Source organism: Streptomyces sp. AgN23 (assembly GCF_001598115.1).
GTDB lineage: Bacteria > Actinomycetota > Actinomycetes > Streptomycetales > Streptomycetaceae > Streptomyces > Streptomyces antimycoticus.
In genome coordinates, this window is record NZ_CP007153.1 from 4069906 (window position 1) to 4127576 (window position 57671).

The following is a 57671-nucleotide window of genomic DNA, read 5'->3' on the forward strand; positions in this document are numbered from 1 at the left end:
CGCCGAACAGCACCTCCCGCAGCGGCCGCTCCAGATGCGCGTCCAGGTGGGCGCACACCTCGTCCAGCGCGTCCGCGAACACCGGGAAGGTGTCGTACAGCTCACGGCCCATGCCGAGCCGCTGGCTGCCCTGCCCGGTGAACAGGAAGGCCAGCTTGCCACCGGCCACCGCGTCCTGAACGAGCCCGGCCGCCGTACGCCCCTCGGCGAGCGCCTCCAGGCCGGACAGCAGCCCGTCCCGGTCCTCCGCGACGAGCACCGCGCGCTCCTCGAAGGCGGTACGGCGCGTGGCGAGGGTGAACGCCACATCGGTGAGGTCCAGCTCGGGGCGCTCGCCGAGGTGGGCGCGCAGCCGTACGGCCTGGTCGCGCAGGCCCTCGGGGGACTTGGCGGAGAGCACCCAGGCGGCCGGGACGCCGGACCGGGGCGCGGCGGCGGGCGCCGGGTCCTCGGTCCCGTCCGCGTCCGCGGGGGCCTGCTCGATGATGGTGTGCGCGTTGGTGCCGCTGATGCCGAACGAGGACACGGCGGCCCGGCGCGGACGGCCGGTCTCCGGCCACTCCCGCGCCTCGGTCAGCAGCGAGACCGCGCCCGCCGACCAGTCCACATGCGGCGACGGCTCGTCCACGTGGAGAGTCTGCGGCAGCATGCCGTGCTGGATGGCCAGCACCATCTTCATCACACCGGCGACACCGGCCGCGGCCTGCGTATGGCCGAAGTTGGACTTGATGGAGCCGAGCCACAGCGGCTGGTCGGCGTCGCGCTCCTGGCCGTAGGTGGCGAGCAGGGCCTGGGCCTCGATCGGGTCGCCCAGCTTGGTGCCGGTGCCATGGGCCTCGACCGCGTCCACCTCGGACGCGGAAAGACCCGCACCGGCCAGCGCCTGCCGGATCACCCGCTGCTGCGAGGGACCGTTCGGCGCCGTCAGACCGTTGGACGCACCATCCTGGTTGATGGCGCTGCCACGGACGACCGCCAGCACCGGGTGGCCGTTCTCGCGGGCCTCGGACAGCCTCTCGACGAGCAGCATGCCCACGCCCTCGCCCCAACCGGTGCCATCCGCACCAGCCGCGAACGCCTTGATCCGGCCATCCTCCGCCAACCCCCGCTGACGGCTGAAGTCCACGAACGAACCCGGCGTCGACATCACCGTCACACCACCGGCCAACGCCAACGAGCACTCACCCGCCCGCAACGCCTGAATCGCCCAGTGCAACGCCACCAACGACGACGAACACGCCGTATCCACCGTCACCGCCGGGCCCTCAAGACCCAGCGCATACGACACCCGACCAGACAACACACTGGCCGCGTTGCCCGTCCCCATGAAGCCTTCGGAGCCGTCGGGGGCGGACAGGATGACGGGCAGATAGTCCTGGCCGTTGGTACCGGCGAACACGCCGACCTGCTGACCGCGCAGCGTGGTCGGGTCGATCCCGGCCCGCTCGAACGCCTCCCACGAGGTCTCCAGCAGCAACCGCTGCTGCGGATCCATGGCAAGCGCCTCACGCGGCGAGATCCCGAAGAAAACGGGGTCGAACTCGGCGGCATCGGCCAGGAATCCGCCCTCGCGGACGTAGCTGGTGTGCTCGCCCGTGCCCTCCGGGTCGTACAGCGTCTCCAGGTCCCAGCCGCGGTCGGCGGGGAAGCCCGTCACCGCGTCCTGCCCGGACGCCAGCAGCCGCCACAGCTCCTCGGGCGAGCGCACGCCACCGGGGAAGCGGCAGCTCATGCCGACGATCGCGATGGGGTCGTCGTCCAGCGCCACGCCAACCGACGACGCACCGGACACCACCGGGCGCGAGCCGATGAGTTCGGCCCGCAGATGGTCGGCGAGGGCGATCGGGGTGGGGTAGTCGAAGATGATGGTGGCGGGCAGCTTCAGCCCGGTGAGGGTGGAGAGCAGGTTGCGGATCTCGACGGCGGTCAGCGAGTCGAAGCCGAGGTCGCGGAAGGCGCGGCTGGGCTCCACCGAGTCCGGTCCGGGGTGGCCGAGGACGACGGCCACCTGGGTGCGGACGAAGTCCAGGGCGATCTGGTCGCGTTCCTCGTCGGTGCCGGCGTCGGTCAGCCGCTGGGCCAGCGAGGTGGGCTGGCCGGGGATGGCGGGGCCGCCGGTGGCGGTGCGCGCCGCCTCGATCGCGCGGCGCGCCTCGGCGAGCTCGGCGAGCAGCGGGTTCGGGCGGTGGCCGGAGAGGCCGGGCGCGAACCGGTCCCATTCGATGTCGACGACGAGGGAGAACGTCTCGTCCAGGTCGAGCGCGGCGCCCAGGGCGGCGGTCGCCGGTTCGGGGGCGAGGGCGGGCAGCCCGGACTGCCGGAGCCGCTCGGCCACCAGCTCGTCGGTGGCCATGCCGCCGTCGGCCCAGGCGCCCCAGGCCATGGAGGTGGCGGGCAGGCCCTCGGCGCGGCGCTGCTCGGCGAGCGCGTCGAGGTAGGCGTTGGCGGCCACGTAGTTGGCCTGGCCCGCGGCGCCGAAGGTGGCGGCCATGGAGGAGAAGAGCACGAAGGCGGACAGGTCGAGGCCGCGCGTGAGCTCGTGCAGATGGCGGGCGGCGTCGGCCTTGGCGCGCAGCACATCGGCCATCCGCCGCGGGGTCTGCGCGTCGAGCACACCGTCGTCCAGCACTCCGGCGGCGTGCACGACCGTGGTCAGCGGAAGGTCCGCGGGGACGGTCGCCAGCAGCCCGGCGAGGGCGTCGCGGTCGGCGACGTCGCAGGCGGCGATGGTCACCTGGGCGCCGAGAGCGGTGAGTTCGTCGCGCAGCTCGGTGGCGCCGGGGGCGTCGGGGCCGCGGCGGCTGGTCAGCAGGATGTGCTGGGCGCCGTGGGCCACGAGCCAGCGGCCGACGTGGCCGCCGAGGGCGCCGGTGCCGCCGGTGATCAGCGCGGTGCCGTGGGTGCTCCAGCCGTCGCCGGTGGTCTCGTGGTGCGGTGCGCGGGCCAGCCGGCGGACGTGGATGCCCTGCGGGCGGATCGCGAGGTGGTCCTCACCGCTGATGCCCTCGGGCCCGGCGAGGATGTCGGCGAGCCGCCCGAGGGCGCGGTCGTCGGCGGTCTCGGGCAGGTCGATCAGACCGCCCCAGCGCTCGGGGTGTTCGAGGGCCGCGGTGCGGCCGAGGCCCCAGATCTGGGCCTGGTCGGGGCTGCTGAGCCGGTCGGAGCGGCCGACGGAGACCGCGCCGCGGGTGGCGGCCCACAGCGGGGCATCGACCTCGGCGTCACCGAGGGCCTGGACGAGGGTGAGGGTCCCCGCGAGCCCGGCGGTGAGGGAGGGGTGCCGGTCGTGCGGGCGCTCGTCCAGGCCGAGCAGGGAGAGCACACCGTCGATGTGCGGGGCCCCGCCGGTCTCCGGCGCCGGGTCCGGGGTCAGAGCCGTGCGGATGCGCTCGGCGAGGGCCGTGCGGTCGGCCGTGGTGCCGTCGACCGCGATCTCGTGGACCGTGACACCGCGTTCGGCAAGCAGCCGCAGCGACTCGGCCACCCAGGGGTCCTCCGCGCCCCCCTCGGGAGTGACCACGAGCCAGGTGCCGGTGAGCGGCTTGGCCTGGGTCTGTGGCAGCGGTGTCCAGGTGATGCGGTAGCGCCAGCCGTCGACGGTGGTGTCGACGTGGCTGCGCCGACGCCACGCGGACAGGACGGGCAGCACCTCGCTGAGGGGCTGGTCGCCGTCGAGGCCGAGGGTGTCGACCAGGGCGGCCAGGTCCTCGCTGTGCACGACCTCCCAGAACCGGGCGTCGGCCACGGCCGGGGCGGCGGCTTCGGCTTCGGCGGGGTCGGGGCCGTACGAGAAGGGGTTGGCGGGCCAGTAGCGCTGCCGTTGGAAGGCGTAGGTGGGCAGCTCGACGCGGCGGGCGCCGGTGCCCGCGTAGTACGTGGCCCAGTCCACGGGCACGCCGCGGACCTGGGCCTGGGCGAGCGCGTGGCCCAGGGTGCGGGCCTCGGGGCGGCCGGAGCGCAGGGCGGGCAGGAACGCGAACGTGCGGTTCCGGCCGCCGGTCACGCACTCCTGGGCCATGGCGGAGAGCACTCCGTCGGGGCCCAGTTCGACGAAGGTGGTCACGCCGTGGTCCTCGAGGCGGCGGACGCCGTCGAGGAAGCGGACGGCCTCGCGGACGTGGCGGACCCAGAAGTCGGGCGTGGTGATCTCGTCGGCGGAGACGATCGCACCGGTGAGGTTGGAGACGATCGGGATCTTCGGAGCCTCGTAGGTCAGCCGCTCGGCGACCTGACGGAAGTTCTCCAGCATCCCGTCCATGTGCGGGGAGTGGAAGGCGTGGCTGACGGTGAGCCGCTTGGTCTTGCGGCCCCGCGCCTCGAAGGACGCCGCGATCTCCAGCGCCGCGTCCTCGTCACCCGCGATGACCACCGAGGTGGGCCCGTTGAGCGCGGCGATGGAGACGCGCTCGGTCAGCAGCGGCGCCACCTCGTCCTCCGACGCCTGCATCGCGATCATCGCGCCACCGGCGGGGAGTTGCTGCATGAGCTGGCTGCGCGCGGCCACCAGGGCGGAGGCGTGGGTGAGCGAGAGCACCCCGGCGACATGGGCGGCGGTGAGCTCGCCGATGGAGTGACCGGCGAGGAAGTCGGGGCGCAGTCCCCAGGATTCGACGAGGCGGAAGAGGGCCACCTCGATCGCGAACAGCGCGGGCTGAGTGAAACCGGTCCGGTCGAGCGTGGCGGCGTCGTCGCCGAACAGCACGTCCTTCAGCGGCCGGTCGAGGAAGCGGTCGAGCTGGGCGCAGACCGCGTCCAGCGCCTCGGCGAACACCGGGTAGGTCTCGTACAGCTCACGGCCCATGCCGAGCCGCTGGCTGCCCTGGCCGGTGAAGAGGAACGCGACCTTGCCCTCGGCGGCCAGCCCCTCGGCCAGCTCGGGGTGGTGGCGGCCTTCGGCGAGCGCGTCGAGGCCCGCGAGGAGTTCGTCGTGATCGGCCGCGAGGACCACGGCACGGCGGTCGAGGGCGGCGCGGGTGACGGCCTGGGAGTAGCCGAGGTCGGCGAGGCGGTGGCCGGGGTTGGCGGTCAGATGGGTCCGCAGCCGGAGGGCCTGGGCGCGCAGCGCCCGCTCGTCCTTGCCGGAGAGCACGACCGGGACCAGGGGCGGTTCGGCCCGCTCCGGCTCCGGTTCGCCGCTCTCGGCGGGGGCGGCGAGGGCCGGGGGCTCCTCGAGGATGGTGTGCACATTGGTGCCGCTCATGCCGAACGACGAGACGCCCGCACGGCGCGGGGTCGCGCCCTCGGGGTCCTGGGGCCACTCGGTGGTGGCGGTGAGCAGTTCGACGTCCCCGGCCGTCCAGTCGACGTGCGGGGTGGGCTCGGTGAGGTGGAGGGTCTTGGGCAGCACACCGTGCCGCATCGCCATGACCATCTTGATGACACCGCTGACACCGGCGCCCGCCTGGGCGTGGCCGATGTTGGACTTGATGGAGCCGATGAGCAGCGGTTTGCCCTCGGGCCGGTCCTGGCCGTAGGTGGCGAGCAGCGCCTGGGCCTCGATGGGGTCGCCGAGGGCGGTGCCGGTGCCGTGGGCCTCGACGGCGTCGACCTGATCGGGGCTGAGGCGGGCGTTGGCCAGCGCCTGGAGGATGACGCGCTGCTGCGAGGGGCCGTTGGGCGAGGTGAGGCCGTTGGACGCGCCGTCCTGGTTGACGGCGGAGCCACGGACCACGGCGAGGACCGGGTGGCCCTTGCGCTGGGCGTCCGACAGCCGCTCGACGAGCAGCATGCCGACGCCCTCGCCCAGGCAGAAGCCGTCGGCCTCCGGGGCGAAGGGCTTGGAGCGGCCGTCGAGGGCCAGTCCGCGCATCTTGCTGTAGTCGACGAAGACGCCGGGCGCGCACATGAGGGTCGCGCCGCCGGCGAGCGCGAGCGAGCATTCTCCGTTGCGCAGCGCCTGGACGGCGAGGTGGAGCGCCACCAGCGAGGAGGAGCAGGCGGTGTCGACGGTGACGGCCGGGCCCTCGAAACCGAAGGTGTAGGAAAGGCGGCCGGAGGCGACGCTCGCGGCGTTACCGGTACCGAAATAACCCTCGAAGTTCTCGTTGGAACTGAGGATCGCGCCCAGGTAATCGTGATTGCTGGTGCCGACGAAGACGCCGATCTGCCGGCCGCGCACCGCGACCGGGTCGATTCCGGCCCGCTCGAACGCCTCCCAGGACGTCTCCAGCAGCATCCGCTGCTGCGGGTCCATGCCGAGCGCTTCTCGCGGACTGATGCCGAACAGCGCCGGGTCGAAATCGGCTATGCCGTCGACGAATCCGCCCTCGTGCACATAGCTGGTGCCGGGGTGGTCCGGGTCCGGGTGGTACATCGTGTCGACATTCCACCCGCGGTCCAGCGGGAACTCGCTGACCGCGTCGACGCCCTCGCTGACGATGCGCCACAGGTCCTCGGGCGACTGAACGCCCCCGGGATAACGGCAGCCGATCCCCACGATCGCGATGGGGTCGTGGTTCTTCGCCTCGGCCTCTTGCAGGCGGAGGCGAGTCTGGTGCAGATCCGCCGTTACCAGCTTGAGGTAGTCCCGCAGCGTCTCTTCATTCGCCATTTACGCAATCCAATTACGGCAGACGGCATCGGAAATGCTCCACAGATCCTCAACAGGGGAGCCGGTAACCAACAACCAAATCAGTCGACTTCTCGCTGAGAGGCTATGTGCGAACTAACCCTCACAACAACCCCTAGATGCCCCCTACGACCCCCTGGAGACCCAGGGAGCGATAGGGGGCAACCGGTATTCAGCAACTCTATTGAAGGATATGGAAAATCCTGGCCGACATCGAGAACGACGTCAATAGCAGAATTCCCGTCATGCCCTTCCGAGACCCTTGTTGATGAATGCGAAGAGCTCTTCGTCGCTGGCCGACTGGAGCTGCTCGGCGTCGACCGTGTCCTTCGCCGGGCGCTCCGGCGCCGCCGTGGTGGCGGGTTCGGCGGTGACCGCCGTGCCGTCCGACTCATTCCACTTCGCCATCAGCGACTGCAGGCGCATGGTGATCCGGGCCCGGGTGATGTTGTCGGGCGCGGTGCCGGTGAGCGCGGTCTCCAGCTTGTCGAGTTCTTCGAGCACCGCGGTGCCGTCGGCCGCCTCGTCGGGCGCGATCCCGGCCCGCAGGTAGGCGGCCACGGCGGCCGGGGTCGGGTGGTCGAAGATCAGGCTCGGGGGCAGCTTCAGCCCGCTCGCGGCGCCGAGCCGGTTGCGGAGTTCGACGGCGGTCAGCGAGTCGAAGCCCAGCTCCTTGAAGGCCCGGCCCGCCTCGATCGCCTGGGCGCCGGAGTGGCCCAGCACGGCGGCCACCGCGCTGCGCACCAGATCCAGCAGCACCCGCTCCCGCTCGGTCTCCGGCAGCGCCGCGAGCTGTCCGGCCAGGGCCGCCCCGGCGGCCGCGCCGCCGCCGTCGGCCTCGGCGGTGGCCATCTCCTCGACGACCTCGCGGGCCTCGGGCAGCTCGTGCAGCAGCGGACGCGGCCGGTCGGCGGTGAAGGCGAGGGTGAAGCGCCGCCAGTCCATGTCGATGACGGTCAGCGCGGTCTCGTCCCGGTCCAGTGCGTGCTGGAGGGTGGTGGTGGCCGGTTCCGGCGCCATCTCGTTGATGCCGTGGCGGCGCATCCGGTCGCCGACCGCGCCGTCCACCGTGGCGCCGTCGCCCCACGGGCCGAAGGTCAGCGTGGTGGCGGGCAGCCCGTCCGCGCGGCGCTGTTCGGCGAAGGAGTGCAGGAAGGCGTTGCCGGGCGCCTGGTTGCTCTGGCCGGGTGCGCCGAAGGTGGCGGAGAAGTGCGAGCACAGCACGAACGCGGTCAGGTCCAGGTCCCGGGTGAGCTCGTGCAGATGGCGCGTGGCGTCCACCTTGAGCCGCAGCACCCGCTCGACCTGATCCGGGGTCAGCCCCTCGATCACGCCGTCCTCGATGACCGCGGCGGTGTGCACGACGGCGGTCAGCGGCTGGTCGGCCGGGATGGCCGCGAGGGTCTCGGCGAGCGCCGCGCGGTCGGTCACATCGCAGGCGGCGAGGGTGACCTTGGCGCCGAGCTCGGTGAGCTCGGCCTCCAGCTCTACGGCCCCGGGGGCGTCCGGGCCCCTGAGGCTCGCCAGCACCAGGTGGTCGGCGCCGTTGCGGGCCAGCCACCGGGCGACCTGCCCGCCCAGCCGTCCCGTACCGCCGGTGACCAGCGTGGTGCCGGTCGGCTTCCAGGACCGTACGGCGGAGGTGTCGGCCAGCGGGGCGCGCACCAGGCGGGGCACGAAGAGGCCGGTGGCGCGGATCGCGGCCTGATCATCGTCGCCGTCGGAGGCGAGGAGGCCCACCAGCCGGGCCAGGGCGCGCTCGTCGGGCGTGGCGGGCAGGTCGATCAGACCGCCCCAGCGCTCCAGGTGTTCCAGCGCGGCGACCCGGCCCAGTCCCCAGACGAGCGCCTGCTCGGGGGCGGCCGGCCGGTCCGAAGCGCCGACGGAGACGGCGCCGTGGGTCAGGCACCACAGCGGGGCGCCGATTCCGGCGTCGCCGAGGGCCTGGATCAGCGCGAGCTGGGCGGCGGTTCCGGCGGGCAGCGAGGCGTGTCCGGGGTACGCGCCTTCGGCGGGGGCCAGCAGCGAGACGACCCCGGCGAACGAGCCGCCGTCGGCCTCGGCGAGCGCGGTGCGCAGCCGCTCGGCCAGCTCGTCGCGGCCGTCGGCGCCGGTGTCCACGGCGATCCGCCGTACGTCGGCGCCGCGTTCTGCGAGCACCCCGGCCACCGCGTCGGTCCAGACGTCCTCGGCGGCCGGGGCGACGACGAGCCAGCCGCCGGACAGCCGCGCGGACCGCTCCTCGGCCAGTGGCTTCCACGTCACGCGGTACCGCCAGCCGTCCACTGTGGACTGCTCACGGGCCTGCTTGCGCCAGGTGGCCAGGGCGGGCAGAACGGCGCTCATGGGCTGATCGCCGTCGACGGTCAGCTCGGCGGCCAGCGTCTGCCAGTCCTCGGCCTCCACGGCGGCCCAGAACTTGGCCTCCACGGGGTCGTGCCCGGTCTGCCCGGCGACCCGTGCGGGCGCGGCCTCGGGCCAGTAGCGCTGCTGCTGGAAGGCGTAGGTGGGCAGTTCGATACGGCGGGCGCCGGTGCCGTCGAACACGGCCTCCCAGTCGACGCTCACCCCGCGCGACCACGCCTCGCCGACGGAGGCCCAGAAGCGGCCCTGTCCGCCCTCGTCACGGCGCAGCGAACCGATCGCGGCCGCGTCCACACCGGCGTCCTCGGCGGTCTCCTGCACACCCGTCGTCAGCACGGGGTGGGCGCTGGACTCGATGAACACCCCGAAACCCTCGTCCAGCAACCGCCGGACGGCGCCCTCCAGCTCCACCGTGCGACGCAGATTGGTGAACCAGTACTCGGCGTCCAGCTCGGAACCCTCGGCCCACTCCCCCGTCACCGTCGACAGGAACGGCACCTGGGCGCTCTTCGGCTGTACGGGGGCCAGCAGCTCCAGCAGCTCCTCGCGGAGCAGTTCGACCTGGGCCGAGTGCGAGGCGTAGTCCACCGGCACCCGGCGGGCCCGCACCTCATCGGCCTCGCAGGACGCCAGCAGCTCGTCCAGCGCGGTCGGCTCACCGGAGACGACCACCGAGGACGGCCCGTTGACCGCCGCGATGGAGATGCGCTCCTCGCCCCAGGGCTCGATGCGTTCGCGCACGTCCGCCACCGGCAGCGCCACCGACACCATGCCGCCCTTGCCCGCCAGCACCCGGCCGATCGCCTGGCTGCGCAGCGCCACCACACGGGCAGCGTCCTTCAGGGACAGGATCCCCGCCACATACGCGGCGGCGATCTCGCCCTGCGAGTGGCCGATCACCGCGGACGGCACGACACCCAGCGAACGCCACAGCTCGGCGAGGGACACCATCACGGCGAACAGCACCGGCTGGACCACATCCACCCGGTCCAGCGACGGCGCGCCCTCGGCCCCCCGCAGCACATCCGCCAGCGACCAGTCGGTGAACTCCGCCAGCGCCGCGGCACACTCCTCGATGTGGGCCGCGAAGACGGGCGAGGCGTCCATCAGCCCCACGCCCATCCGCACCCACTGGGACCCCTGCCCGGGGAAGACGAACGCCGTCTGCCCCGCGACCACCGTGCCCCGCTCCACACCGGCCGCCATGCCGCCGTCGGCGAGCGCGTTCAGCCCGGCCATCAGCTCCTCGCGGTCCCGGCCCTGGACCACACCGCGATGGTCCAGCGCGGAGCGGGTGGTGGCCAGCGACAGGCCGATGTCCACCGGGCGCAGCGCCGGTTCGTCGTGGAGCCGGTCCAGCAGCCGCCGCGCCTGGGCGCGCAGCGCCGCCTCGCTCTTGCCGGAGAGCACCCACGGCAGCACACCCGGCTGCTTGGACACCAGCTCGACCGGGCCCGGCTCCTCGGCGGGGGCCTGCTCGATGATGGTGTGCGCGTTGGTGCCGCTGAAGCCGAAGGAGGAGATGGCCGCACGGCGCGGGCGACCGGTCTCGGGCCACGGTGTGGCCGACCTGACCAGCGCGACCTTCCCCGCCGCCCAGTCGATGTGCGGGGACGGCTCGGAGATGTGCAGCGATTCGGGCACCACCCCGTGCTCCATCGCCAGCACCATCTTCATCACCCCGGCGATGCCCGCGGCGCCCTGAGTGTGGCCGATGTTGGACTTCACCGATCCGAGCAGCAGGGGCAGTTCCTCGGGCCGGTCCTGGCCGTAGGTGGCCAGCAGCGCCTGCGCCTCGATCGGGTCGCCCAGCGAGGTGCCCGTGCCGTGGGCCTCGACGACGTCCACATCGCCGCCGGACAGCCGGGCGTTGGCCAGTGCCTGCTGGATGACGCGCCGCTGGGAGGGGCCGTTGGGCGCGGTCAGACCGTTGGACGCACCGTCCTGGTTGACGGCGGAGCCGCGCACCACGGCCAGCACCTTGTGGCCCCGGCGACGGGCCTCCGAGAGCCGCTCCAGCAGCAGGACGCCCACGCCCTCGGCCGGGCCGAAGCCGTCGGCGTCCGCCGAGAACGCCTTGCAGCGGCCGTCCTGCGACAGCCCGCGCTGGCGGCTGAACTCGATGAACAGACCGGGGGTGGACATCACATGGACGCCGCCCGCCAGCGCGAGCGAGCACTCGCCCAGCCGCAGCGACTGGACGGCCAGGTGCAGCGCCACCAGTGACGCGGAGCAGGCCGTGTCCACCGTGACGGCCGGGCCCTCGAGGCCGAAGACGTAGGAGAGCCGGCCGGAGACGACGCTGCTGGCGTTGCCCGTGCCGAGGTGGCCGCCGAAGTCGTCCTCGGCGTCGAGCGCCACCGAAAGATAGTCGGAGGCGTTCATCCCCGCGAAGACACCGGTCCGGCTGCCGCGCAGGGACGCCGGGTCGATCCCGGCCCGCTCGAACGCCTCCCAGGAGGTCTCCAGCAGCAGCCGCTGCTGCGGGTCCATCGCCATGGCCTCACGCGGCGAGATCCCGAAGAACGCCGCGTCGAACCGGGTGGCATCGCCCAGGAACCCGCCCTGGCGGGTGTAGGTGGTGTCCGGGGTGTCCGGGTCCGGGTCGAACAGGTTCTGCAGGTCCCAGCCGCGGTCGGCCGGGAACTCCGTCTGCGCCTCGCCACCGGAGGCCATGAGTTCCCACAGCTCCTCGGGGGTGCGCACACCCCCGGGGAAGCGGCAGCTCATGCCCACGATGGCGATCGGCTCATGGGCCTGGTCGTCGACCTCCTGCAGCCGCCGGTGGGCGGCGGTGAGGTCGGTGGTGACCTTCTTCAGATATTCGCGGAGCTTGGCTTCGTTCGCAGTCGCCATGGACGTTCACCTATTCGCAATGCTCTGGTTCGTCGGGGGGGTTCGGGTGGGTGTGCTGCCGCGCTTCAGCCGTTGCCGAACCTCTTGTCGATGAAGTCGAAGAGATCGTCGTCACTGACCTCTTCGAACGCGTCCGCCTCGGCGTCCGCCCCGGCGTCGTCCGCGGTGCGACGCACGTCGTTCCACTTCGCGAGCAGCGTCTGGAGGCGTACCGCGATGTTCGCATGCGCGGCCTCGTCCTCCGTCACCGATGCCAGATCCTCCGGCGTCAGCGAGGACAGGCTGTTCTCCAGCCGCTCCAGTTCCTCCAGTACGGACACTCCGGGGCCGTCGGCCTCCGGCGCCACTTCCTGACGCAGATGCCGCGCGAGCGCCACCGGTGTCGGGTAGTCGTAGACCAGCGTGGCCGTCAGCCGCAGCCCGGTGGCCGCGTTCAGCCGGTTCCGCAGTTCCACGGCCGTCAGCGAGTCGAAGCCCAGATCCTTGAACGCCTGCTCGGCGCCCACCTGGTCCTTGGAGGCGTAGCCCAGCACGGCCGCCACCTGACGGCGGACCAGGTCCAGCACGGTCAGCTGCTGCTGGGCCTCCGACTGCCCGGCCAGCCGCTGGGCCAGCGTGCCGTCCCCGGTGTCCGCCACCGCCTCCGGGGCGGCGGGGCCGCCGGTCGCGGCGCGGCGCACGGGCGTGCGCACCAGACCGCGGTAGAGCGGCAGCAGTTCCCCGGTGGCGGCGGCGGCGCGCAGCGTCGCCATCTCCAGCCGCACGGGCACCAGCACCGCCTCGTCCGCCACGGCGTGGGCCGCGTCGAAGAGGGCGAGCCCCTCCTCGGCGGACAGCGGCAGCACCCCGCCGCGCGCCGCCCGCTGCTGGTCGGCCTCGCCGAGCCGGCCGCCCATGCCCCGCTCCTCGGCCCACATGCCCCACACCAGGGACAGTGCGGTACGGCCGGTGGCGCGGCGGTGGCCGGCGAGGGCGTCGAGGAAGACGTTCGCCGCCGCGTAGCCACCCTGGCCCGCGCCGCCCAGCGTGCCGGCCGCGGCCGAGAAGAGCACGAAGGCCGACAGGTCCAGATCGCGGGTCAGCTCGTGCAGGTTGACCGCAGCGTCGACCTTGGGCCGCAGCGCCGTGTCCACCCGCTCGGGCGTCAGCATGTCGATGACACCGTCGTCGAGGACGCCCGCGGTGTGCACCACGGCCGTCAGCGGACGGTCGGCCGGAATCGCGGCCAGCAGCCCGGCCAGCGCCTCCCGGTCGGCCGCGTCGCATGCGGCGACGGTGGCCTGTGCGCCCAACTCGGCGAGTTCCGCCACCAGTTCGGCCATACCGTCGGCGGCGGGGCCGCTGCGGCTGGTGAGCAGCAGATGGCGGGCGCCGTGCGCGGTGGCCAGATGGCGGGCGAACAACCTGCCCAGACCGCCGGTGGCGCCGGTGATCAGCACCGTGCCGTCCGGGTCGATGGCCTTCTTCTCCAACACCTCGGCTGCCTGAGCCGCCTCGACCCTGGCCAGGCGCGGCGCGTACGCCGCCCCGGCGCGCAGCGCCAGCTCGGGCTCGCCCGAGTCCAGCGCCGCCGCGATCACCGGGTAGGACACCTCGCCGTCCACGTCCAGCAGCACGAACTGGCCCGGGTTCTCCGTCTGCGCCGAGCGCAGCAGACCCCACACCGGCGCGTGCACCAGGTCCGCCACCGCCGGGTCGGCGGCCGCGGCGACCGCGCCACGGGTGACCACGACCAGCCGGGCCGAACCGGGCCGGCCGCCGCCCAGCCACTCCTGGAGCAGGCCCAGGACGCGGTGGGTGGCCGTGTGCGCACCGGCGGCGAGGCCGCCCTCGGCGCCCGGCTCCGGCGGGAACGGCACCAGCACGGTGTCCGGCGCGGCCTCGCCCGCCTCGACCGCCGCGTTCAGCGAGACGAGGTCGTCGTGGACCGCGGCGCGGAACCCGGCCGTCTCCAGGGCCACGCTCAGCTTGAGCTCATCGCCGCCGATGACGGCGAAGCCCGCCGACACGGTCTGCGAAGGCGCCTGCGAGGACGCCGTTGAGGGCTCCTTCGAGGGTGCCGCCACCGGCGCCCAGTCGATGCGGAACAGCGACTCATGGCGGTCGGAGGCGGTCGCACCGGCGATCCGGTCCACCTCCAGCGCCCCGGTCTCCAGCGCGTCCACCGACGCGACGAGCGCACCCGTCTCATCGGCCGCCACCATCGACACGGCGCCGTCCTCGGTCAGCGCCAGCCGTACGCGCAGCGCCTCGGCGCCGACCGCGTACACGCTCACCCCACGCCAGGAGCGCGCCACCGTGGCACCGCCCGCGCCCAGCACGAGCGGCTGCAGCGCACCGTCCAGCAGGGCCGGGTGCAGGGCGAAGCGGGCGGCCTCGGGCTGCCGCTCCGCCGCGACGCGGACCTCCGCGAACAACTCCTCGCCACGCCGCCAGACGCGGCGCAGGCCCTGGAACGCGGGACCGTGCAGCAGTCCGGCACGCGCCATGGTCGCGTACAACTCATCGGTGTCGACCGCTTCCGCGTCGGCGGGCGGCCACACGGACAGCGACTCAACGCCGCCACCCGCCGGGGCCGCGCCCGAGGCGAGCACACCGGCGGCGTGCCGGGTCCACGGCCGGTCCGCCTCCGCGCGCTCGTCCCGCCCGTACACGCCCAGCGGGCGACGCCCGTCGGCGTCCGGCTCGCCGACCGACACCCGCAGCCGCACCCCGCCGCGCTCCGGCAGGATCAGCGGCTCGTCCAGGGTCAGCTCCGCCAGCAGCCCACAGCCCACATGGTCCCCGGCGCGCACCGCCAGCTCCACGAACGCGGAGCCGGGCAGCACGGCCGTGTCCGCGGCCGTGTGGTCCGCCAGCCACGTGTGCGAGGCGAGCGACAGCCGCCCGGAGAACACATACGCGTCCGCGTCGGGCAGTTCCACCGCCGCGCCCAGCAGCGGGTGATCGGCCGAGCCGAGCCCCGCCGAGGCGACCTCGTCCAGGCTCAGCTGGGCGTCGACCCAGTAGCGGCTGCGCTGGAAGGCGTACGTCGGCAGCGCGACCCTCCGCGCACCCGTACCGGCGAAGAACGCCTCCCAGTCCGGGGCCAGGCCGCGGACATACAGCCGGGCCAGCGCGCCGGTCAGCGCCTCGGCCTCCGGCCTGCCCTTGCGCAGCGCGGGCAGCAGCTCGGCCGCGTCGGGCTCGGCCAGGCAGTCCTGGGCCATGGCGGTGAGGACACCGTCGGGGCCCAGCTCCACGAAGGTGGTCACGCCCCGGGTTTCGAGGGTACGGACGCCGTCGAGGAAGCGGACGGCCTCGCGGACGTGGCGCACCCAGAAGCCGGGGCTCGTGATCTCCTCGGCGGAGACGACGCTCCCGGTCAGGTTGGAGACGATCGGAATGCGCGGGGCCTCGTAGGTCAGGCCCTCCGCGACCTCGCGGAACGCGTCCAGCATCCCGTCCATGCGCGGCGAGTGGAACGCGTGGCTCACGGTGAGGCGCTTGGTCTTACGCCCCTGCGCCTCGAACGCCGCGGCAATCCGCAGCGCCTCGTCCTCATCACCCGCGACCACGACCGACGTCGGCCCGTTGAGCGCGCCGATCGACACCCGCTCGGTCAGCAGCGGCGCCACCTCGTCCTCGGACGCCTGGACGGCGATCATCGCGCCACCGGCAGGCAGCTCCTGCATCAGCCGGCCACGCGCGGCCACCAGCTTCGCCGCGTCCGCGAGCGAGAGCACACCCGCCACATGGCCGGCCGCCAGCTCACCGATCGAGTGGCCGGACAGGAAGTCCGCCTTCAGACCCCAGGTCTCCACCAGCCGGAACAGCGCCACCTCGATGGCGAACAGCGCGGGCTGGGTGAAGCCGGTCCGGTCCAGCGCGGCGGCGTCGTCGCCGAACAGCACCTCCCGCAGCGGCCGCTCCAGATGCGCGTCCAGGTGGGCGCACACCTCGTCCAGCGCGTCCGCGAACACCGGGAAGGTGTCGTACAGCTCACGGCCCATGCCGAGCCGCTGGCTGCCCTGCCCCGTGAAGAGGAACGCCACCTTGCCACCGGCCACCGAGCCCTCGACCAGGCCCGGCACCTCGGACTCGCCCCGCGCCAGCGCCGCGAGACCGGCCGGCAGCCCGTCCCCGCTGTCCGCGGTGAGCACGGCCCGGTGGTCCAGGGCGGCGCGGGTCGTGGCGAGCGAGTAGGCCACATCGGTGGCGGCCGGTGCGGTCTCGCCGCCGAGGTGGGCCAGGAGCCGTTCGGCCTGGCCGCGGACGGCGGCCGGCGACTTTGCCGACAGCACCCACGGCACGGTCGGCAGCTCCACCGCCGGAGCGACGGCGGGGGTCTCCTTCGGCTCCGGGGCCTGCTCCAGCAGGGTGTGCGCGTTGGTGCCGCTGATGCCGAACGCGGAGACCGCCGCCCGGCGCGGACGGCCGGTCTCCGGCCACTCCCGCGCCTCGGTCAGCAGCTCCAGCTCACCGGCGGACCAGTCGACATGCGGGGTCGGCTCGTCCACGTGCAGGGTCGGCGGCAGCACACCGTGCCGCAGCGCCAGCACCATCTTCATCACACCGGCGACACCGGCCGCGGCCTGCGTGTGCCCGATGTTGGACTTGATGGAGCCGAGCAGCAGGGGCCGCTCGGGGTCCCGCTCCTGGCCGTAGGTGGCGAGCAGCGCCTGCGCCTCGATCGGGTCGCCCAGCGTCGTACCGGTGCCGTGCGCCTCGACCGCGTCCACCTCGGACGCGGAAAGACCCGCACCGGCCAGCGCCTGCCGGATCACCCGCTGCTGCGAGGGACCGTTCGGCGCCGTCAGACCGTTGGACGCACCATCCTGGTTGATCGCGGAGCCGCGGACGACCGCCAGCACCTCATGGCCATGGCGCTGAGCGTCCGACAGCCTCTCGACGAGCAGCATGCCCACGCCCTCGCCCCAACCGGTGCCATCCGCACCAGCCGCGAACGCCTTGATCCGGCCATCCTCCGCCAGCCCCCGCTGACGGCTGAAGTCCACGAACGAACCCGGCGTCGACATCACCGTCACACCACCGGCCAACGCCAACGAGCACTCACCCGCCCGCAACGCCTGAATCGCCCAGTGCAACGCCACCAACGACGACGAACACGCGGTATCCACCGTCACCGCCGGGCCCTCAAGACCCAGCGCATACGACACCCGACCAGACATCACACTGGCCGCGTTGCCCGTCCCCATGAACCCATCGCCGCCGTCCGGCGAGTGGAGGACGAGCGACATGTAGTCCTGGCCGTTGGTGCCCGCGAACACGCCGACCTGCTGACCGCGCAGCGTCGTCGGGTCGATCCCGGCCCGCTCGAACGCCTCCCACGAGGTCTCCAGCAGCAACCGCTGCTGCGGATCCATGGCAAGCGCCTCACGCGGCGAGATCCCGAAGAACGAGGCGTCGAAGTCCCCGGCGTCCGCCAGGAATCCCCCCTCGCGGACATAGCTCGTGTTCTCGGTGGCGGAGTCCGGGTCGTACAGCGCCTCCAGGTCCCAGCCACGGTCGGCCGGGAAGCCCGTCACCGCGTCCTGCCCGGAGACCAGCAGCCGCCACAGCTCCTCCGGCGACCGCACACCACCCGGGAAGCGGCAGCTCATCCCGACGATCGCGATCGGATCGTCGGCGACGGCCACCGTCGTGGACGGCACACCGGCGACCGCCCCGGCCGCGCTCTCCTCGCCCAGGATCTCCGTACGGAGGTGAGCGGCGAGCGCCGAGGACGACGGGTAGTCGTACACCAGCGTGGGCGGCAGCCGCAGCCCGGTCACGGTGTTCATGCGGTTGCGCAGCTCGACGGCCGTCAGCGAGTCGAAGCCCAGATCCCGGAACGCCCGGTCCGCCTCCACGGCCTCCGCGTCGGAGTGGCCCAGCACATCGGCCACGGCCGAGCGCACCAGGTCCAGCAGCATCCGCTCGCGCTCGGCAGCCGGGACGCCGGCGAGCCGCCGGGCCAGCGAGGACTCGTCCGCGCCGCCGCCACCGGCCGTACGGGCCGTCCGCCCGCCTTCGGCCTCCAGCGCGGTACGCACCTCGGGCAGCTCCAGCAGCAGCGGGCTCGGCCGGGAGGCGGTGAAGCCGGGGGCCAGCCGCTCCCAGTCGATGTCCGCGACGGTCACCGCGGTCTCGTCCAGGTCCAGCGCGCGCTGCAGCGCGGCGATGGCCAGGTCCGCCGCCATCGGCGGCACACCGGCGCGGCGCATGCGCTGCTCCAGCGCGTCGTCCGCGGCCATCCCGCCCTCGGCCCACGGGCCCCAGGCCACCGAAGTGGCGGGCAGGCCCTCGGCCCGGCGGCGCTCGGCGAGCGCGTCCAGGAAGGCGTTCGCCGCCGCGTAGTTGGCCTGACCGGCGGCGCCGATCGAGCCCGCGAACGAGGAGAACAGGACGAAGGCCGTCAGGTCCAGGTCCCGCGTCAGCTCGTGCAGATTGGCGGCGGCCTCGGCCTTGGCGCGCAGAACGGAGGCGAAGCGCTCGGGGGTCAGCGACTCCAGTACGCCGTCGTCCAGCACCCCGGCCGCGTGCACCACCGCCGTCAGCGGCAGTTCGGCCGGAAGCCCGGCCACCAGCGCGGCCAGCGCCTCGCGGTCGGCGGCGTCGCAGGCCGCGACGGTCACCCGGGCGCCCGAGGCGGTGAGTTCGTCCCGCAGCTCGGCCGCGCCGGGGGCGTCGAGGCCACGGCGGCTGGTGAGCACCACGTGTTCGGCGCCCTTGTCGATCAGCCAGCGGGCCACATGCGCGCCCAGCGCGCCCGTACCGCCGGTCACCAGGACCGAGCCCGCGCCCGGCCGCCAGTCGCGGCCGTGCCCGGTGTCGGCGGCCCGGGTCAGCCGGCGGCCGAAGACGCCGGAGGCGCGCACCGCCACCTGGTCCTCGCCCTGGCCACCGGCCAGCACGCCCGCCAGCCGCGACAGCGCCCGGTCGTCCACCGTCTCCGGCAGATCGACGAGACCGCCCCATCGCTCGGCCAGTTCCAGGGCCGCGACCCGGCCCAGGCCCCAGACCCGGGCCTGCGACGGGTCCACCGGACCGTCCGCGCGGCCGGTCGAAACCGCGCCGCGCGTGGCAACCCACAGCGGCGCGTCCACGCCCAGATCGCCCAGCGCCTGTGCCAGGGCGGCCGTACGGAGCAGCCCGTCGGCGCCCTCGGCGACCTCGGTGCTTTCGGTGCCTTCGGCGCCCTCGGTGCTTTCGGCGAGGGACGGCAGCGCGAACACCCCGGCCGGCGGAGCGTCGGCGACCGCCTCGGCCAGCCGCTCGGCCATGCCCGTACGGTCCCCGACGGCCAGCTCGACCCGCTGGACCTCGGCGCCGCGTGCGGACAGCGTCCGTACGACACCCTCGGCCAGCGCGCCGTCCACCTCTTCGGCGGCGGTGACGACCAGCCAGCGGCCGGTCAGCGCCGCCTCGGCGCGGGCGGCCACCGGCTTCCAGGTCACCTGGTAGCGCCACGCGTCCACGGTGGACCGCTCGCCCTGGCGGCGCCGCCACGAGGACAGCACCGGCAGAACGGCGCCCAGCGAGGTGAGCGCGTCGGCGTCCTCGGACTGGAGCGTCCCGGCCAGCGCCTCCAAGTCCTCCCGCTCGACGGCCTCCCAGAACCGCGCGTCCACGGAATCCATGGCCGCGACGGCCGCGCGGACCTCCTCCGGGTTCTCCACCCAGAAGCGCTGCCGCTGGAAGGCGTAGGTCGGCAGCTCGATCGCGCGGGCTCCCGTACCGGCGAAGAACGCCGACCAGTCCAGGGCGAGCCCCCGGGTGTGCAGCGCGGCGAGGGCAGTGGTCATCGCTCCCGGCTCGGTACGTCCCTTGCGGAGCGCCGAGACGAAGGCGGCGGCATCGCCGGAGACGCACTCCTGGGCCATGGCGGTGAGGACACCGTCCGGGCCCAACTCGACGTAGGTGGTGACGCCCTGGTCTTCCATCGTCCGGACGCCATCGAGGAAGCGGACCGCTTCGCGGACGTGGCGCACCCAGAAGTCGGCGGTCGTGATCTCCTCGGCGGAGACGACGTTCCCGGTGAGATTGGAAACGATCGGAATGCGCGGGGCCTCGTACGACAGCCCCTCCGCCACCTCACGGAAGGCATCCAACATGCCGTCCATACGCGGCGAGTGGAACGCGTGGCTGACGGTGAGCCGCTTGGTCTTCCGACCCCGCGCCTCGAAACCATCGGCAAGCGCGACAGCCGCGTCCTCGTCACCCGCGATGACCACCGACGTCGGCCCGTTGAGCGCGGCGATACTGACCCGCTCGGTCAGCAGGGGCAGCACCTCGTCCTCGGACGCCTGGACGGCGATCATCGCGCCACCGGCCGGCAGCTCCTGCATCAGCCGCCCGCGGGCGGCCACCAGCTTCGCCGCGTCCGCGAGCGAGAGCACACCCGCCACGTGCGCGGCGGCCAGCTCGCCGATCGAATGCCCCGACAGGAAGTCGGGCCGCAGACCCCACGCCTCCACCAACCGGAACAACGCCACCTCGACCGCGAACAACGCGGGCTGAGTGAAACCGGTCTGATCCAGCGCCTCGGCATCCTCACCGAACAACACCGTCTTCAACGGCCGCTCCAGATGCGCGTCCAGCTCATCGCACACCGCGTCCAACGCCTCCGCGAACACCGGATAGGCGTCATACAGCTCACGCCCCATCCCCAGCCGCTGGCTGCCCTGACCGGTGAACAGGAACGCCACCTTGCCGCCCTCGACCACCGTCCCCTGGACCAGTCCCGCGGCCGACTCGCCGCGCGCCAGCGCCTCCAGGCCGGACAGCAGCCGGTCCCGGTCCTCGCCGACGACGACCGCGCGCCGCTCCAGCGCCGCCCGGCCCGTCGCCAGCGCGTAGCCGACGTCGGTGGTGTCCAGGTCGGGGTGGGTGCCGAGGTGGGCGAGGAGCCGTTCGGCCTGGCCGCGCAGGGCGGCCTCGGATTTGCCCGAGAGCACCCAGGGCACCGTCGGCAGCTCCGCCACCGGAGCGGTCGCGGGGATCTCCTCGGGGGCCGGGGGCTGCTCGATGATCGTGTGCGCGTTCGTGCCGCTCACGCCGAACGACGAGATGGCCGCTCGGCGCGGCCGGCCGAGCTCCGGCCACGGCCGGGCCTCGGTCAGCAGCTCGAGGTCGCCGGCCGACCAGTCGACATGCGGGGTGGGCTCGTCGATGTGCAGCGTCCGCGGCAGCACACCGTGCCGCATCGCCATGATCATCTTGATGATGCCCGCGACACCCGCGGCGGCCTGGGTGTGGCCGATGTTGGACTTCAGCGAGCCGAGCCACAGCGGCTGCCCCTCCGGCCGGCCGCGGCCGTAGGTGGCGAGCAGGGCCTGGGCCTCGATCGGGTCGCCCAGCGTCGTGCCCGTGCCATGCGCCTCCACCACATCGACATCGGCGGTGGTGAGCCGGGCGCTGGTCAGCGCGTCGCGGATGACGCGCTGCTGGGACGGGCCATTGGGCGCCGTCAGACCGTTGGACGCGCCGTCCTGGTTGATGGCCGAACCCCGCACGATCGCCAGGACGCGGTGGCCGTTGCGCCGCGCGTCCGAGAGCCGCTCGACGAGCAGCATGCCCGCGCCCTCGGCCCAGCCGGTGCCGTCCGCCGACGCCGCGAAGGACTTGCACCGGCCGTCGGTGGACAGGCCCTGCTGACGGCTGAAGTCGATGAACGTGTCCGGGGTGGCCATGACGGTCACACCACCGGCCAGCGCCAGCGAACATTCGCCGTTGCGCAGTGCCTGCGCGGCCAGGTGCAGCGCCACCAGCGACGACGAGCACGCCGTGTCGATGGTGACCGCCGGGCCTTCGAGCCCGAAGGTGTACGCCACCCGGCCCGAGGCGATGGAGCCCGCGCCCCCCGTGCCGAGGTAGCCCTCCAGCCCCTCGGGGACGGCGGTCAGCCGGGTCAGATAGTCGTGGTACATGACGCCCGCGAAGACACCGGTCTTGCTGCCGCGTACGGCCGCCGGGTCGATGCCCGCGCGCTCGAACGCCTCCCACGACGTCTCCAACAGCAGCCGCTGCTGCGGATCCATCGCCATGGCCTCGCGCGGGTTGATCCCGAAGAAGTCCGGGTCGAAGTCGGCGGCGTCGTGCAGGAAGCCGCCCTCGCGGGTGTAGCTGGTGCCCACCTGGTCGGGGTCGTCGCTGTAGAGCGCGTCGAGGTCCCAGCCACGGTCGACGGGGAAGTCGGAGATGGCGTCGGTGGCACCGATGACGAGCTGCCACAGCTCCTCGGGGGTGGAGACCCCGCCCGGGTAACGGCAGCTCATCCCGACGATGGCGATCGGCTCGTCCTCGGTGACGGCCGTCACCGGGACCGGGGTGTGCGCCCCCGCCGACTCCTCGCCCACCAGCTCGGTCCGCAGATGGCGAGCCAGAACCCGCGGGTCCGGATAGTCGAAGACGAGCGTCGCGGGCAGCCGCAGCCCGGTGACCGCGTTGAGCTGGTTGCGCAGCTCAACGGCTGTCAGCGAGTCGAATCCCAGATCCTTGAACGCCCGCCCGGAGCCGATGGTTTCCGCACCCGCGTAGCCGAGTACGGTCGCCACCTGCGCGCGGACCAGGTCCAGCAGCAGCCGCTCCTGCTCCGCCGTGCTCAGCCCGGCGAGCCGCCCGGCCAGGCCGGACTCGCCGCCCGCCGCGACCGCGTCCACCGCGCGCCGCGCCGGGACCCGCACCAGGCCACGCAGCAGCGGCGAGATGGCGGGCTGGTTGCGCAGCGCCGCGAGGTCCAGGCGCATCGGCACCAGCGACGCCTCGTCGACGGTCAGCGCGGCGTCGAAGAGCCGCAGCCCCTCCGCCACCGGCAGCGGGGGCACTCCGGCCCGCCGCATCCGGGTGATGTCGGCCTCGTCGAGGGTGTCGCCCATGCCGCCACCGGCCCACAGGCCCCACGCCAGCGCGGTGGCCGGCAGGCCTTGGGCGGCGCGGTGCTGGGCGAGGGCGTCCAGGAAGACGTTGGCGGCCGCGTAGTTGCCCTGGCCCGGGCCGCCGAACACACCGGCGGCCGAGGAGAACAGGACGAACGCCGAGATGTCCTGGTCGCGGGTCAGCTCGTGGAGGTTCCAGGCCGCGTCCACCTTCGGGCGCATGACGTGGTCGACACGCTCGGGGGTGAGGGAGCCGATCACGCCGTCGTCCAGCACACCGGCGGTGTGGATGACGGCCGTGAGCGGATGCTCGGCGGGGATGGCGGCGAGGGTCGCGGCGAGCGCGTCCCGGTCCGCCACATCACACGCCGCCCAGCGCACGCTTGCCCCCAACTCGACCAACTCGGCGTCGAGTTCGGCCGCGCCCGGGGCCTGGTCGCCACGGCGACTCAGCAGGAGCAGCTGCCGTACGCCACGCTCCGCCACCAGGTGGCGGGCGAACAGGCCGCCCAGCGAACCGGAGGCGCCGGTGACCAGCACCGTACCGTCCGGGTTCCACTCCGGGGCCTCGCTGTCGGCCGCCGAGCCGGCGCGGGCCAGGCGTGGCGCCTTGAGGACGCCCTGGCGCACCGCGACCTCGGGCTCGCCGCTCGCGAGCACTGCGGACAGTGCGGGCAGTGCGGGCGGTGCGGTCTGCGCGTCGTCGTGGCCGTCGAGGTCGATGAGGAGGAGCCTGTCCGGGTTCTCGGACTGCGCCGAACGCACCAGACCGCGGACGGCGGCGCCTGCCGGATCCGGCACCGGCTCACCGGGCTCTGTGGCCACGGTCCCCGAGGTCAGCAGGACCAGGCGTGAGTCCGTGAAGCGGTCGTCGGCCAGCCACTGCTGCAGCAGGCCCAGCACCTGGGTGGTGGCCTGATGCGCCGTGGTGGCGGGCGCGGGGCTTTCCCCCACCCCGCCCCTTCCCGATACTTGGGGCTCCGCCCCAAGGCCCCGGTCCTCAAACGCCGGACGGGCTGGAGATGCCGCACCCGGGCCTTCAGATGCCGCGCCGTCCGAGTGCACGCCCGGACGCCCTTCGGGCATGTCCTCAATCGCCGCACAGGCTTGATTTGCCGCACCTGGGCCCTCAAGTGCTGCGTCTACACGGGCTTGAGCCGCCAGGTCCACCACGACGTATTCCGGCAGTGCCGTTCCGGAATCGATGGCCTCGCCCAGCGCGGCCAGGTCCGGGTAGGTGGTGAGGCCCAGGGTGTCCGTGCCCAGGGCCGCCCAGCGGCCGTCGGTCGCAACGTCCGCCCCGGAGGCGTCCACCATCCCGGCCGTCGTCCACTCCACGCGGTACAGCGACTCGTGGTACGCCGTCCGCGCGCTCTGCAGCTGCTCGGCCGAGACCGGGCGCAGCACCAGCGAGTCCACGGCCGCGACCGGCGTGCCCGCGGCGTCCGCGATCTCCAGCCGGACGCCGTCGCCGCCCACGGCGGCCATCCGCACCCGCAGCGTGGCCGCGCCGCTCGCGTACAGCGACACCCCGGTCCAGGCGAACGGCAGCCGCCCCTCGGTCTCGGTGCCGCCGAGCCCGGCCAGGCCGAGTGCGTGCAGCGCGGCGTCCAGCAGCGCCGGGTGCAGACCGAACGCGGCGGCCTCCTCGGCCGTCCCCTCGTCCAACGCCACCTCGGCGAACACCTCGCCACCGCGCCGCCATGCCTTGCGCAGCCCCTGGAACGCGGGGCCGTACGCGAAACCGACGTCCCGCAGCTCGGCGTAACGGTCGCCGACCTCCACCTCGGCGGCGTCCGCCGGAGGCCATGCGGTCAGCTCAAACGCCGCCTCCGGCGCACCGTCGGACACCAGGACACCGGAAGCATGCCGGGTCCACGGCTCCTCGGCCGACAGGTGCTCGGCGCGGGAATGCAGCTCCAGCGGGCGCCGGCCGGTGTCATCGGCCGCGCCGACCCACAGCCGTAGCTGGACGCCGCCGTCCTCGGTCAGGACCAGCGGCGCTTCGAGGGTCAGCTCCTCCAGCACCTCGCAGCCGACCTGGTCACCGGCCCGGACCGCCAGCTCCACAAACGCGGTGCCCGGCAGCAGCACGGTGTCCATGATCGTGTGATCGGCCAGCCACGGGTGCGTGGAAAGCGCCAGCCGCCCGGTGAACAACATCCCATCGGCGCTGGGTAGTTCGGCGCTGGCACCGAGCAGCGGATGCTCGGCCTCGCCCAGCCCGACCGCGGCCACGTCACCGAGGAACAGCGAGGAGACCTTCGGCCAGTAGCGCTGCCGCTGGAAGGCGTACGTGGGCAGCTCGGCCAGCTCGTCCGGCGCCAGTCGAGTGGCACCGGTCCCGGCGTAGAAGGCCGCCCAGTCCACCGCCACACCGCGCACATGTGCCCGTGCCACGGCCGTCGTCAGCGCCTCGGCCTCGGGACGGTCCTTGCGCAGCACGGAGACGAACGCGGCGTTGCCACCGGTCACACACTCCTGCGCCATCGCGGTCAGGACGCCATCGGGGCCCAGCTCCACGAAGGTCGTGACGCCTTGGGCTTCCAACGTCCGCACACCGTCGAGGAAGCGGACCGCCTCGCGGACATGGCGCACCCAGAAGTCCGGGCTGGTGATCTCCTCGGCGGAGACGACGCTCCCGGTCAGGTTGGACACGATCGGAATGCGCGGGGCCTCGTAGGACAGCCCCTCGGCCACCGCACGGAAGGCATCCAACATTCCGTCCATACGCGGCGAGTGGAACGCATGGCTGACCGTGAGCCGCTTGGTCTTACGACCCCGCGCCTCGAAACCATCGGCAAGCGCGACAGCCGCGTCCTCATCACCCGCGATGACCACCGACGCCGGACCGTTCAGCGCGGCGATCGACACACGGTCGGTCAGCAGCGGCGCCACCTCGTCCTCCGACGCCTGCACCGCGATCATCGCGCCACCCGCCGGAAGCGCCTGCATCAAACGACCACGCGCCGCCACCAGCTTCGCCGCATCGGCCAGCGACAACACACCCGCCACATGCGCCGCGGCCAACTCACCAATCGAATGCCCCGACAGGAAGTCCGCACGCAGACCCCACGCCTCCATCAGCCGGAACAACGCCACCTCGACCGCGAACAACGCGGGCTGAGTGAAACCGGTCTGATCCAGCGCCTCGGCGTCATCCCCGAACAGCACCGTCTTCAACGGCCGCTCCAGATGCGCGTCCAGCTCATCGCAGACCGCGTCCAACGCCTCCGCGAACACCGGATACGCGTCGTACAGCGCACGGCCCATCCCCAGCCGCTGACTCCCCTGCCCCGTGAACAGGAACGCCACCCGGCCACCGGCCACCGAACCCTGAACGAGCCCGGCCGCCGTGCGCCCCTCGGCGAGCGCCTCCAGCCCGGACAGCAGCCCGTCCCGGTCCTCGGCGACCAGCGCCGCGCGCTCCTCGAACGCCGAGCGGCCCACGGCGAGCGCGTAGCCGAGGTCGGCCGTCCGCAACTCGGTCCGCTCGGTCAGGTGGCCGTGCAACTGCTGGGCCTGCTTGCGCAGCCCCTCCGCCGTCCGGGCCGAGAGCAGCACCGGCAGGGCCGCCCCGCCCTCATGGGCGGACTCAACGGTCTCAACAACGTCAGCCGCCGGGGCCTCTTCCACCACGGCGTGGGCATTGGTGCCGCTGAAGCCGAAGGAGGAGATGCCCGCGCGGCGCGGATGGCCGGTCTCCGGCCACTCCACCTGCTCCGTCAGCAGGCTGATGTCGCCCGCCGACCAATCGACATGCGGGGTGGGCTCGTCCACGTGCAGTGTCCGCGGCAGCACCCCGTGCCGCATGGCGAGGACCATCTTCATCACGCCGGCGACACCGGCCGCGGCCTGCGTGTGGCCGATGTTGGACTTGATGGAGCCGAGCAGCAGCGGCTGCCCCTCCGCCCGGTCCTGCCCGTACGTGGCGAGCAGCGCCTGCGCCTCGATCGGGTCGCCCAGCCGGGTGCCCGTGCCATGGGCCTCGACCGCGTCCACCTCGGACGGGGCCAGACCGGCACCGGCCAGCGCCTGGCGGATGACGCGCTGCTGCGACGGCCCGTTCGGCGCCGTCAGACCATTGGACGCACCGTCCTGGTTGACGGCCGTGCCGCGTACGAGCGCGAGCACCGGATGGCCATTGCGGCGCGCGTCCGAGAGCCGCTCGACGAGCAGCATGCCGACGCCCTCGCCCCAGCCGGTGCCGTCCGCACCGGCCGCGAACGCCTTGATCCGGCCGTCCTCGGCGAGCCCGCGCTGACGGCTGAAGTCCACGAACACACCGGGCGTCGACATCACGGTCACACCGCCCGCGAGCGCGATCGAGCACTCGCCGCCGCGCAGCGCCTGGATCGCCGAGTGGAGGGCGACCAGCGAGGAGGAGCAGGCGGTGTCGATGGTGACCGCCGGGCCTTCGAGACCGAAGGTGTAGGCGAGCCGGCCCGAAATCACGCTGGCCGCGTTGCCGGTGCCCATGTGGCCTTCGAGGCCCTGCGAGTCGCCCAGCAGCAGGGAGAGATAGTCCTGGCCGTTGGTGCCGACGAAGACACCGGCGGTGGAGCCGCGCAGCGTTGCCGGGTCGATCCCGGCCCGCTCGAACGCCTCCCAGGAGGTCTCCAGCAGCAGCCGCTGCTGCGGGTCCATGGCCAGGGCCTCGCGCGGCGAGATGCCGAAGAACGCCGGGTCGAAGTCGGCCGCGTCGCTCAGGAAGCCGCCCTCGCGGGCGTACGAGGTGCCCTCGACGTCCGGGTCCGGGTTGTAGAGCGTCCGGAGGTCCCAGCCGCGGTCGGCGGGCATGTCCACGATGGCGTCCGTGCCGGACACCAGCAGTTGCCACAGCTCCTCGGGGGTGCGGACACCGCCCGGGAAGCGGCAGCTCATCGCGACGATCGCGATCGGATCGTCGTCGGCCGCCACGCCCGCCACCGGTGACGCGCCGCCCGTGACCGCCACCTGCCCGCCGAGCAGTTCGGCGAAGAGGTGGTCGGCGAGGGCGAGCGGCGTCGGGTAGTCGTAGATGAGGGTGGCGGGAAGCCGCAGATCGGTGGCGGCGCCCAGGCCATTGCGCAGTTCGACGGCGGTGAGGGAGTCGAAGCCGATCTCCCGGAAGGCCCGTTCGGCGCTGATGTCGGACACATCGGCGTGGCCGAGGACCTCCGCCACATGGGTCCGTACGAGATCCAGCAGCGCCCGGTGGCGCTCCGCCTCGGGCAGGCCGAGGAGCCGCCGCGCGAGCGCGGAGGCCGTCTCGACGGGCGCGGTCTCGCCGGTCGCGGTGGCGGTGCCGCGCGTGGCGGCCTGGCGCACCTCGGGCAGGTCGGCCAGCAGGGGGCTGGGGCGGCCCGCGGTGAAGCCGGTGGCGAACCGGTCCCAGTCGACATCCGCCACGGTCACGGCCGCGTCGCCCAAGTCGAGGGCGCGCTGCAGGGCGTCGATCGCGAGATCGGCGTCCATGGGCGGCATCCCGGCCCGGCGCATGCGCTGCTCCAGCGCCTCGTCGGCGGCCATACCGCCCGCGGCCCACGGGCCCCAGGCGATCGAGGTGGCGGGCAAGCCCTCGGCGCGCCGCCGCTGGGCGAGCGCGTCCAGGAAGGCGTTCGCGGCGGCGTAGTTGGCCTGGCCCGCGGCGCCGACGGTGCCGCTGGTCGAGGAGAACAGCACGAACGCGGAGAGGTCCAGCTCGCGCGTCAGCTCGTCCAGCGCGAGCGCGGCGTCGACCTTCGCACGCAGGACGGAGGCGAAGCGCTCGGGGGTCAGCGACTCCAGAATGCCGTCGTCCAGCACTCCGGCCGCGTGCACCACGGCCGTCAGCGGCAGCTCGGCGGGAAGGCCGTCCAGCAGTCCGGCCAGGGCCTCCCGGTCGGCCACGTCGCAGGCGGCGACGGTGATCCGGGCGCCGGAGGCGGCGAGTTCATCGCGCAGCTCGGCCGCGCCCGGGGCGTCGAGGCCCCGGCGGCTGGTGAGCACCACGTGCTCGGCGCCCTTGCCGATCAGCCAACGGGCCACCTGGCCGCCCAGCGCGCCCGTACCGCCCGTCACCAGCACCGTGCCGCGAGCGCTCCAGCCCTCGGCCTCCGCCACCTGCCGTGCGGTCGCCCGCGCCAGCCGACGGCCGAACACCCCGGAGGCGCGGACGGCGATCTGGTCCTCGTCCCCGGCCCCGGCGAGCACGACCGCGAGCCGCGACAGCACCCGGTCGGTCATGGTCTCGGGGAGGTCGATGAGACCGCCCCAGCGGTCGGGCAGCTCCAGCGCCGCCACCCGGCCGAGCCCCCACACCTGGGCGCGGGCCGGGTCCACCAGCTCGCCCTGGCGCCCCGTCGAGACGGCGCCCCGGGTGGCACACCACAGCGGCGCGTCGATCGCGGCGTCGCCCATGGCCTGCACGAGGGCGGCCGTGGGCAGCAGCGCGTCTGTGTCCCCGGTGGCCAGCAGCGAGAGCACACCGGCCGCGACGCCACCATCGGCCGCCGTACGCAGCCGCTCGGCGATGCCCGCCCGGTCCTCGGCGGCCAGGTCGAGCCGCCGCACCTCGGCGCCCCGCTCCGTCAGCGTACGGACGACACCGTCCGTCCACGCGTCGGCGGCGGTGTCCTCGGCCGGCGCGGCGACGAGCCATACCCCGGACAGCCGGGCCGCGGAGCCCAGCGACAGCGGCTTCCACGCCACCTGGTACCGCCAGCCGTCGACACCGGCGGCGGCCAGGCTCGCCACCGGCTCCTCGGGCCAGTAGCGACGGCGCTGGAAGGCGTACGTCGGCAGGTCGACGCGAACCGCGCCGGTCCCGGCGAAGTACGCGGCCCAGTCCGCCGCCACGCCGCGGACGTGGGCCCGCGCGATGGCCGTAGTCAGCGCCTCGGCCTCGGGACGGCCCTTGCGCAGCACGGAGACAAACGCGGCGTTGCCACCGGTCACACACTCCTGCGCCATCGCGGTCAGGACACCGTCGGGGCCCAGCTCCACGAAGGTCGTGACGCCTTGGGCTTCCAACGTCCGCACACCGTCGAGGAAGCGGACCGCCTCGCGGACATGGCGCACCCAGAAGTCGGCCGTCGTGATCTCCTCGGCGGAGACGACGCTCCCGGTGAGGTTGGAGACGATCGGAATGCGCGGGGCCTCGTACGACAGCCCCTCCGCCACCTCGCGGAACGCCTCCAGCATGCCGTCCATACGCGGCGAGTGGAACGCGTGGCTGACGGTGAGCCGCTTGGTCTTACGACTCCGCGCCTCGAAACCATCGGCAAGCGCGACAGCCGCGTCCTCATCACCCGCGATGACCACCGACGTCGGCCCGTTGAGCGCGGCGATGCTGACCCGCTCGGTCAGCAGGGGCAGCACCTCGTCCTCCGACGCCTGCACCGCGATCATCGCGCCACCCGCCGGAAGCGCCTGCATCAACCGCCCACGCGCCGCCACCAACTTCGCCGCATCCGCCAGCGACAACACACCCGCCACATGCGCCGCGGCCAACTCACCAATCGAATGCCCCGACAGGAAGTCCGGCTTCAGACCCCACGCCTCAACGAGACGGAACAGGGCCACCTCGACCGCGAACAACCCCGGCTGAGTGAACCCCGTCTGATCCAGCGCCTCGGCATCCTCACCGAACAACACCGTCTTCAACGGCCGCTCCAGATGCGCGTCCAGCTCATCGCACACCGCGTCCAACGCCTCCGCGAACACCGGATAGGCGTCATACAGCTCACGACCCATCCCCAGCCGCTGACTCCCCTGCCCCGTGAACAGGAACGCCAGCTCACCCTCGGCAACCACACCCTCGACCACACCCGGCGCGGACTCCCCCCGCGCCAGCGCGTCGAGGCCGCGCAGCAGTTCGTCCCTGCCGTCCGCGACCAGCACCGCGCGGTGGTCGAGCGCGGCGCGGCCGGTGACCAGGGTGTGGGCGACGTCGGCCGGTGCGAGGTCGGAGTGCGCGGTCAGATGGGCGTAGAGCCGCTCGGCCTGGGCCCGCAGGGCGTCGGTGCCCTTGGCGGAGAGCGCGTACGGCAGCACATCGGAGCCGCCCCGCTCGGGCTCCTCCTCCACCGGTTCGGCCGTGATGGCCGGGGCCTGCTCGATGATGGTGTGGGCGTTGGTGCCGCTGATGCCGAACGAGGACACGGCGGCGCGGCGCGCGCGGCCGGTCTCCGGCCACTCCTGCGCCTGCGTCAGCAGCGCGATGTCCCCGGCCGTCCAGTCGACGTGCGGCGACGGCTCGTCCACGTGCAGCGTCTGCGGCAGCACACCGTGCCGCATCGCCATCACCATCTTGATGATGCCCGCGACACCGGCCGCCGCCTGGGAATGGCCGATGTTGGACTTGATGGAGCCGAGCCACAACGGCCGCTCCGCGTCCCGCTCCTGGCCGTAGGTGGCCAGCAGCGCCTGCGCCTCGATCGGGTCGCCCAGTGTCGTCCCCGTACCGTGCGCCTCGACCACGTCCACATCGCCCGCCGACAGCCCGGCGCTGGTCAGCGCCTTGCGGATGACGCGCTGCTGGGACGGGCCGTTCGGCGCGGTCAGACCGTTCGACGCACCGTCCTGGTTGACGGCCGAGCCGCGCACGACGGCCAGCACCTGGTGGCCGTGGCGCCGCGCGTCCGACAGCCGCTCCACGAGCAGCATGCCGACGCCCTCGCCCCAGCCGGTGCCGTCCGCGCCGGCCGCGAACGCCTTGCAGCGGCCGTCGGCGGCCAGGCCGCCCTGGCGGCCGAACTCGGTGAAGTGGCCGGGCGTCGTCATCACGGTGACACCGCCCGCGAGCGCCATCGTGCACTCGCCCTGGCGCAGTGCCTGGATCGCCCAGTGCAGCGCCACCAGCGACGACGAGCAGGCCGTGTCGACGGTGACCGCCGGGCCCTCCAGACCGAGGGCGTAGGCGATGCGGCCGGACATGACGCTGCCCGCGTTGCCCGTCATCACATGGCCCGCGACCTCCGCGCCGGCCTGCTCCAGGCCGACGTCGTAGCCGCTGTAGGCCGCGCCCACGAACACGCCGACCGAGCGGCCACGCAGCGAGTCCGGGTCGATCCCGGCGCGCTCGAACACCTCCCACGACGTCTCCAGCAGCAACCGCTGCTGCGGGTCCATGGCCAGGGCCTCACGCGGCGAGATGCCGAAGAAGGCCGCGTCGAAGAGGTCCGCGTCGTGCAGGAAGCCACCGGCGCGGGCGTAGTCGGACGGGGCCGCGTCCGTCTCGTCGCCGTCCGCCGCCCACTGGCTCTCCCAGTTGCGGTTGACGGGGAATCCGGTGATGGCGTCCGAGCCGGTGGCCACGAGCTGCCACAGGTCCTCGGGCGAGCGGACGTCGCCGGGGTAGCGGCAGCCCATCGCGACGATGGCGATCGGGTCGTCGGCGAGGGAGGCGGCGGTAGTGGGGAGTGCCGGGTCCGCGTGCTCGGCCTCGGCCCCGTCGACGTCCAGGCCGATGAGTTCGGCGCGCAGATGGTCGGCGAGGACCGTGGGGTTCGGGTGGTCGAAGACGATCGTGGAGGGCAGCTTGAGCCCGGTGGCGGCGGAGAGCCGGTTGCGCAGTTCGACGGCGGTGAGCGAGTCGAAGCCCAGCTCCTTGAAGGCGCGGCGGGCCTCGATGGCGTCGGCGGAGGCGTGGCCGAGGGCCGTGGCCACATGGCCGCGGACGAGGTCCAGCAGCGTCCGGCGGCGCTCGTTCGGGGAGAGCGCGCGCAGCCGCTGGGCCAGGGACGAACCGGCGGCGAGCGCGCCCGCGGCGGTGCGCCGGCCGGTCGTGCGGATCAGCCCGCGCAGCAGCGCCGGGACCGGACCGGATCCGGCGGCCGAGCGCAGCGCCGCGAGGTCGAGCCGGGCCGGGATCAGCAGGGTCCGGCCGGTGCGGCGGGCGGCGTCGAAGAGGGCCATGCCCTCGTCGTCGGTGAGAGCGCGCATACCGCTGCGGGCCAACCGCAGCAGATCGGTCTCGGTCAGATCGCCGGTGATACCGCCGGACTGTGCCCACAGGCCCCACACCAGCGAGGTGGCGGGCAGGCCCGCCGCGTGGCGGTGGGCGGCGAGCGCGTCGAGGAAGACGTTGGCCGCGGCGTAGTTGGCCTGGCCCGCGCCGCCCAGCGTGCCCGCGATGGCGGAGAACAGCACGAACGCGGACAGGTCGAGGTCGCGCGTCAGCTCGTGCAGATTCCAGGCCGCGTCCACCTTCGGACGCAGCACCCGCTCCAACTGCTCGGGCGTCAGGGCGGCGGCCGTGCCGTCGTCCAGCACACCGGCGGTGTGCACGACGGCCGTCAGCGGACGCCCGGCCGGGAGGGCGGCCAGGGTCGCGGCGAGGGCGTCGCGGTCCGCGGCGTCGCAGGCGGCGAGGGTGACCTCGGCGCCGCGTTCACGGAGTTCGGCGGCCAGCTCGGTGGCGCCGTCGGCGTCCGCACCACGGCGGCTGGTCAGCAGCAGGTGGCGTACGCCGTGCTCGGCGACCAGGTGGCGGGCGAGCAGCCGGCCCAGGGCGCCGGTGCCGCCGGTGATGAGCACGGTGCCGTCGGCGTCGAACGCCGGGGCGGCCTGCGTGTCGTTGTCCGGCGCCGAGGCGCGGGCCAGCCGGGGCGCGAGGGCCCGGCCCGCGCGCAGGGCCAGCTCCGGCTCCCCGGTGGCCAGGGCGTCGGAGAGCGCGTCGGCGGAGGTGTCATCGAGATCGACGAGGACGAAGCGGCCGGGGTTCTCGGTCTCGGCGGAGCGCACCAGACCCCACAGGGGCGCGTGCACCAGATCGGTGACGCCCTCCTCGGCGGCGGCGGCCATCGCGCCCCGGGTGACGACCACCAGGCGCGCTTCGGCGAACCGCTCATCGGCCAGCCAGCCCTGCACCAGGGCCAGCGCACGCCGCGCCTCCCGGTGCGCGGCCTCGGCCACGTCCTCCTCCGGGCCGCCGGGTGCGGGCGCGAAGGATGCGAGGACCAGCTCCGGGGCGGGGGTGTCGCCCGCCTCGACGGACCCGCCCAGCGCGGCCAGGTCAGCGGCGGAGACGGCGGCCACTCCGGCCGGGATCAGCCCGAACGGGTCCTCGCCCAGGACGATACGGCGGGTGGCGGCATCCGGGCCGGCGGAGGTGGGCTGCGGGGCCACCCAGTCGAGCCGGAACAGGCTCTGCCGCGCCACGTCCGTGTCGCCGGTGAGGTCGTCGGGGAGCGGACGGCAGCGCAGGGCGTCAACGGCGGCGACCGGCTCGCCCGTGGCATCGGCGAGCGCCAGGGTCACCGTGTCGGCTCCGGCGGGCGCGATCCGTACGCGCAGCGCGGACGCGCCCTCCGCGTACAGCCGGACGCCCTGCCAGACATCGGTCAGTTGGGCGCCCTCGCGGCCGTGGAGGGCGTGCAGGGCGGCGTCCAGCAGCGCCGGGTGCACGGCGAACTCTCCGGCGCCGGGCTTGACGTCGTCGTCCAGCCGGACCTCGGCGAAGAGTTCGTCCCCGCGCCGCCAGGCGGCCGTGAGCCCCTGGAACCCCGGACCGTGCCGCAGCCCGGCCTCGGCCAGCCGGGCGTAGAGCGCTTCGGTCTCGATCGCCTCGGCGGCGGTCGGTGGCCACTCGGCCAGGTCGAACGACGGGCCGGGGGCGCCGGAGGCGAGCACACCGCTCGCGTTCCGCACCCACGCCGTGTCGGCGGCGGCGTCCTCCGGGCGGGAGGAGACGGTGAACGAACGACGCCCGGCGTCGTCCGAGGCACCGACCGTGACCTGCAGCCGGACGCCACCGCGGGCGGGCAGCACCAGCGGGGCATGCGGGGTCAGCTCGTCGAGCAGATCGCAACCGACCTGGTCACCGGCCCGGACGGCAAGCTCCACGAACGCCGGGCCGGGGACCATCACCGCGTCCCGGACCGTGTGATCGGCCAGCCACGGATGGGTGTCGAGGCCCAGTCGTCCCGTGAAGACGAGTCCATCGGACTCCGCCAGCGGCACCGCCGCACCCAGCAGCGGGTGTCCGGCCAACTCCAGCCCCACGGAGGCCACATCACCCACGGACGCCGCACCCGGCTCCAGCCAGAACCGCTCGTGCTGGAAGGCGTACGTCGGCAGGTCGACCCGAACCGCGCCGGTCCCGGCGAAGTACGCGGCCCAGTCCGCCGCCACGCCGCGGACGTGGGCCCGCGCGATGGCCGTGGTCAGCGCCTCGGCCTCGGGACGGCCCTTGCGCAGCGCGGAGATGAACGCGGCGTCCTCGCCGGCCGCGCAGTCCTGGGCCATCGCGGTGAGCACACCGTCGGGTCCCAGTTCGATGAAGGTGGAGACGTTCTGCGTCTCAAGCGTCCGTATGCCATCGAGGAAGCGGACCGCCTCGCGGACGTGGCGCACCCAGAAGTCGGCGGTCGTGATCTCCTCGGCGGAGACGACGTTCCCGGTGAGGTTGGAGACGAGGGGGATGCGCGGGGCCTCGTACGTCAGCCCCTCCGCCACCTCACGGAACGCCTCCAGCATGCCGTCCATACGCGGCGAGTGGAACGCATGGCTGACGGTGAGCCGCTTGGTCTTCCGACCCCGCGCCTCGAAACCATCGGCAAGCGCGACAGCCTCGTCCTCATCACCCGCGATGACCACCGACGTCGGCCCGTTGAGCGCGGCAACGCTGACCCGCTCGGTCAGCAGGGGCAGCACCTCGTCCTCCGACGCCTGCACCGCGATCATCGCGCCACCGGCCGGAAGCGCCTGCATCAAACGACCACGCGCCGCCACCAGCTTCGCCGCATCGGCCAGCGACAACACACCCGCCACATGCGCGGCGGCCAGCTCACCGATCGAATGCCCCGACAGGAAGTCCGGCTTCAGACCCCACGCCTCAACGAGACGGAACAACGCCACCTCGACCGCGAACAGCGCGGGCTGAGTGAACCCCGTCTGATCCAGCGCCTCGGCGTCGTCCCCGAACAGGACGTCCTGCAAAGGCCGCTCAAGATGCCGGTCCAGCTCCGCGCACACCGCGTCCAGCGCCTCCGCGAACACCGGATACGCGTCGTACAGCTCACGCCCCATTCCCAGCCGCTGACTCCCCTGCCCCGTGAACAGGAACGCCACCTTGCCACCGGCCACCGAGCCCTCGACCACACCCGGCGCACCACGGCCCTCGACCAGGGCACCCAGACCAGCCAGCAGCCCATCCCGGTCCTCGGCCACCACCACCGCACGGTGTTCGAAGGCGGACCGCCCGGTCGCCAGCGAGAACCCCACGTCCACCGGACGCGGCTCGCCACTCGCCTCCACATGCGCCACCAGCCGCTCGGCCTGGTCCCGCAGCGCGGCCACGCCCCGCCCCGACAGCACCCACGGCACCACAGCCGGAGCCACGACAGGAGCCGCGGCGGCCTCCGCCGCTTCGGCTTCCGGCGCCTGCTCGATGATGGTGTGGACGTTGGTCCCGCTCACACCGAACGACGAGACGCCCGCCCGGCGCGGCTGACCGGTCTCGGGCCACGGCCGCGCCTCGGTCAGCAGGGACACCTCTCCCGCCGACCAGTCGACATGCGGGGTGGGCTCGTCCACGTGCAGCGTCCGCGGCAGCACCCCGTGCCGCATCGCCATGACCATCTTGATGACGCCGCCGATACCGGCGACGTTCTGGGTGTGGCCGATGTTCGACTTCAGCGAGCCGAGCCACAGCGGCCGCCCCTCCGGCCGCTCCTTGCCGTAGGTGGAGAGGAGGGCCTGTGCCTCGATGGGGTCGCCCAGCGTGGTGCCCGTGCCATGGGCCTCCACCGCGTCCACATCGGCGGGGGTGAGACGGGCGTTCTCCAGGGCCTGCCGGATGACGCGCCGCTGCGACGGGCCGTTCGGCGCGGTCAGGCCGTTGGAGGCGCCGTCCTGGTTCACCGCGCTGCCGCGCACCACCGCGAGCACCGGGTGGCCGTTGCGCCGCGCGTCCGACAGCCGCTCGACCAGCAGCACCGCGACGCCCTCGGACCAGCCGGTGCCGTCCGCCGAGGCCGCGAAGGACTTGCAGCGGCCGTCGGCGGAGAGCCCGCGCTGACGGCTGAACTCCACGAACACATCCGGGGAGGACAGCACGGTCGCGCCCGCCGCCAGCGCCAGCGAGCACTCGCTCTGCCGCAGCGCCTGGACCGCCAGGTGCAGCGCGACCGAGGAGGACGAGCAGGCGGTGTCGATGGTGGCCGCCGGGCCCTCGAGCCCGAAGGCGTAGGAGAGCCGACCGGACGCGACGCTGGAGGCGGTGCCGGTGAGCAGATGACCCTCGACACCCTCCGGGAGGTCATACTCCCCCGCCCCGTACGCCTGCGTGGACGCGCCGACGAACACGCCGGTGCGCGAGCCTCGCATGGTGTCCGGGTCGATCCCGGCCCGCTCGAACGCCTCCCACGAGGTTTCCAGCAGCAGCCGCTGCTGGGGGTCCATGGCGAGGGCCTCGCGCGGCGAGATGCCGAAGAAGCCCGGGTCGAACCGGCTCGCGTCGTACAGGAAGCCGCCCCCGCGGGCGTAGAACGTGCCCTCGCGCTCCGGGTCCGGGTCGTACAGCGACTCGATGTCCCAGCCGCGGTCGGTGGGGAAGCCGGAGATGGCGTCCTGGCCGTCCGCGACGAGCCGCCACAGCTCCTCGGGGCTGCCGACGCCGCCGGGGAACCGGCAGCTCATGCCGACGATGGCGATCGGCTCCCGGGACGCGTCGGTGAGCTGCTGGTTCTGCTTCCGCAGCCGCTCGGTTTCCTTCAGCGAGGCCCGCAGCGCGTCAACGAGCTTTTCGTTGGGGGTTGTCATCGTGTACTCCGTGCTTGGGCCCGCGTCAGGAATCGTTGCCGTCGAGGCTGTCGAGGTCGAGCGCCATGTCGATGAGGTGCTGGACGTCCATCTCGTCGATGGACTCCGCCTCGTCCTCGACGCGGCTGGGATCGGAAGTGGCTGCTTGTGGATCGGCCAGCCGGAGCAGCGTGTCCAGCAGCCCCGCCTCCCGGATCCGGCCCATCGGGATGGTGGCCAGGGTGCGGCGCAGCTCGGCGTCCTGCGGATCGGTGTCCACGTGGGCCGTCGCGTGGCCGGGGCCGTGGCCCGGTCCGTCCGGGATCAGCTCGGTCAGCAGATGCTCGGCGAGCGCGGCCGGTGTCGGGTAGTCGTAGACCAGGCTCGCGGGCAGCTTGAGGCCGGTGGTCGCGCCGAGCCGGGTGCGCAGTTCGACCGCGGTGAGCGAGTCGAAGCCCAGCTCGCTGAAGGCGCGTCCGGCCCCGACCTCGTCGGCGGAGGCATGCCCGAGGGCGGTGGCCACATGGGCGCGGACCACCTCCAGCACCGCGTCCTTACGGTCGGCCACGGCGAGTTGGGTGAGCCGCTCGCGCAGCGCGGAGGCGCCGTCGGCCGCCGCCTGGTCCGCCGATTCGCCCTCGCCGCCGCCCCGCAGGGCCTTGGCGACCTGCGGCAGATCGTCGATCAGCGGGCGGGGGCGGGCGGCGGTGAAGGCCGGGGCGAAACGCTCCCAGTCGACATCGGCCACCGTCACGGCGGTCTCCTGGCGGGAGAGCACCCGCTGGAAGGCGACCATGTTCAGCTCCGGTGCCATCGGCGGCAGTCCACGGCGGCGCAACTGCTCCTCCGCGTCGCCCTCGGCGGCCATTCCGCCCTCCGCCCACGGGCCCCAGGCCACGGAGGTGGCGGGGAGCCCGCGGGCCCGGCGCTGTTCGGCCAGCGCGTCGAGGAAGGCGTTTCCGGCCGCGTAGGCCCCCTGGCCACCACTGCCCCATACCCCGGCGATCGAGGAGAAGAGCACGAAGGCGTCCAGCTCGGCGGCCTCGCCGAAGAGGGCGTCGAGGTGGACCGCCCCGGTCGTCTTGGCCGCCACGATCCGGGCGAACTCGGGGAGTTCGGTGCCGGTGCCGGGCTCCTGGGAGATCCCGGCCGAGTGCACCACGGCGCGTACCGGGGTGCCGTCCACGGCCAGCTTCTCCACGAGCGCGGCGAGCGCGTCGCGGTCGGCCACATCGCATGCCTCGACGGTCACGGCGGTGTCGGTGCCGGACAGTTCGGCCACGATCTCGGCCGCACCCGGCGCGTCGGGGCCCCGGCGGCTGAGCAGCACCAGCCGCTCCGCGCCGTTGTGGGCCAGCCAGCGGGCGACATGCCGTCCCAGGGCGCCGGTGCCGCCGGTCACCAGCACGGTGCCGCGCGGCGTCCAGGGCTCGGCGGCGGCGGTGGCCGCGTCGCGCGGGGCCGGGACGAGGCGGCGTACGAAGACCCCGGTGGCGCGGATCGCCACCTGGTCCTCGTCGTCGGCCCCGGCGAGCACGGCCGCGAGCCGGTCCAGCGCCCGCTCGTCCACGGTCTCCGGCAGGTCGACCAGACCGCCCCAGCGCTCGGGCTGCTCCAGGGCGACGACCCGGCCGTAGCCCCAGACCTGGGCCTGGGTGGCGCTGGTCAGCCGGTCGGCGCCGCCGGTCGCGACCGCGCCCCGGGTGACGCACCACAGCCGCGCCGGGGCGGCGTCGCCCCGCAGCGCCAGCGCCTCGGCCAGCGCACCGGTCAGCGCGAGGCCGACCGGCACCGCCGGGTGCTCCGGGTGCGGCCGCTCGTCCAGCGCCAGCAGGGAGAGCACTCCGGCCACCGGGCCGTCGGCCGTCGCCGCGGCGAGGCGGTCGGCCACGGCCGCGGGGGCGGTGTCCGTGGCGTCCAGTTCGACGCGGACGATCCGCGCTCCGCGCCGCGTCAGGTCATCGGTCACGGCGGTGATCCGCGGGTCGTCGGCGTGGTGCGCGGGGACGACGGTCAGCCAGGTGCCGGCCGGAGCCGGGGAGCCCGACGGGCCCTGCGGACGCGGCTTCCACACCACGTTGTAGAGGTGGCCGTCGGCGGCGGAGCGCTCGCGCTGGGCGCGGCGCCACGTCGACAGGGCGGGCAGCACCGCGCTGAGCGGCTGGTCGCCCTCGACCCGCAGCTCGGTGGCGAGCGACTCCCAGTCCTCGCGCTCCACGGCCTCCCAGAACCGCGCGTCCACCGCGTCCACCGCGCCCTCGGCCGGGGACCTGGCCTCCAGGGCGAACTCCGGCCAGTAGCGGCGGCGCTGGAACGCGTACGTCGGCAGGTCGACGCGGTGGGCGCCGGTCCCGGCGAAGTACCCGGCCCAGTCCACCTCGGCGCCCCGGACATACGCCTGGGCGAGCGCGGTGGTGGCGGTCTCGGCCTCGGGACGGTCCTTGCGCAGCGCGGCGGCGAACCCCGCCGCCTCGGCGTCGGTGACGCACTCCTGGGCCATGGCGGTCAGGACGCCGTCGGGGCCCAGCTCCACGAAGGTGGTGACGCCCTGGGCTTCCAACGCCCGTACGCCGTCGAGGAAGCGGACCGCCTCGCGGACGTGGCGCACCCAGAAGTCCGGGCTGGTGATCTCCTCGGCGGAGACGATGGCACCGGTGAGGTTGGAGACGATCGGAATGCGCGGGGCTTCATACGTCAGCCTCTCCGCGACCTCGCGGAACGCGTCCAGCATCCCGTCCATGCGCGGCGAGTGGAACGCGTGGCTGACTGTAAGCCGCTTCGTTTTCCGACCCTGCGCCTCGAACGACGCGGCGATCTCCACCGCCGCGTCCTCGTCACCCGCGATCACCACCGACGTCGGCCCGTTGAGCGCGGCGATCGAGACGCGCTCGGTCAGCAGCGGCGCCACCTCGTCCTCCGACGCCTGCACCGCGATCATCGCGCCACCGGCCGGAAGCTCCTGCATCAACCGGCCACGCGCCGCCACCAGCGTGCACGCGTCCGCGAGGGACAGCACACCGGCCACCTGCGCGGCGGCCAGTTCACCGATCGAGTGGCCCGACAGGAAGTCCGCCTTCAGACCCCACGCCTCCACCAGCTGGAACAGCGCCACCTCGATGGCGAACAGCGCGGGCTGGGTGAACCCGGTCCGGTCCAGCGCGGTGGCGTCGTCCCCGAACAGCACGTCCTTCAAAGGCCGTTCAAGATGGCCGTCCAGCTCCGCGCAGACCGCGTCCAGCGCCTCCGCGAACGCCGGGTAGGCGTCGTACAGCTCACGGCCCATGCCGAGCCGCTGGCTGCCCTGCCCGGTGAAGAGGAAGGCCAGCTTGCCACCGGTCACCGAGCCCTCGACGAGCCCCGTGGCGCCGCGCCCGTCGGCCAGCGCCGCGAGCTGCTCGCCGAGGAGGCCGCCGTCCCGGCCGAGCGCCACGGCCCGGTGTTCCAGGGCGGCGCGCGAGGTGGCCAGGGAGTAGGCGAGGTCGAGCGGGCGCGGCCCGTCGGCGCCGGTGTCCCCGGAGGCGTCCACGAAGGCGTCCACGGTGGGGCGCAGCCGTGCGGCCTGGGCCCGTAGCGCGTCCTCGGTACGGCCCGAGACCGGCCAGGCGAGGACGGGCAGGGACCGCTCCGGGGCGGGCGGGGAGACCACGTCCATGGCCGGGGCCTGCTCGATGATCGCGTGCGAGTTGGTGCCGCTGAAGCCGAACGACGACACCCCCGCACGGCGCGGACGGCCGGTCTCCGGCCAGGGCCGGGCCTCGGTCAGCAGCTCGATGTCGCCCGCCGACCAGTCGACGTGCGGGGTCGGCTCGCTGACGTGCAGGGTCCGCGGCAGCACACCGTGCCGCATCGCCATGACCATCTTCATGATGCCGGCGGCGCCCGCCACGGCCTGGGTGTGGCCGATGTTGGACTTCACCGAGCCCAGCCACAGCGGCCGGTCCTCGGGCCGGTCCTGGCCGTAGGTGGCGAGCAGCGCCTGCGCCTCGATCGGGTCGCCCAGCGTCGTACCGGTGCCGTGCGCCTCCACGACGTCGATGTCGGTGGCCGACAGACCGGCGTTGGCGAGGGCCTGGCGGATGACGCGCTGCTGGGACGGGCCGTTGGGCGCTGTCAGACCGTTGGACGCGCCGTCCTGGTTGATGGCGGTGGAGCGCAGGACGGCGAGCACCGGATGGCCGTTCTCGCGCGCGTCGGAGAGCCGCTCCACCAGGAAGAGGCCCACGCCCTCGGCCCAGTTGGTGCCGTCCGCGTCACCGGAGAACGCCTTGATCCGGCCGTCGGCGGCCAGTCCGCGCTGCCGGCTGAACTCCAGGAAGGCGCCCGGGGTCGACATGACCGTGACGGCTCCGGCCAGCGCCATCGAGCATTCGCCGTTGCGCAGTGCCTGCGCGGCCAGGTGCAGCGCCACCACCGACGACGAGCAGGCCGTGTCGATGGTGACCGCCGGGCCTTCGAGCCCGAAGGCGTAGGAGAGCCGGCCGGAGGCCACGCTGGAGGAGTTGCCGGTGCCGAGGTGGCCCTCGAGGCCCTGCGGCTCGTTCAGCCACAGCGTCAGATAGTCCTGGTCGTTGGAGCCGATGTAGACACCGGTACGGCTGCCGCGCAGGGACGCGGGGTCGACCCCGGCCCGCTCGAACGCCTCCCAGGTGGTCTCCAGCAGCAGCCGCTGCTGCGGGTCCATCGCGAGGGCCTCGCGCGGCGAGATGCCGAAGAACGAGGCGTCGAAGTCGGCCACGTCGTGCAGGAAGCCGCCCTCGCGGGTGTAGCTGGTGCCCTCGAGGTCGGGGTCGTCGCTGTAGAGGGTGGCGAGGTCCCAGCCGCGGTCGGCGGGGAACGGAGTGATGGCGTCGTCACCGGCGACCAGCAGCTGCCACAGCTCCTCGGGCGACCGCACACCGCCGGGGAAGCGGCAGCTCATCGCGACGATCGCGATCGGGTCGTCGCGGTCCACCGCGCTGATCACCCGATCGGGGACGATCGCGTCGGCCGTGTCCCCGACGATCTCCTCACGCAGATGGCCCGCCAGGCTGGTCGAGGTGGGGTAGTCGAAGACGAGCGTGGGCGGCAGCCGCAGCCCGGTCGCCTCGCGCAGCAGATTGCGCAGTTCGACGGCGGTCAGGGAGTCGAAGCCCAGGTCCTTGAAGGCCCGGCCCTCCTCGACGGCCTGCGGGCCCGCATAGCCGAGGACGGCCGCCACCTGCGTACGGACCAGGTCCAGCAGCAGCCGGTCCTGTTCGGCCGCGCTCAACCCGGCCAGCCGCTCCGCCAGCGCGGAACCGCCACCCGCGGCCACGTCCACCGCGCGGCGCACCGGGACCCGCACCAGTCCGCGCAGCAGCGGCGCGAGCGCGCCCGCCGCGGCCTGGGCGCGCAGCGCCACGGCGTCCACGCGCATCGGGACCGGTACCGCCTCGTCCGTGGTGAGCGCGGCGTCCAGGAGCGCCAGGCCCTCGGCCGGGGACAGCGGCGGCAGTCCGGCGCGCCGCATCCGGCTGATGTCGGCCTCGTCCAGGCCACCGGCCATACCGGCGCCCGCCCAGGGGCCCCAGGCCAGCGAGACGGCCGGCAGGCTCTCGGCGCGGCGGTGTGCGGCCAGGGCGTCCAGGAAGGCGTTGGCGGCCGCGTAGTTGCCCTGGCCGGGGGTGCCGAAGACGCCCGAGGCGGAGGAGAACAGCACGAAGGCCGTCAGGTCCAGGTCGCGGGTGAGCTCGTGGAGGTTCCACGCCGCGTCCACCTTCGGGCGCATGACGTTTTCGATGCGCTCGGGGGTGAGGGAGCCGATCACGCCGTCGTCCAGCACACCGGCGGTATGCACGACGGCCGTCAGCGGATGCTCGGCGGGGATGGCGGCGAGGGTCGCGGCGAGCGCGTCCCGGTCCGCCACATCACACGCCGCCCACACCACACGGGCGCCCAACTCGACCAGCTCGTCGGCGAGTTCGGCAGCACCCGGGGCCTGCTGCCCACGGCGGCTCACCAGCAGGAGCTGCCGTACGCCACGCTCGGCCACCAGATGCCGGGCCACCAGACCGCCCAGCGAACCGGACGCGCCGGTGACCAGCACCGTGCCCTCGGAGTCGAAGGCAACCGCCGTCGTCTCGCCCGCGACCGGCACCCTGGCCAAGCGCGGGACACGGATCACGCCCGCACGGACGGCCAGTTGCTCCTCGCCCGCCGCCAGCGCGGCCGGAAGCGCCGCGAGCGACGCGTCCTGGCCGTCGATGTCCAGGAGGACGAAGCGGTCCGGGTTCTCGGCCTGCGCGGTGCGCAGCAGACCGTGGACGGCGGCGCCCGCAAGGTCCGTCACCGGCTCACCGGCCTCGGTGGCCACGGCCCCCGAGGTGAGCAGAACCAGACGTGAGTCCGTGAAGCGGTCGTCGGCCAGCCACTGCTGCATCAGGCCCAGCACCTGGGTGGTGGCCTGATGCGCCGTGGTGGCGGGCGCGAGGCTTTCCCCCACCCCGCCCCTTCCCGAAACAGAGGGCTCCGCCCCAAGGCCCCGGTCCTCAAACGCCGGACGGGCTGGAATTGCCGCACCCGGGAGTTCAAGTGCCGGGCACACCACTACGTACTCCGGCAGCGCCGTTCCGGAATCGACGGCCTCGCCCAGCTCCGCGAGGTCCGCGTATGCCGTGGCACCCAACCCGAACGCATCCGCGCCGAGCACCCCCCAGCGACCGCCGCCGGGCGCGCCGGCGTCCGCTCCGGCCGGGAGTCCGGTCCACTCCACACGGAACAGCGACTCGTGGTACGCCGCCCGCGCGGCCCGCACCTGCTCCGCCGACACGGCGCGCAGGACCAGCGAGTCCACGGCGGCGACCGGCGCACCGGCCGAGTCCGCGATCTCCAGCCGGACCCCGTCCGCGCCCCGCAGCACCAGCCGCACCCGCAGCGCCGAGGCGCCGCTCGCGTACAGCGACACACCGCTCCAGGCGAACGGCAGCCGCCCGCCCTGGCTCTCGCCGTCGCCCAAGCCGTCCATGCCGAGTGCGTGGAGCGCCGAGTCGAGCAGCGCCGGGTGCAGTCCGTACGCCTGGGCGTCGGAGGCGGCGGACTCGTCCAGCCGTACCTCCGCGAAGAGTTCGTCCCCGCGCCGCCAGGCGGCCGTGAGCCCCTGGAACACCGGGCCGTACCGCAGACCGCCGTCCGCGAGGGCCGCGTACAGCTCCTCGGTACGGGCCGCCTCGGCGTCCTGCGGCGGCCACGCGGTCAGCGCGAACGACGGCCGGGGCGCACCCGAGGCGAGCACACCGTCGGCGTGCCGCGTCCACGGCTCCTCGGCCGGGGCGTCCTCCGCGCGGGACAGCACGGTCAGGGACCGCCGTCCGGCGCCGTCGGGCGCGCCCACCGTGAGCTGCAGCCGGACGCCACCGCGTGCGGGCAGCACCAGCGGGGCGTGCAGGGTCAGCTCATCGAGCAGGTCGCAACCGACCTGGTCACCGGCGCGCACGGCAAGCTCCACGAACGCGGTGCCGGGCAGCACCACCGTGTCCCGCACCACATGGTCGGCCAGCCACGGATGCGTATCCACACCCAGCCGTCCGGTGAAGACGAGTCCATCGGTCTCCGCCAGCGGCACCGCCGCACCCAGCAGCGGGTGCCCGGCCAACTCCAGCCCCACCGAGGCCACATCACCCACGGACCCGGCACCCGGCTCCAGCCAGAACCGCTCATGCTGGAAGGCATACGTCGGCAGATCCACCTGCTCCGCGCCCCGACCGGCGAAGAACCCGGCCCAGTCCACCGTCACACCGCGCACATGCGCCCGTGCGACGGCCGTGGTCAGCGCCTCGGCCTCGGGACGGTCCTTGCGCAACGCGGAGAGGAACACGGCGTCCGACACGGAGTCGGTCACACACTCCTGCGCCATCGCGGTGAGCACACCGTCCGGGCCCAGCTCGACAAACGTGGTGACGCCCTTGGCCTCCAGGGTCCGTACGCCGTCGAGGAAGCGGACGGCCTCGCGGACATGGCGCACCCAGAAGTCGGGAGTCGTGATCTCGTCGGCGGACACCACGCCACCGGTCAGATTCGACACGATCGGAATGCGCGGGGCCTCGTACGACAGCCCCTCCGCTACCTCACGGAACGCCTCCAGCATCCCGTCCATACGCGGCGAGTGGAACGCATGGCTGACCGTGAGCCGCTTGGTCTTCCGACCCCGCGCCTCGAAACCGGCCGCGATCCGCAGCGCCTCGTCCTCGTCACCCGCGATGACCACCGACGCCGGACCGTTCAGCGCGGCGATGCTGACCCGCTCGGTCAGCAGCGGCGCCACCTCGTCCTCCGACGCCTGCACCGCGATCATCGCGCCACCCGCCGGAAGCTCCTGCATCAACCGCCCACGCGCCGCCACCAACTTCGCCGCATCCCCCAGCGACAACACACCCGCCACATGCGCCGCGGCCAACTCACCAATCGAATGCCCCGACAGGAAGTCCGGCTTCAGACCCCACGCCTCAACCAGACGGAACAACGCCACCTCAACCGCGAACAACGCGGGCTGAGTGAAACCGGTCCGGTCCAGCGCCTCGGCGTCGTCCCCGAACAGGACGTCCTGCAAAGGCCGCTCAAGATGCCGGTCCAGCTCCGCGCACACCGCATCGAGCGCCTCGGCGAACACCGGATAGGCGTCATACAGCTCACGCCCCATCCCCAGCCGCTGACTCCCCTGCCCCGTGAACAGGAACGCCAGCTCACCCTCGGCAACCACACCCTCGACCAGCCCCGGCGCGGACTCCCCCCGCGCCAGCGCCTCCAGCCCGGACAGCAGCCCGGCGCGGTCCTCGCCCACGACCACCGCGCGGCGCTCCAGCGCCGCCCGGCCGGTGGCCAGCGAGTAGGCCACATCGGTGGTGCCGAGGGCGGGTTCGCGGTCGAGGTGGGAGGCGAGGCGGCGGGCGTTGTCGCGCAGCGCCGCCGCGTTCCCGGCGGACAGGGGCCACGGCAGCACGGTGGCGGTGACGACCGCCGCCGGGGTGGCGTCCTCGTCCGTGGCCGACGGCTCCTCGGCCTCCGGCTCGGGGGCCTGCTCCAGGATGGTGTGGGCGTTGGTGCCGCTCACACCGAAGGCGGAGACACCGGCCCGGCGCGGCCTGCCGGTCTCGTCCCAGGGACGGGCCTCGGTCAGCAGGGACACCTCGCCCGCCGACCAGTCGACGGTCGGGGACGGCTGATCGACGTGAAGGGTCTTGGGCAGGATGCCGTGGCGTATCGCCATGACCATCTTGATGACGCCCGCGACACCCGCCGCCGCCTGGGCGTGGCCCAAATTGGACTTGAGCGAGCCCAGCCACAGCGGCCGGCCCTCGGGCCGCTCCTGGCCGTAGGTGGCCAGCAGCGCCTGCGCCTCGATGGGGTCACCGAGTGTGGTCCCCGTGCCATGCGCCTCGACGACGTCGATCTCGGCGGCGGACAGCCGGGCGTTCTCCAGGGCCTGGCGGATGACGCGCCGCTGCGACGGGCCGTTCGGCGCGGTCAGACCGTTGGAGGCGCCGTCCTGGTTCACCGCGCTGCCGCGCACCACGGCCAGCACCGGGTGGCCGTTCTTGCGCGCGTCCGACAGCCGCTCGACCAGCAGCACGCCGACGCCCTCGGACCAGCCGGTGCCGTCCGCCGAGGCGGCGAAGGACTTGCAGCGGCCGTCGGGGGCGAGGCCGCGCTGGCGGCTGAACTCCACGAAGACGTCCGGGTTGGGCATCACGGTGACGCCGCCGACGAGGGCGAGCGAGCATTCGCGCTGCCGCAGCGCCTGAGCCGCCCAGTGCAGGGCGACCAGCGACGACGAGCACGCCGTGTCGATCGTGGCGGCCGGGCCTTCGAGGCCGAAGGTGTAGGCGATACGGCCGGACAGCACACTGGTGGCGCCGCCGGTGAGCAGCAGCCCCTCCAGCTCCTCCGGGGCGCCCGAAACATCCGAGCCATAGCCCATGGCCGAGGCGCCCACATAAACGCCGGTGCGGCTGCCCTTGACGGAGGTCGGGTCGATTCCCGCGCGCTCGAAAACCTCCCAGGAGGTTTCCAGCAGCAGCCGCTGCTGCGGGTCCATCGCAAGCGCTTCGCGCGGCGAAATGCCGAAGAACGCGGGGTCGAATTCGGCGGCGCCGTCGAGGAATCCGCCGCCGCTGTTGTAGAAGGTGCCCTTGCGGTCGGGGTCCGGATCGGCCAGCCCCTCGATGTCCCAGCCGCGGTCGGCGGGGAATCCGGAAATGGCGTCACCGCCCTCCGCTACCAATTGCCACAGATCCTCGGGCGAACCGACGCCACCGGGGAACCGGCAGCTCATCGCGGTGATCGCGATCGGTTCCTGCGCGTCCGCCTCCACCTCGGTCAGGCGGCGACGGGCCCGGCGCAGCTCAGTGGTCATCCACTTCAGATTGTCGAGAAGCTTCTCTTCGTTCGCGCTAGCCACGGAAACGTCACCTCCTGAGGTCAGTTGAATTGAGGGCGGTCATCACGTCAGGACCTTCCGAATTCATTGTTGATGATGTCGAAGATGTCTTCGGCGGAGGCGGCGTCGAGGGCGAGTTCATCGTCCTCGCCGCCGTCGGCGCCCGCCGCGCTCTCGGTCTCGTTCCATGTCCGCAGCAGCGCTTCGAGTCGTGCGGTGACCCGTTCGCGTTCCGTCGCGTCATCGGAGACGTGGGAAAGGGTGAATTCCAGCTTGTCGATTTCGGCGAGGGCCGGGAGTTCGGGCGTGGTGTCCTCGCCGAGCAGGTCGGCGCGCAGCACATCGGCAAGCGCGCCGGGCGTCGGGTGGTCGAAGACCAGGGTGGCGGTGAGCTGGAGCCCGGTGACCGCGTTCAGCCGGTTGCGGAGTTCGACGGCGGTGAGGGAGTCGAAGCCCAGCTCCTTGAAGGCCCGGCCCGCCTGGACGGCCGTGGTGTCGTCGTGTCCGAGGACGGCGGCGACCTCCGTACGGACCAGGTCGAGCAGGACCTTGTCGGCCTCGGATCCGGTGAGCCCGGTGAGCCGCTGCCGCAGGGACTCCGCCGATGCCTCGGCCGGGCCGCCGTCCGCGCCCTCCGCCGGGTCCGGTGCCAGGGCGGCGCGGACCTCGGGCAGATCGGCGATGAGCGGGCAGGGGCGGGCCGCCGTGAAGGTGGGGGCGAAGCGGTCCCAGTCGACATCGGCCACCGTCACCACGGTCTCGTTCCGGTCCAGCGCCTGCTGGAGTGCGGCGATGGCGGAGTGCGGGGCCATCACCGGCAGGCCGCGGCGGCGCAGGTGCTCGGCCGCCTCGTCGTCGGTGACGAGTCCGCCGTCCGCCCACGGGCCCCAGGCCACGGAGGTGGCGGTGAGCCCGCGGGCCCGGCGCTGTTCGGCCAGTGCGTCGAGGAAGGCGTTTCCGGCCGCGTAGGCGCCCTGGCCGCCACTGCCCCACACCGCGGCGATGGAGGAGAACAGCACGAAGGCGTCCAGCTCGGTGTCGCCGAGCAGCGCGTCCAGATGGGCCGCGCCCGCGACCTTGGCGGCGACCACATCGGCGACCTCGGCCGGGGTGGTCGCCGCGAGCGGTGCGAACTGCCCGACGCCCGCCGTGTGTACGACGGCGGTGAGCGGATGCCCCGGGTGTTCGTCGCGCATCCGGGCCAGCAGCCCGGCGACCGCGTCCCGGTCGGTGACGTCGCAGGCGGCGACGGTCACCCGCACGCCGGAAGCGGCGAGTTCGTCGCGCAGCTCGGTGGCGCCGGGTGCGTCGGGGCCCCGGCGGCTGGTGAGCACCAGATGCTCGGCGCCGTTCTCCGCCAGCCAGCGGGCCACATGGGCGCCCAGCGCGCCGGTGCCGCCGGTGACCAGGACCGTGCCCCGCGGCCGCCAGGGCGCGCCGGAGGCCGGGGTGGACTCGGCGTGGGCGAGGCGGCGGGCCAGGATTCCGGCCGTACGGATCGCCAGCTGGTCCTCGTGGTCGTCGCCGTGTCCGCCGAGCACACCGGCCAGGCGGTCGGCGGCCCGTTCGTCCAGCGTCGCGGGCAGGTCGATCAGACCGCCCCAGCGCTCCGGGTGCTCCAGCGCCACCACCCGGCCCAGGCCCCAGAGCTGCGCCTGTGCGGCGCTGCCGGTCGGTTCCGAGGCGGCGGTGGAGACGGCGCCGGTGGTGGCGCACCACAGCGGGGCGTCCAGGTCCGCGTCCCCGAGCGCCTGCACCAGCACTCCGGTGCGCAGCAGCCCGGTGGGCACGGCGGGGTGGTCGGGGTGCGGGCGCTCGTCCAGCGCGAGCAGCGACAGCACACCGTGCACGGGCTCGTCGGCCGCCGCCTCGCGGATCCGGTCGGCCAGCGCGTCCCGGTCGAGGTCTCCGCCGTCGGCCGGGGTGATGTCGACGCGCCGGATGTCGGCGCCCCGGTCGGCCAGCGCGTCCACGACACGCCGCACGGTCTCGGCGCGGCCCGCGGACGCGGCCGGTTCGGCGACCAGCCAGACGCCGGGGGCGGCGGCGAGCCGCGGCTCCTCCAGCGGCTTCCAGGTGACGCGGTAGCGCCAGCCGTCGAGCGCGGACTGCTCGCGTTCGCGGCGCCGCCACGCGGACAGCGCCGGGAGCAGCGCGCTGAGCGGCTGGTCCACGTCGATGCCCACGGCGTCCGACAGCGAGGCGAGATCGTCGCTCTCGACGGCCTCCCAGAACCGGGCGCCGGCCGTGTCGACGGCCGTGGCCGCCTCGCCGGAGGTGTGGCGCGGGGTGCCGTCGAGCCAGTAGCGCCGCCGCTGGAAGGCGTACGTCGGCAACTCCACGCGCCGCGCACCGGTTCCGGCGAACAGCGCCTCCCAGTCCACGGCCGCGCCCCGCACATGCAGCGTGGCGAGGGCGCCGGTCAGCGTCTCCGTCTCGGGGCGCCCGGCGCGCAGCACGGGCACGAAGGCCACCTCTTGGGCGCCGTCGCCTCCGGCGGTGACGCAGTCCTGCGCCATGGCGGACAGCACCCCGTCCGGGCCCAGTTCGACATAGGTGGTGACGCCCTGGGCCTCCAGGGCGCGGACACCGTCGAGGAAGCGGACGGCGTGGCGGACATGGCGCACCCAGTAGTCCGCGGCCATGCCCAGCTCGTCGGCGACCGGCTGCCCGGTGACCATGGAGACGATCGGGATGCGCGGCGCGCGGTACGTCAGCCCCTCGGCGACCTTGCGGAAGTCGGCGAGCATGCCGTCCATCAGCGGGGAGTGGAACGCGTGGCTCACGGTGAGCCGCTTGGTCTTGCGGCCCCGTGCCTCGAACGACGCCGCGATCTCCAGCGCCGCGTCCTCGTCACCCGCGATGACCACCGAGGTCGGCCCGTTGAGCGTGGCGATGCCGACGCGCTCGGTCAGCAGCGGCTCGACCTCGTCCTCCGCCGCCTGCAGCGCGATCATCGCGCCACGGGCGGGCAGTTGCTGCATCAGCCGGCCGCGGGCGGCCACCAGCGTGGCGGCGTCCTCCAGCGACAGCACCCCGGCCACATGCGCCGCGGCCAGCTCGCCGATGGAGTGCCCGGCCAGGACGTCCGGCCGCAGCCCGGCGGCCTCGGCCAACCGGAACAGCGCCACCTCGATCGCGAACAGCGCGGGCTGGGTGAAGCCGGTCCGGTCCAGCGACTCCTTGTCGTCCCCGAACAGCACGTCGTACAGCGGCCGTTCGAGGTGCCGGTCCAGCTCGGCGCAGACCGCGTCCAGCGCCTCCGCGAAGACCGGACCGGCCTCGTACAGCTCACGGCCCATGCCGAGCCGCTGGCTGCCCTGCCCGGTGAAGAGCACGGCCGTGCGGCCCTCGGCGGGCACACCCCGGATCAGCTGCGCGGCGGACTCGCCACGCGCGAGGGCGGTGAGGCCCGCGAGCAGCCGGTCCCGGTCCGGGCCGAGGACCACCGCGCGGTGCTCCAGGGCGGACCTGGTGGTGGCCAGGGAGTACGCCACGTCCACGGGGCCGAGCGCGGTGTCGGCTTCGAGGTGGGCGCGCAACCGCTCGGCCTGGGCCCGCAGCGCGTCCTCGCCCTTGGCCGAGAGCGGCCAGGCCACCACATCGGGCCGTACGAGCGGGCTCTGCGGTGTGCTGTCGACCGGCTCGTCGTGGGCCGGGGCCTGCTCCAGAACCGTATGGGCGTTGGTGCCGCTGAAGCCGAACGAGGAGACGCCCGCGCGGCGCGGACGGCCGGTCTCCGGCCACTCCACCTGCTCGGTGAGCAGCGACACCGCGCCCGCCGACCAGTCCACGTGCGGCGACGGCTCGTCCACGTGCAGGGTGCGCGGCAGCACACCGTGGCGCATGGCCAGCACCATCTTGATGATGCCCGCGACACCGGCGGCGGCCTGCGTATGACCGATGTTGGACTTGATGGCGCCCAGCCACAGCGGCCGGTCCGCGTCCCGCTCCTGACCGTAGGTGGCCAGCAGCGCCTGCGCCTCGATCGGGTCGCCGAGCCGGGTGCCGGTGCCATGGGCCTCAACGGCGTCCACCTCGGCGGCGGACAGGCCCGCGCCGGCCAGCGCCTGGCGGATGACGCGCTGCTGGGCGGGGCCGTTGGGCGCGGTCAGACCGTTGGAGGCGCCGTCCTGGTTGATGGCGCTTCCGCGCACGATCGCCAGCACCGGGTGGCCGTTGCGGCGGGCGTCCGAGAGCCGCTCCACGAGCAGCATGCCGACGCCCTCACCCCAGCCGGTGCCGTCCGCACCGGCCGCGAACGCCTTGCAGCGACCGTCCGGAGCCAGCCCGCGCTGACGGCTGAACTCGATGTACGCGCCGGGGCTGGACATGACCGTCACACCGCCCGCGAGCGCGAGCGAGCACTCGCCCCGGCGCAGCGCCTGGATCGCCCAGTGCAGCGCCACCAGCGACGACGAACACGCCGTGTCGACAGTGACCGCCGGGCCCTCCAGACCGAAGGTGTACGCGAGCCGGCCGGAGACCACGCTGGCCGCGTTGCCCGTGCCCAGGTAGCCCTCGACCTCCTCGGGGACGGTGTGCAGCGAGGCGTCGTAGTCCTGTCCGTTGGAGCCGACGAAGACACCGGCGGAGGTGCCGCGCAGCGTCGCCGGGTCGATGCCCGCGCGCTCGAACGCCTCCCACGAGGTCTCCAGCAGCAGCCGCTGCTGCGGGTCCATCGCCAGCGCCTCACGGGGCGAGATCCCGAAGAACGGGGCGTCGAAGTGGCCCGCGTCGTAGAGGAAACCGCCCTCGCGGGCGTAGAAGGTGCCCCGCCGGTCGGGGTCCGGGTCGTAGAGCGCGTCCAGGTCCCAGCCGCGGTCGGCCGGGAACTCGGCAATCGCGTCCCCGCCCGCGGTGAGCAGCTGCCACAGCTCCTCGGGGGTGCGGACACCCCCCGGGAAGCGGCAGCTCATCGCCACGATCGCGATCGGGTCGTCATCGGCCGCCGCCGTCACGGCCGCAGGCTGCGAAGCCCCGGCGGCAGTGGTGTCCGCCCCGATGAGCTCGCCGCGCAGATAGTCCGCGAGGGCGGCGGCCGTCGGATAGTCGAAGACCAGGGTCGCGGGGAGCTGGACACCGCTGGCGGCACCGAGCCGGTTGCGCAGCTCGACGGCGGTCAGCGAGTCGAAGCCCAGCTCGCCGAAGGCGCGGTCGGCGGCGATGGACTCCGAACCGTCGTGTCCGAGCACCGCGGCCACCTGCGTACGGACCAGGTCCAGCAGCAGCCGGTCCCGCTCCGCCTCGCCCAACCCGGCAAGCCGGGCGGCGAGCGAGGAGCCATCGGCCGCGGGCGCGGCGGTGCCCTCCGCCGCCGCGCGGGTCTCCGGAAGGTCCGCGAACAGGCGGCTGGGCCGGGCGGCAGCGAAGTCCGGTGCGAACCGGTCCCAGTCGACGTCCGCGACGGTGACCACCGCGTCATCGAGGTCGAGCGCCCGCTGGAGCGCGCCGATCGCCAACTCGGCCTCCATCGGCGGCAGTCCGCCCCGGCGCAGACGCTGCTCCAGCGTTCCGTCCGTGGCCATACCGCCCTCGGCCCACGGGCCCCAGGCGATCGAGGTGGCGGGCAGGCCCTGGGCGCGCCGCCGCTCGGCCAGCGCGTCCAGATAGGCGTTGGCGGCGGCGTAGTTGCCCTGGCCCGCGGCGCCGAACGTGCCGCTGATCGAGGAGAACAGCACGAAGGCCGACAGCTCCCGGTCGCGCGTCAGCTCGTCGAGATGGGCCGCGGCGACCGCCTTGGCGCGCAGGACGGAGGTGAAGCGCTCGGGGGTGAGCGAGTCCAGCACGCCGTCGTCCAGCACCCCCGCCGTGTGCACCACGGCGGTCAGCGGCAGCTCGTCGGGAAGATCGGCGAGGAGCCGCGCGAGCGCGTCCCGGTCGGCCACATCGCATGCGGCGACGGTCACCCGGGCGCCGGAGGCGGCGAGTTCGTCGCGCAGCTCTACGGCGCCGGGGGCGTCGATGCCACGGCGGCTGGTGAGCACCACATGCTCGGCGCCGCCCGCGACCAGCCAGCGGGCCACCTGCGCGCCCAGCGCGCCCGTACCACCGGTGACCAGGGTCGTTCCGGCGCCCGGCGTCCATGTGTCGCCGGAGGAGGCGGTGGCGCGTACGAGCCGACGTCCGAACACGCCCGACGCCCGCACCGCGACCTGGTCCTCGCCACCGACACCGGCCAGCACCTCGGCCAGCCGCCCCAGCGCACGCTCATCGGCCGTCTCCGGGAGGTCGACCAGACCGCCCCAGCGCTCGGGCAGCTCCAACGCGGCCACCCGGCCCAGGCCCCACAGCCGCGCCCCTTCCGGGCTGACCGTGCCGTCCGAACGGCCCACGGCCACCGCGCCCCGCGTGGCCACCCACAGCGGCGCGCCGATACCCGCGTCGCCCAGGGCCTGCGTCAGCGCGGCCGTCCGCAGCAGCGCGTCGCCGTCGGCGGAAGCCGGACCGTCCGCGGAAGCCGGACCGTCCGCGAGGCCCAGCAGGGACAGCACGCCACCGGTTACGGGCTCGTCGCCGATGACTCCGGCCAGCCGTTCGACCACCGCGGCGCGGTCGTCGTCGGCGGCGGTCAGCTCGATGCGGCGCACGTCGGCACCGCGCTCGTTCAGCATCCGTACGGCACCCGCGACCCAGGCGTCCTTGGCCGCCTCGGCCGGTACCACCACAAGCCAACGGCCGCTCGGGGACGTGGCGGAGCGGTCGGTGACCGGCTTCCACACCACCCGGTAGCGCCAGCCGTCCACCGTCGAGCGCTCCGACTGCTGCCGCCGCCACGACGACAGCGAGGGCAGCAGGGCCTCCAGCGCGCCGTTGTCCTCGGTGCCGAGGTTCAGGGTCTCGGCGAGCGAGGCCAGGTCCGCGCGCTCGACGGCCTCCCAGAAGCGGGCGTCGACCGTGTCCTGAGCGGTGGCGTCGGGGGTGGCGGCGGAGGTCCGCACGTCCAGCCAGTAGCGCCGCCGCTGGAAGGCGTACGTCGGCAACTCCACGCGTCGCGCACCGGTTCCGGCGTAGAACGCCTCCCAGTCCAGGGCCACGCCCCGGACCTGCAGGGCGGCGAGGGCGGTGGTGACGGTCTCGGCCTCGGGACGGCCGCCGCGCAGGGCGGCGACGAAGGCCGTCGCCGCGTCGCCCTCGGCGAGGCAGTCCTGGCCCATGGCGGACAGCACACCGTCGGGGCCGAGTTCGAGGTAGGTGGTGACGCCCTGGGCTTCCAACGTCCGTACGCCGTCGAGGAAGCGCACGGCCTCCCGGACGTGGCGCACCCAGAAGTCCGGGCTGGTGATCTCCTCAGCGGAGACCACGGTCCCGGTCAGGTTGGAGACGATCGGAATGCGCGGGGCCTCGTACGACAGCCCCTCGGCCACCGCACGGAACGCCTCCAGCATCCCGTCCATACGCGGCGAGTGGAACGCGTGGCTCACGGTCAGCCGCTTCGTCTTACGACCCTGCGCCTCGAAGGTCGCCGCGATCGAGACAGCCGCATCCTCATCACCCGCGATGACCACGGAGGTGGGGCCGTTGAGCGCGGCGATCGAGACGCGCTCGCTGAGCAGCGGCAGCACCTCGTCCTCGGACGCCTGGACGGCGATCATCGCGCCACCGGCAGGCAGCTCCTGCATCAGCCGCCCACGGGCGGCCACCAGCTTCGCCGCGTCCGCGAGCGAGAGCACACCCGCCACCTGCGCGGCGGCCAGCTCCCCGATCGAGTGGCCCGACAGGAAGTCGGGCCGCAGCCCCCAGGTCTCCACCAGCCGGAACAGCGCCACCTCGATGGCGAACAGCGCGGGCTGAGTGAACCCGGTCCGGTCCAGCGCGGCGGCGTCGTCGCCGAACAGCACCTCCCGCAGCGGCCGCTCCAGATGCGCGTCCAGATGAGCACACACCTCGTCCAGTGCCTCCGCGAACACCGGATAGGCGTCGTACAGCTCACGGCCCATGCCCAGCCGCTGACTCCCCTGCCCCGTGAACAGGAAGGCCAGCTTCCCGGCCACCGGCGAGCCCTGCACCAGGCCCGTGGCCGGTTCGCCGGAGGCCAGTGCCTCCAGGGCGCGCAGGAAGCCGTCGCGGCCGTGGGCCACCAGCACCGCGCGGTCCTCGAAGGTGGTGCGCCCGGCGGCCAGGGTGTAGCCGATGCTGGCCAGGTCCACGTCCTCGCCAACGGAGTCGGCGCGCAGCCGGTCGCGCAGGTGGCGGGCCTGGTCGCGCAGCGCGTCCCGGCCCATGGCCGACAGCGGCCACGGCAGCACCGGCGGTACGGCGGCGGGCCGCGCCGCCCCCACCTCGTGGTCCTCGGCGGCCGGCGGCTGCTCGATGATGGTGTGCGCGTTGGTGCCACTGATGCCGAACGAGGAGATACCCGCACGGCGCGGACGGCCGGTCTCCGGCCACTCCATCCGCTCCGTGAGCAGCGAGACCGCGCCGTCCTCCCAGTCGACGTTGGTCGAGGGCGCGTCCACGTGCAGCGTCCGCGGCAGCACACCGTGGCGCATCGCCAGCACCATCTTGATGATGCCCGCGACACCGGCGGCGGCCTGCGTATGACCGATGTTGGACTTGATCGAGCCCAGCCACAACGGCCGGTCCCCAGGCCGCTCCTGACCGTACGTGGCCAGCAGCGCCTGCGCCTCGATCGGATCACCCAGCGTCGTCCCCGTACCGTGCGCCTCGACCACGTCCACATCGCCCGCCGACAGCCCGGCGCTGGTCAGCGCCTGCCGGATGACGCGCTGCTGGGACGGACCGTTCGGCGCCGTCAGACCGTTCGACGCACCATCCTGGTTGATCGCCGAGCCCCGCACCACCGCAAGCACCGGATGGCCGTTGCGCCGCGCGTCCGACAGCCGCTCCACGAGCAGCATGCCCGCACCCTCGCCCCAGCCCGTGCCGTCCGCCGACGCCGCGAAGGACTTGCACCGGCCATCCGTGGCCAGGCCGCGCTGACGGCTGAAGTCGATGAACGTCTCGGGGGTGGCCATGACCGCCACACCACCGGCCAGCGCCATGGTGCACTCGCCCGCGCGCAGCGCCTGGATCGCCCAGTGCAGCGCCACCAGCGACGACGAACACGCCGTGTCGACCGTGACCGCCGGGCCCTCCAGACCGAAGGTGTACGCCACCCGGCCCGAGGCGATGGAGCCCGCGTTGCCGGTGCCGATGTAGCCCTCGACACCGTCGGGGACGCCATCGATCCCGGTCACATAGTCGTGGTACATGACGCCCGCGAACACACCCGTCTTGCTGCCGCGCACGGCCGCCGGGTCGATGCCCGCGCGCTCGAACGCCTCCCACGACGTCTCCAGCAGCAACCGCTGCTGCGGGTCCATCGCCAGCGCCTCACGCGGCGAGATCCCGAAGAACGCCGGGTCGAAGTCGGCCGCGTCGTGCAGGAAGCCGCCCTCGCGGGTGTACGAGGTGCCCGCGTGGTCGGGGTCCGGGTGGTACAGACCGTCGAGGTCCCAGCCACGGTCCACGGGGAAGCCGGAGATGCCGTCGCCGCCGGTGGCGACGAGTTCCCACAGCTCCTCCGGGGTGCGCACCCCGCCGGGGTAGCGGCAGCTCATGCCGACGATGACGATCGGGTCGTCGTCGACCGCCGGGGCCGCGCCCGTCCGTACGGGGACGAGCGGCGCCGTAGTCTCCTCGGCGCCCAGCAGCGCCTCGCGCAGATGACCGGCCAGGGCGGTGGGGGTCGGGTAGTCGAAGACGAGCGTGGCCGGGAGCCGCAGCCCGGTGACGGTCTTGAGGTCGTTGCGGAGTTCGACGGCGGTGAGCGAGTCGAAGCCCAGCTCCTTGAACGCCCGCCCGGCCTCGACCGCCTCCGGGCCCGGGTAACCGAGCACCACGGCGACCCGGCCGCATACCAACTCCAGCAGCTCACGGTCCTGTTCGGGCCGGGCGAGCCCGGCCAGCCGCTCGGCGAGCGAGG

Annotated in this window: 4 protein-coding genes and 1 pseudogene (2 of these 5 only partly in view); all 5 read right to left on the reverse strand. The window is 73.7% G+C overall.

The genetic code is table 11. The annotated features are described in order from the left end of the window. A pseudogene (locus tag AS97_RS49015) lies at positions 1–6532 on the reverse strand (type I polyketide synthase) (its annotated part extends 2930 nt beyond the left edge of the window); the annotation flags it as partial. A 279-nt stretch (positions 6533–6811) separates the two neighbouring features. Next, positions 6812–11788, reverse strand: a complete 4977-nt coding sequence (locus tag AS97_RS17670; protein ID WP_210565253.1) for a type I polyketide synthase — start codon at positions 11786–11788, stop codon at positions 6812–6814. 65 nt (positions 11789–11853) lie between these two features. After that, entirely contained in the window at positions 11854–37374 is a 25521-nt protein-coding gene (locus tag AS97_RS17675) for a type I polyketide synthase (RefSeq protein ID WP_210565254.1), read from the reverse strand. Positions 37375–37399: 25 nt separating this feature from the next. Further along, positions 37400–47764 carry a type I polyketide synthase gene (locus AS97_RS17680; RefSeq protein ID WP_210565255.1) on the reverse strand — a complete coding sequence of 3455 codons (10365 nt, stop codon included), beginning with the start codon at positions 47762–47764 and terminating at the stop codon, positions 37400–37402. A 47-nt stretch (positions 47765–47811) separates the two neighbouring features. After that, positions 47812–57671, reverse strand: the 3' portion of a protein-coding gene (locus AS97_RS47390; RefSeq protein ID WP_247204405.1) for a type I polyketide synthase. 14707 nt of this gene lie beyond the right edge of the window; only the last 9860 of its 24567 coding nucleotides appear in the window; the start codon falls outside the window, past its right edge; its stop codon occupies positions 47812–47814.

Coding starts and splice junctions, on each gene's coding strand:
- AS97_RS17675 (WP_210565254.1), bottom strand. CDS start 37,374: ATGACAACCCCCAACGAAAAGCTCGTTGACGCGCTGCGGGCCTCGCTG.
- AS97_RS17670 (WP_210565253.1), bottom strand. CDS start 11,788: ATGGCGACTGCGAACGAAGCCAAGCTCCGCGAATATCTGAAGAAGGTC.